The sequence below is a fragment of the Sphingobium wenxiniae genome, from assembly GCF_007830065.1.
In the GTDB taxonomy this organism is placed as follows: Bacteria; Pseudomonadota; Alphaproteobacteria; order Sphingomonadales; family Sphingomonadaceae; genus Sphingobium; species Sphingobium wenxiniae.
Window position 1 is genome coordinate 110,393 of the sequence record NZ_VLKK01000008.1, and the last position, 55,404, is coordinate 165,796.

A 55,404-nucleotide genomic window follows, 5' to 3' on the forward strand; every position below is an offset into this window, starting at 1 on the left:
AGCTGATGCGGAAGGCGGGCGAGAGGCCGAAGGCCGCACCATGCACCGCCGCAACCCGCGCTTCGTCGAGGAAATAGCCGATCAGCGCTTCGTCGCTATCGATCAGTTGCCCTTTGGGCGTGGTCTTGCCGATCACGCCGCTGGCGTCGGGATAGACGTAGAAAGCGCCTTCGGGCGTCGGGCAATCGAGGCCCGGTGCGTCGTTCAGCATGGCGACGACCATGTCGCGGCGCTTCCGGAAGGCGGCGTTGCGTTCCTCCAGGAAGTCCTGATCGCCGGTCAGCGCGGCGACGGCTGCCGCCTGGCTGATCGAGCAGGGATTGGAGGTCGACTGCGACTGGAGCTTGCCCATCGCCTTGATGATCCATTCCGGCCCGCCCGCGAAACCGATGCGCCAGCCGGTCATGGAGAATGCCTTGGAGCAGCCATTGACCGTCAGCGTGCGCTCATACAGGTCCGGGCACACCTGCGCGATGGTCGCAAAGGGCGTGGGCGCATACCAGACATGCTCATACATGTCGTCGGTCATCACCAGCACATGGCGGTGGCGCAGCAGCACGTCGCCCAGCGCCCTCAGTTCATCCGCCGAATAGGCCGCGCCCGACGGGTTGGAGGGCGAGTTGAGGATGATCCATTTGGTCCGGGGCGTGATCGCGGCTTCGAGCTGCGCCGCGGTGATCTTGTAACCCTGGCTCGCGGGCGCTTCGATGAAGACCGGCGTGCCGCCCGCGAAGTTCACGATGTCGGGGTAGCTCACCCAATAGGGCGCGGGGATGATGACTTCGTCGCCCGCGTCCACGGTCGCGACCAGCGCATTGAACAACGTGTGCTTGCCGCCGGAGTTCACGCTGATCTGGCTGCGCTTGTAGACGAGGCCGTTGTCGCGCTTGAACTTGAAGGCGACCGCTTCCTTGAGGTCGGCGGTGCCGTCCACATCGGTATAGCGGGTCAGGTTGTTGCGAATCGCGGCGATACCCGCTTCCTTGACGAAGTCGGGCGTGTCGAAATCGGGTTCGCCCGCCGACAGGCCGATCACGTCCACGCCTTCGGCTTTCAGCGCGTTGACCCGCGCGCTCATGGCGAGCGTGGCGGAGGGCTGGATACGACCGAGGGCGGCGGAAGTCTGGCTCATGGCAACAATCTTTCTGAAAAATCCCCTAGGCCCGCAAGAAAGGCGGACGGGGCGTCCCTTAATCCGCAACGGACGCAGGGGCAACCGGTGATAGGACGAAAGCTATCGAACCAGCGAGGCGGCCACCATGCCGCGCGCGGCGTTGCCGATGAAGAAGCCGCCTTCCAGATCGCGCGGGCGCAGGTCCGCCTCGACGGCTTCGCCCATGTCGATCAGGCTCCGGCGCAGGATGCCGGGCAACAGGCCGCGCGACAATGGCGGCGTCAGCAGCTTGTCTCCGCGTTCCACGAAGATGGTGGAAAAGCAGCCTTCGGTCAGGAAACCCTGCTCGTCGGTCAGCAACACCTCGAAGGTGCCGCCGCGCTTCAACGCATCGCGATAGAGCGACCGATCCGTCGTCTTGTGCCTGAACCGCACGTCGTCGGCGGAGGCATTGCGGGGGACGATGGCGACATGCATGATCGCCTGCGGCCAGGTGCAATGTTCCCGCACTTCGATGGCGATGGCGCCGCGCCGGGACGCCAGCAGGCGCAGGCGGCTCTTTTCGCGCAGGCGGAAGGTGGCGGCCTGAAGCTCGTTCCGCACCTCGTGCCGGTCGAACGCGAAGTCGAGCGCCTGCGCGCTGGTCTTCATCCTTTCCAGATGCAGTTCCAGCAGCCGGATGCCTTCGACCGGGTCGAAGGCCATGGTTTCCAAGAGGTCGAAGCGTCCGTCAGCCAATGCCATCGCACCCATTGCAAACCCTAAAAGCGGTAGAAGTCAAGCATGGGAAAGGAAGCGCCCCTTGGCCAGGCACTCCGCCCATTCGGATGCGGGGCCGGAATCCGCCACGATGCCGGACCCAAGGCCCAGCCGCCCCACGCTGCTGCCCTCTTCGACGCAAATCGTGCGGATGGCAACATTGAAGGCCGCGTCCCCTTCCGGGTCGATCCATCCGACAGAGCCGGTATAGATGCCTCGCGCAAAGGGTTCGACGGCATCGATGACCTCCATCGCCCGGACCTTCGGCGCGCCGGTGACGGAGCCGCAGGGAAACAGGACGCGCAGCACATCCACCGGCGACAGGCCCGGCAGGATGCGGGCGCGGACGGTGGACACCATCTGATGCACGGTGGGAAAGCTTTCCACCCGGAACAGTTCGGGGACCGTGACCGTCCCGGCCTGCGACACGCGCGAGAGGTCGTTGCGCAGGAGGTCCACGATCATCAGATTTTCGGCGCGCTGCTTGGGGTCGCTCTCCAGTTCCCGCGCCAACGCCGCGTCGCGGGCCGGGTCCGCGTCGCGCGGGGCGGTGCCCTTCATGGGGCGGGCGGTCAATTGCCCCCGAACCTGCGTGAAGAAAAGCTCCGGCGAAAAGGACAATATGCTGTGCCGGCCGGTGCGGACGACCCCGCCATAACCCGCCGCCGCGCGCGGCCGGACGGCGGCGTAGAACGCCATCGGATCGCCGGGAACCTGCACGTCGCAGGGAAAGGTCAGGTTCGCCTGATAGATGTCGCCCGCCCGGATATAGTCCCGCACCCGGTCGAAGGCGCGGCGATAGGCGGCTTCGTCGATCAGCGGGCCGGGCGCGGACAGCGCCGCAGGAGAGGGAGCGGGCAGCAGGCCCGGCAACTCGCCCGGATCGATCAGGCGGCATCCTTCGAACAGGCCGAACCACAGCAGGGGCGGTGCGCCCGGCGGCGCGCTGTCTTCCCGGCGCAGGGCGATGGGCCGCAGGCGGTCCTCCAGCGCCAGTCCGGCCTCGTAACTCAGGAAGCCGGCGGCATGGAGGCCCTGTTCCCGCGCTTCGGCAAGCCGGTCGAGCGCGGGCTGCACTTCGGCCTGGCGCTGCGCCACGATCGTCGCCACCGGATCGCGGTAGAGACGCGCGGGGGCCGCATTATGCGCACGCGCGTCATCGAACAGGGCGAAGACTTCCTGGGGGCTGGGCAAGCGCATGGCGCTTCTCTTAGCAGGCTTTGGCCCGGGCGGAAGGCTCCCCTTTCGGTTCAGGCGGGCGTGATCCGGTAGGATTGAATTTTCCAGGTCGTCGGGTGTTCCACCCGACCTGAAAATGCTCTAGCGCAAAATCCATGACCGACAGCCAGCCGCCCCGGCCTACCGATCGCCCGTTCGGCCCCGCCTTCGCCCTTGCCGTCAGGGGACTTTGCCCGGCCTGCGGGCAGGGGAAGATGTTCGCGCGCTATTTGAAGCCGGTCCAAGCCTGCGCCCATTGCGGGCAGCAGTGGGACGTGCATCAGGCGGACGATTTCCCGGCCTATATCGTCATCCTGCTGATGGGGCATATATTGGTGCCGCTGATGATCGAGGTGAACGCCGCCTTCGCCATTCCCTTGGGCTGGCAGGCCGCGATCTGGCCCACCCTGGCCGCGATCCTGTGCGCCGCGCTGATCCAGCCGGTCAAGGCCGCCGTCATCGCCTTTCAGTGGACGCGGCGGATGCACGGCTTTACCTGAGCCGTCAGGCGGGCCGCCGCAGGAAATTGCGCTCCATCGCCTCGCGCAGTGTGTCGTCGATGACGCGGCGTCCTTCCGGGCCATGGGTCACCACCGTCGTGTCGCAGGTGGCGACGCACACCCCCTTTTGAAATCCGGCGGAACTGATCGTCCAGCTCGTGCGGCCGATATGGCCGATGGCGCAGTGGATATCGAAGGGGTAGGGGAAATGCGCTTCCTCGATGAAGTTCAGGGAAACCGCCGCGACCAGCCAGCGCACCCCCTGTTCCTGCGGGTGGCGGCCCAGATGACGGTGAAAGCGGATGCGGGCGGTTTCGAAGATGCCGGAAATAGCCACATTGTTGATGTGGCCCATCGTATCGATGTCCTGAAAGCGCGTGTCGATGCTCGTGATGAAACTGTAGGCGTCGGGGCTGAAGCGCCAGGATTCGGGTTTTGCCATCTGCTGCTTTCCGCTGCGTGATCCTTTCGTCATACTGGCGCAAGCCGCCGATGCAATCGCGACAGGCGCATTGTCGAAGCACTGCGGCCTTTTTGACACAGCGGGCGGCAACGATCCGTTTCCGCACGGAATGATGGACTTCATGGGACTGCTTTTCTAGCCTGCGCTTCCCTTTGTCCCCGGAGCGCGCCGATGCAACGATACAGCCTTGCCGCCATCTTCCTCCATTGGACCATCGCCATCCTGCTCGCCTTCCAGATCAGCGTCGGATGGGCGCTGGAAGATCTGGGCGCGCGCGGTTTCGCGTTGTTCCAGCTTCACAAGTCGGTCGGCATCACCATCCTCGTCCTGACGCTGGCGCGGATCGCGGTGCGATATTGGAAGCCGCGCCCCGCGCCTGTGGAAGGGGGCTGGCAAGGCGCGCTGGCGAAGACGGTCCATGCGGGGCTGTATCTCTTCATGCTGGGCGCGCCGCTGACGGGCTGGGCGCTGGTGTCGACGGCCAAGGTGAAGGTGCCGACGCTGATCTTCGGCGTCATTCCTCTGCCTCATCTGCCGCTGCCGATAAGCGCGCATGAACTGGCGGAGGGCGGGCACGGGCTGCTCGCCTGGATCGGCATCGCGCTGTTCCTGCTGCATGTCGCGGGCGCGCTCCGCCATCATGTGCTGCTACGGGACGGGCTGATCTGGCGGATGATGCCCGCGCGCTCGCCGGTGCTGCTGGTGCTGCTGCCCGCGCTGGTGCTGGGCGGGCTGGTGCTGGGGAAGGCAATCCTCCCCGCCCCGGCGCCCAAGGCAGCGGCAGCGCAACCGGCGGCGCTCAATGCCATGGATGCCATGGAGGGGGCGGAGGCGGCGCCCGCGCCGGTCGGGAACAAGGTCGAGGCGGCGGACAATGCCGCAACGTCCGCCGCCGATAATGTCGCCGCGCCGGAAGAAACGCCCCTCGGACCGCCCCCGCCATGGGCGGTGCAGCCGGGCGGACGGATCGGCTTTTCCGTCGGCAATGGCGGTGAGACGATCAGCGGCAGCTTCTCCAGGTGGACGGCGAAGATCGCGATGGACCCCGACCATCCCGAAAGCGCCGACATCCGCGTCGACATAGACCTCGCCAGCGCAAGCGTGGGCAATGCCTATCAGGACGGGATGCTGGCGGGCGACGAGTTTTTCGGCACGGCCGCGCATCCCTCCGCGCGCTTCGTCGCCAAGGGGGCGCAGAAGACGGGCGCAAACGGCTATCGCGCGTCCGGCACGCTGACGCTCAAAGGCGTGAGCCGTCGGCAAAGCATCCGCTTCACCCTGTCGGGCAGCGGCGACAGGCGGAAGGTCTCAGGCTCCGCCACCATCGCCCGCGCGCCCTTCGGCGTCGGGAACGGGGACAGCAGCAGCGGGCTGGACCCCAGCGTATCGGTGGATTTCAGTTTCTCCGCTGCTCGGCGGTAGAGCTACCGGAGGGTCATGGATTTGCACCCGAAAGCATGGCATTGGCTGATCCATGAACGCTGACAAACCGCAGAGCACGCGCATCGAGGACGGAGTCTTTCTCGCCCTCGTCCTGCTCGTCACCATCGCCTTTGCCTGGGTGATCGAGCCTTTCGGCGCGGCGATCCTGTGGGGCGTGATCGTGGCGATCCTGTTCGCGCCGGTGAATCAGCAACTGCTGGCGGCGATGCCGGGGCGGCGCAACGGCGCGGCGCTGCTGACGCTGCTCCTCATCCTGGCCATCGTCATCGTGCCCGCCATCGTGTTGGCCATGGCGCTGGTGCAGGAGGCCAGCTATTTTTACGGCCGCCTGCAATCGGGCCAGATCAATATCGCGGAGATATTCAATCGCTTTCAGGCCAGCCTGCCCGATTGGGCTTCGGCATGGCTGGAACGGCTGGGCATCACCAATTTCGCCACGGTGCGGGACATGTTGACCGACGGCATCGCGTCGAGCTTCCAAACGCTCGCGGGGCAGGCGCTCTCCATCGGGCAAAGCGCCATGGGTTTCGTGCTGGCGCTGGGCGTGATGCTGTATCTCACTTTCTTCCTGCTGCGCGACGGGAGCAATCTGGTCGCGATGCTCGACAGGGCCGCGCCTCTGCGCGCCACCCCGCGCCATGCGCTGATGCAGCAGTTCGTCATCGTCGTGCGCGCGACCATCAAGGGCAGCCTGGTGGTCGCCATCGTGCAGGGGCTGATCGGCGGCATCGCTTTCTGGGCGCTGGGGATACCGGGCGCGCTGCTGTGGGGCGTGCTGATGGGATGCGCGTCCCTGTTGCCCGCCGTCGGCACCGGCCTCGTCTGGGTGCCGGTCGCGATCTACCTGCTGGCGACCGGTGCGCTGGTGAAGGGGCTGATCCTCGTCTTTTGCGGAATCTTCGTGATCGGGATGGTCGACAATGTGCTGCGCCCCATCCTTGTCGGGCGGGAAACGCGGATTCCCGATTATGTCGTGCTGATCACCACGCTGGGCGGGATCGAGCTGTTCGGGATCAACGGCATCATCATCGGGCCTGTGATCGCATCGCTGTTCATCGCGACGTGGAACATCGTGACGCGGATGCGCCGCCCCGGCGGGATGGAAGGGCCGCTGGCCGACGAGACGGAATAAGCGCCTAAAGCTCTTCCAGCGCGGCGCTGGCTTCCATCCAGGCTTCCTCCGCGGCCTCCAGCTTCCTTTCGACGGCGGCGCGCTTCACCATCAGGTCGGTCATGCTCATCTTCGCCTCCGCGCCGGTCGCTGACTTGGGGTCGAACAGCGCCTGATCGATGCGGGTGCGTTCCGCGCCCAGCGTCGCCATTTCCTTTTCCGCCTTGCCGACAGCGGCTTTCAACGCCTTCTGCTTTTCGCGCCATTGCGCGGCGTTGCGCTTTTCGGCCTTGCGGTCGGGCTTGGGCGTATCGCCGCCGCTGCCGTTGCTGTCCGCCTTGCGCAGGACAATGTCGGTATAGTCGTCGAGGCTGCCCGCAAATTCCTGTGCGGTGCCGCCATCCACCAGCACGAGGCGGTCGGCGGCGAGCTCGATCATGTGGCGGTCGTGGCTGACGATCACCACCGCACCCGAATATTCGTTGAGCGCCTGCACCAGCGCCTCGCGGCTGTCGACGTCGAGGTGGTTGGTCGGCTCGTCGAGGATCAGCAGATGCGGCGCATCGCGGGTGATGAGCGCGAGGGCGAGGCGCGCTTTCTCGCCGCCCGACATGCTGCCGACCTTCTGCGTGGCGCGCTCGCCGGAAAAGCCGAAGCGGCCCAGCTGGGCGCGGACGGCGGCGGGGGTCGCGCCCTTCATCACGCGGCTCATATGTTCAAGCGGCGTGTCGGTAACGTCCAGTTCCTCCACCTGATATTGGGTGAAATAGCCGACGCTCATCTTGGCGGAGCTGTTGATCGCGCCTTCCATGGGCGCAAGCTGCGCGGCCATCAGGCGTGCCAGCGTGGTCTTGCCATTGCCGTTGCGGCCGAGCAGCGCGACGCGGTCGTCCGGGTCGATGCGCAGGTTGACACGCTTCAGGATCGGCGTGTCGCCATAGCCGACCGCCGCCATGTCCATGGTGATGAGCGGCGGGCGCAGTTCGGGCGGGCTGGGGAAGGTGAAGGCCAGCGTCGGATCTTCGATAGCCGCCGCGATGGGCTGCATCCGGGCGAGCGCCTTGGCGCGGGACTGGGCCTGCTTCGCGGTGGAGGCGCGCGCGGAGTTGCGGGCGATGTAATCCTGCAACTTCTCCCGTTCGGCCTGCTGTTTCGAGCGGGCGGCTTCCTGCTGGGCGAGGCGTTCGGCGCGCTGGCGCTCGAAGGCGTCATAGCCGCCGGGGTAGAGCGTCACCTTGCCTCCCTCCAGATGCAGGATGTGGTCGACCACATTGTTGAGCAGGTCGCGCTCATGGCTGATGACGACCACGGTGCCGCGATAGTTTTTGAGGAAGCTTTCCAGCCACATCGTCGCTTCAAGGTCGAGATGGTTGGACGGTTCGTCGAGCAGCAGCAGTTCGGGCTGCGAAAAAAGCAGCGAAGCGAGGGCCACGCGCATCTTCCAGCCGCCCGAATAGCTGTCGAGCGGGCGGCCCTGCATCTCCTCGTCGAAGCCGAGGCCGACGAGGATGCGGGCGGCGCGGGCCGGGGCGGTGTAGGCGTCGATGGCGTTCAGCCGCTCATAGATGTGGCCGAGGCGGTCGGGGTCTTCGGTATGCTCCGCCTCCGCCATCAGGACGGCGCGCTCCTTGTCGGCGGCGAGCACCGTTTCGAAGGGCGTGGCGGTGCCGGCAGGGGCTTCCTGCGCGATATAGCCCAGCCGCGTGTCGCGGGGCATGTCGCAACTGCCTTCGTCCGGATCGATCTGGCCGATCATCACCTTCATCAGCGTGGACTTGCCCGCTCCGTTGCGGCCGATGAGGCCGACCCGGCTGCGCGGCGGCAGCGCGGCGGCGGCGCGGTCAAGGATGGTGCGTCCGCCAAGGCGCACGGTGATACCGTTCAAGTTAAGCATGGCGGCCCCCTAGCCTATTTTCGCGGCGGGGGGAAACCGGTGACGGCAGAGAAAGCACGGTGGTTGTTTATGCCCTTTGTGGGCACCCCTATCCACCGTTCAACCCACTAACTGCCGCTACCCTTTCCTGGAGGGCTGTTCCGCATAAAGGGTGAACTGCGCGTGGAGGCCGCCTTGCGAAGACTGCCCCAGCCACAAGTCGAACAGGCCAGGTTCGGCGATGCGCTTGTTGCCGGACCCCACAAATTCCAGATCGGTGCGGGATAGGGAGAAGCGGACCAGCTTGCTTTGCCCGGCGCTAAGCGTCACGCGCTCGATGCGCTTCAACTCGCGGATCGGGCGGGTGCGGCTGGCGACCCGATCGCGGGTGTAAAGTTGCACCACTTCGCTGCCGGGACGGTCGCCGGTGTTGCGGACGCGCGCCGTCACCTCGATAGCGCGGTCCCAGCGGAGCGCGGTGTCGGAAAGCTTCAAGTCCTCCAGCACGAATTGCGTGTAGGACAGGCCGTGGCCGAAGGGAAAGCGGGCGCTGTTGTCGGTGGTGGCATAGCGCGCCTTATATTCGTTGCCGCCATTGTCGGTGACGGGACGGCCTGTCGACTTGCGGTCGTAGAAGAAAGGTTCCTGCCCCGATTCCCATGGGAAGCTGACGGGCAATTTGCCGGAAGGATCGGCCCGCCCGAAAAGCAGATCGGCAATGGCGTGGCCGGTTTCCGAACCCAGGAACCATGTCGCGAGGATCGCCTGCGCATTCGCCACGCCATCGTGCAAGGCAAGCGCGCGGCCATGGCGGAGCAGGACGACGACGGGCTTGCCCGCGGCGGCGACAGCATCGGCCAGCGCCTGCTGCGCGGCGGGGATTTCGATGACGGTGCGGGACTGGGCCTCGCCGGACATATCCTGCGATTCGCCGATGGCGAGGAGGACGATGTCGGCGGCCTTGGCGGCTTCCACCGCTTTTACGATGCCATCGTCTATCGGTTTGCGGACGCCGCAACCCCTGACGATGGTGAGCAGCGACGGATCGGGCATCACGGCGCGCAAGCCGGTGGCAATGTCCACGCCCTTGTCGGGATCGCCATAGAAAGCCCATGGCCCATAGAGATTCGCCTTGTCCTCGCCGAAGGGACCGATGAGGGCGATTTTCTGCCGCCCCGTTGGGGCGAGGGGCAAGACGCCCTCATTTTTGAGCAGCACAACCGAGCGGGTGGCGGATTCGCGGGCGAGCGCGCGATGGCCCGGTGTGGCGATGCGGCTCTTTTCCGCAGCTTCGTCCAGCGAGCGATAGGGATTGTCGAACAGGCCGATGGCGGCCTTCACATAGAGGATGCGGCGGACGGCGACGTCGATGGTGCCTTCGGGCACCGCGCCGCTCTTCACCAGATCGGGCAGATATTTGATGAAGAGGCCGCTCTGCATCGACATGTCGACCCCGGCAAGCACCGCAAGGCGCGCGGCGTCCCGGTCGTCCTGCGCGAAGCCATGGGCGACCAGTTCCTCGTCCGCCGTATAGTCGGAAAAGACGAAACCCCGGAAACCCATCTCGCCGCGCAGCAGATCGGTCAGAAGCTCCCGGTCGGCGGTGGCCGGGACGCCGTTGATCTCGTTGAAGGCGGCCATGGTCGTGAGCGCGCCCGCCGCGAAGGCCGAGCCAAAGGGCGGGATGTGCGTTTCCCGCAGCGTCTCGTCCGAAATGTCGACATTGCCATATTCCAGGCCCGCAGCGACCGCGCCATAGGCGGCGAAATGCTTGGGGCAGGCGAGCAGGCTGTCGTCGCGGCGCAGGTCGCCCCCCTGAAACCCGCGCACGCGGGCAGCGGCGAAAAGGCTGGTGAGGGTCACATCCTCTCCCGCCCCTTCCACCACGCGGCCCCAGCGCTGGTCGCGCGCCACATCGACCATGGGAGCAAAGGTCAGGTGCAGGCCCGCCGCCGTCGCTTCAACCGCCATCGCGCGGGATGTTCTGCGCGCCAGTTCCGGATCGAAGCTGGCCGCTTCGCCCAGCGGCACCGGGAAGATGGTCTTGAGGCCGTGGATCACGTCGCCTGCAAAGAGCAGCGGGATGCCGAGGCGGCTGTCCTTGACCGCGATGTCCTGGGCACGGCGTCCGCCCGCCACGCCGATGCCGTTGAAGAGGCACCCGACGCGCCCCTTGCGGATTTCCCCGGCGAGGCGCTTTTCATCCTGGATGCCCACCTGGGGGTTCGGCGGGTTGAACGGGCGGAAACTGTCGGCAAGGCAGGTCATTTGCCCGGCCTTCTCCTCCAGCGTCATGCGGGAAATAAGGTCGTCCACCCGCGCCACGTCATTGGCGGCGAGAGCGAAGGCCCGGCGCGGGATGGGTAAAGTCAGGAACGCCGCAAGCGACGCGGTCAGGAGGGAACGGCGGTCAAGACTCATCGAAGCGGGGGCGTAACAGGGTCCATATGAATGCAGCTTGTCCACCAAACGCATGACCGCACCCTATGTTGCAGCGCGTCACGCCGAGGCGAACAGTTTGGTCCCTACCACGCCGATCACGGTAAGCGCCATGAAAGCCGCCTGCACCGGCGTCACCCGGTCGCCGAAGAGGATCACCCCGCCGATGATGACCCCCACCGCGCCAAGGCCGGTCCAGATCGCATAGGCGGTTCCGGCGGGCAGGCCCTTCATCGCCAGCGCCAGCAGGCCCATGTTCACGAAGCTCAAGGTGATGGGCACCAGCGCCGCTTGCCACTGGCCGACGGTGGCGGCCCATTTGAGGCTGAGCGCCCAGATGATTTCAGTGACGACCGCGATGCCGAGAATCAGCCACGCCATTGCCAAGCGCTCCTTTTGTTGATCAGGCTCGAAGGGGGAAAGCGCGCGGGCCGGAAACCCGAAAGAGGCGCCACGCCGGGGAGGCTATAGTGGACAGGACTGGAATGTCCAGAAACGACCAAAAAGACACGGCTTCTGTTATCCGCCATTCTTCTTGCTATCGCGTGGGCCTTTCGTAGAGCCTTTGCGACCGGCCAGGCCGCGAAGACGGTGCGACTCAGCTATGGTCGCCCGCCCCAGGCCCATCATTCGGTTGGCAACAGAACTGGAGGCGGCGATGAGAAGAGGAAAACGGTCTTTTCCCCGCCGCGCCGTCTTGCGATTGGCGCGGCGCGTTCTATATCGCGTTTCGAACCGAAACTTGATTTCCTTTGCCGCAGCCGGCCGCCTTCCGATGAATGTTCATGGGCACTCATCGACAATAGGGCGCTGGCTGCGGAAAGCGACCCGAGGACAAGATGCCCATGAAGGCTTTTTTGAGATCCGACCTGTTCCTTCGCTTTCTGGGCGGATTCGTCCTTGGGACGATCGGCATGTTCGTTTTCCATCATGAAGAGCCGTCGATGATCGCGCCCTACGCCAACGCCGCGCCGACGGCGGAATATGCGGCGCGCTGACGGTATCCTTCTTGCACTTTTCGCGGCGCTGGCCGCCGCTTCTCCGCTGCGTGCCGAAAGGGCGGCGCTTGCGCCGGTTCCGGCGATTGATGCAAATCCCGTCCGGAAGCTCGAAACCGCTATTTTCGCGGGCGGCTGCTTCTGGGGCGTGGAAGGCGTGTTTTCCCATGTGAAGGGCGTTCACCTTGCCGTGTCGGGCTTTGCAGGCGGGCCGCGCGGGCGCAAGGTGGATTATGGACGGGTAAGCGAAGGCGATACCGGCTATGCCGAAGCCGTGCGCGTCACCTATGATCCCGGTCAGGTGAGCTATGGCGCGCTGCTGCGGATATTCTTTTCCGTGATTGCGGACCCGACGACGCTCAATGCGCAAGGGCCGGACCGGGGCACGCAATATCGCAGCGCCCTCTTCCCGTTGAACGCGGAACAAGGGAAGGCCGCCAAAGCCTATCTGGTGCAATTGGGCAAGGCAGGGTTGTGGCGCGATCCCGTCGTGACGCGGGTGGAGCGGTTCACCGGCTTTCAGGACGCGGACAGCTATCATCAGGATTTCATGCGCCGCCATCCGCGCCATTTCTATATTCTGAGATGGGACGCGCAGAAGGTAGCGGCGCTCAAGGCAATGTTTCCGGCGCTTTATCGCGACAAGCCTTCGGCTTGATCTGATGGATTGTCGGTTTTTGGGTGGGAGACATAGCTATTCGTCATGCCAGCGAAAGCTGGCATCTCTCTTCTTAGGCACGACCCAGCCTAAGCGGAGATCCCAGCTTTCGCTGGAATGACGGATAGTGAATGGCGGAAATGGCCGAATCCCATTGTCCGCCAAAAGCCATCGGGCGGAGCCTGTCGCCAGTCTCCGCCCGATGGCGTGCTATTCGAAGGAAAGCGCACCGCTTATTTCGGCGCGAGCACCATCAGCATCTGGCGGCCTTCCATGCGGGGATAGGCTTCGACCTTGGCGATCTCCGCCACATTTTCCGCGACGCGCTGGAGCAACTGCATACCGAGCTGCTGGTGCGACAATTCGCGGCCGCGGAAGCGCAGGGTGATCTTCACCTTGTCGCCTTCGCCGATGAAATCATGCACCTTCTTCATCTTCGTATCATAGTCATGATCGTCGATGTTGGGACGCATCTTGATCTCTTTGAGTTCCTGCGTCCTCTGGGTCTTGCGGGCGATATTCGCCTTTTTCTGCGCTTCGTACTTGAACTTGCCGATGTCCAGAAACTTGCAGACCGGCGGATCGGCGGTCGGCGACACTTCGACCAGGTCCAGCCCGATCTCGTAAGCGCGCTCCATCGCCTCCTGCGTCAACATCACGCCCAGATTTTCGCCTTCGTCGTCGATCACCCGCACCTTGGGCACGGTGATGAACTCATTATAACGGGGACCGGACTTCGGCGGCGGCGCCATTGGACGGCGCATCATTGGGGGACGTATAGCGGTATCTCCTATGGTCGTTCAAAAATGTCGGTGGATGCGCCTTTAGCGCAAAGCCGAAAGGGGCGGCAAGTCCGCAGTTGCGGATTGCCGGTCCCCCTGTGGCATGGCAGCCTCACCGCATATCGGGAGCCAGCGCCTCTTTTGCAAGTCGGGCGATGGCGTCGTCGAGCGAAAGGATGGTCTGCCCCTCCTTGCCCAGTTCGCGCAGCGCCACGGTGCCTTCCTCCGCCTCGCGCCTTCCGACGACCAGCAGATTGGGCACTTTTGCAAGGCTATGCTCGCGCACCTTGTAGTTGATCTTCTCGTTCCGTACGTCCGCTTCGGTGCGGATTCCGGCGGCACGGAGCTTCTCGACAACTTCCTGTGCATAAGGGTCCGCATCCGATACGATGGTCGCCACGACCGCCTGAACAGGGGCGAGCCAGAGCGGAAATTTGCCCGCATAATGTTCGATCAATATGCCGATGAAGCGTTCATAGCTGCCCAGGATCGCCCTGTGGAGCATCACCGGCCGGTGCCGTTCGCCGTCCTCGCCCACATAGCTGGCGTCGAGTCGTTCGGGCAGCACCGTGTCGGTCTGGATCGTGCCGACCTGCCACGTCCGCCCGATCGCGTCGGTCAGGTGGAACTCCAGCTTGGGCGCGTAGAAGGCGCCTTCGCCCGGTAATTCTTCCCATCCCCATTCGGCCGTGTTGCGGCCCGTCGCGGCGACGGCATCGCGCAGCGACTGTTCGGACCAGTCCCACATTTCGTCGGTGCCGAACCGCTTTTCCGGGCGGAGCGCCAGCTTGATGGCATAGTCCGCGAAGCCCAGATCCTTATATACCACATCCAGCAGGTCGCAGAATTGCGCGACCTCGCTCACCAGCTGGTCTTCGCGGCAGAATATATGCGCGTCGTCCTGCGTGAACTGGCGCACGCGCATCAGGCCGTGCAGCGCGCCATGCGGTTCGTTGCGGTGGCAGCAGCCCATTTCCGCCATGCGGAGCGGCAGATCGCGATAGCTCTTGATCCCCTGGCGGAAGATCAGGACATGCGCGGGACAGTTCATGGGCTTGAGCGCCATCCATGCCGCGTCATGCGATACGACCGGGCCTTCATCCTCGGTGTTCGGCACCTCGTCGGGGATGACGAACATATTCTCGCGATATTTGCCCCAGTGGCCGGATTGCTCCCACTGGCGGGCGTCCATGATCTGCGGCGTCTTCACTTCCTGATAGCCCGCCGCGTCGAGCCGGCGGCGGAGGTAAGATTCCAGTTGCCGCCAGATGATATAGCCCTTGGGGTGCCAGAAGACGGAGCCATGCGCTTCGGCCTGGAGGTGAAACAGGTCCATTTCCGCGCCCAGCTTGCGATGGTCGCGCTTGCCCGCTTCCTCCAGCATGTGAAGATGCGCGTCGAGCTGTTTCCTGTTGAGCCAGCCGGTGCCGTAGATGCGCGAAAGCATCGCGTTCTTCTGATCGCCGCGCCAGTAAGCGCCCGACACGCGGGTCAGCTTGAACGCCTGCGGGTCGAGCTTTCCCGTCGAGGCGAGGTGCGGCCCCCGGCACATGTCGAGCCAGTCATTGCCCGACCAGTAGACCGTCAGTTCCTCGCCCTCGGGCAGTTCAGCGGCCCACTGCGCCTTGAACGTCTCCCCCTCCGCCTGCCAGCGCGCGATCAGGTCCTCGCGGCTCCACACTTCGCGGCGCAGCGGCTTGTCGGCGCGGATGAGTTCCCGCATCTTTTCCTCGATGACGGGCAGGTCTTCCTCGGTGAAGGGGCCGCGCTTCGGATCGGGCGCGAAGTCGTAGTAAAAGCCGTCCTCGGTCGCGGGGCCAAAAGTGATCTGCGTGCCGGGAAAGAGTTGCTGCACCGCTTCGGCCAGCAGATGCGCGAAATCGTGGCGCGCCAGTTCCAGCGCGTCGGCTTCATCCTTCGCCGTCACCAGCGCGAGCGCGGCGTCTGCCTCCAGCGGGCGCGTGATGTCGCGCAGCTCGCCATCGACCCGCGCCGCGATGGCGGCCTTGGCCAGGCCCGGCCCGATCGCCGCCGCAATGTCCGCCGGGGTAGTGCCGGGCGCGACTTCGCGCACGGAACCATCGGGCAGGGTGATCTTGAGCATGGCGGACACGGGATGACTTTCATTTATGTGGATGGGCGCAAAGGCCGCGCCTTCCCCTTAAATGGGCCATCCCGCCTGTCAATAGAAGGGCTGTGCCCGGGTCAGGCGAACAGGAGGCGGGCGTCGCCGCTGGTCTGCTGGAGGAAAGCGATCGGGCCGCTCATCTCCACGCCTTTGGGCAGGTCGCTCGCGGACAGGTTCGACAGCGCCAATCCGCTCTGGCAGGCGAAGAGCGCGACGCCCAAAGCGACCGCGTCCTCCAGCAGCAGCGCCAGCGTCGGCAGACCCGCCGCTTCATGCGCCTCGTCCAGGCGGGCCGCGATGGGCGCGCGGAGCAGGGCCACGGCGTCGAGTTGCAGGAAGACCGCTGCCTTGCCGCCCAGCGCCGCCTGCGCCGATGCCGTCACCAGGGCGGCGCGCAACCGCTCTGAATCCGCGCAGGCAACGATGATCCTCAGTTCGCGCACAGTTCCACCGCGCAGGCGGGACAGGCCGGGTCCTTGGGCACCGTAAGGGTGCGGAACCGCATGGAGAGCAGGTCGCAGAGCAGCAGCTTGCCCGCGCTGTCCTCGCCAAAGGGAACCAGCGCGCGGATCACCTCCAGCGCGGCGAGGCTGCCCATCACGCCGGTCAGCGCGCCAATGACGCCGGTTTCCGCGCAATTGCGCTCCGCCGCGTCCTCCGGCGTACCGACAAGGCAGCGATAGCAGGGCTTGTCCCTTTCCCATCCGCGATAGGTGGCGAGTTGCCCCTCGAACGGGCCGACCGCAGCCGACACCAGCGGGATACGCAGCGCCTGCGCGGCGTCGGCGACCGCGAGGCGCGTCGCGAAACTGTCGCAGCCGTCCAGCACCACGTCCGCCTCGCGCAGCATCAACCCTGCATTTTCCGCATCGATGCGGGCGTTGATGGGGATCAGCTTCACGTCGGGATTGAGCCGGGCGACGGCGGCCATGGCGGCCTCCGCCTTGGACGCGCCGATGTCGGCGGTGCCGAACAGCACTTGCCGCTGCAAGTTGGAGAGCGCCACCGCGTCATCGTCGATCACCCGGATGGTGCCGACGCCCGCCGCGGCCAGATAGAGGATCGCCGGACTGCCGATGCCGCCCGCGCCGATCACCGCCACATCCGCCGACAGCAGCCGCGCCTGCCCCGCGCCGCCGATCTCCTTGAGGACGATGTGGCGCGCATAGCGTTCGAGCTGGTCGTCGGTCAGCGTCATGAGGAAGCGATGCCCGTGGAGCCGAAACCCCCTGAACCCCGCGCGGTGTCGTCCAGTTCCTTGACTTCGGCGAAGCGCGCCATCTGGACCGGGGCGGCCACAAGCTGCGCGATCCGATCGCCGCGCGCGATGATGAAGGGTGTGTCACCCAGATTGATGAGGATCACCTTGAGTTCGCCGCGATAGTCGGCGTCGATGGTGCCCGGCGTGTTGGGCAGGCTGATGCCGTGCTTCAAGGCCAGGCCCGAACGCGGGCGCACCTGCACTTCATAGCCTTCGGGGATGGCCATGGCGAAGCCGGTTGCAACGGCATAGCGGCCGCCGGGTGCAATCGTGACATCTTCCGCCGATACCACATCCATGCCTGCCGCATGTTCGGTCGCATAAGCGGGCGTGGGCAACCCTTCGCCATGGGGCAGGCGCTTCAGCCTTATTTCAATCGGGACGAGCGGAGAGGGCATGGGCGACCTTTTCGATGAGGCGGGTGGCGACAACATCCTTGGGCAGGTTTTCCCAGCTTTCGATGCCGTCGGCCGTGACGATATGAACGCTGTTCGCGTCGCCGCCCATCACGCTTGCTCCGGGGGCGCCTGACACGTCATTGGCGACGATCCAGTCCGCGCCTTTCTTCGCCAGCTTGGCGCGGGCATGGTCGGTGACCTTTTCGGTTTCGGCGGCGAAGCCGATCAGCAGCGTGGGGCGCTGCCCATGTTTGCCGAGCGTCGCGAGGATGTCGGGATTTTCAACCAGCGAAAGCGGCGCGGGCTTGCCCGATCCGTCCTTCTTGATCTTCTGCCCGGACGCGTCCGCCGTGCGCCAGTCGGCGACGGCGGCGACCATGATCGCGGCGTCGGCGGGAAGGGCCGCTTCGACCGCCGCCATCATCTCCCGCGCGGTTTCCACGTTCATGCGCTCCACGCCTTGCGGCGTAGGGAGGTTCACCGGCCCGGCGACCAAAGTCACCCGCGCGCCTGCCCGCGCGGCGGCGGCGGCGATGGCGAAACCCTGCTTGCCCGACGATCGGTTGGCGATGTAGCGCACCGGGTCGATCGGCTCATGCGTCGGCCCGGCGGTGATGAGGATATGCCTGCCCGTCAACGGCAGTTCAGGCCCTTCGAAATCCGGCTGACCCGCGAGCGGATCGGTGGGCGAGGGCAGGGCGATCAGCCGCGCGATCTCCGTCGCGATCTGCTCCGGTTCGGGCAGGCGGCCCCTGCCATATTCGCCGCAGGCCATCTCGCCGCTGTCCGGCTCCATGATGTGCACGCCGTCCTCGCGAAGCTGCGCGAGGTTGCGCTGCGTCGCGGCATGGTGCCACATGCGGACGTTCATCGCGGGCACGGCCAGCACCGGCTTGTCGGTGGCGAGCAGCAGCGTCGTGGCCAGATCGTCGGCGATGCCCGCCGCCATCTTGGCCAATATGTCGGCGGTGGCGGGCGCGACCACGACCAGATCGGCCTGACGCGAAAGCTGGATATGCCCGATCTCGCGCTCTTCCTTCAGGTCGAACATGTCGCCATAGACATGATCCTCGGTCAGCACGCCCAGCGACAGCGGCGTCACGAACTTCTCCGCCGCCGCCGTCAGCACGGCGCGCACCGCGATGCCGCGCTTTCGCAGCAGCCGGACAAGCTCCAACGACTTATAGGCCGCAATGCCGCCGGAGACGATGAGAAGGACGCGAGGCTGAGTCATATATGCAGATGTAGCAGCGCCGTAACGATCGCTCCAGTCGCCGCCGCGATGACCGCCACCACGGCATAGCGCCAGCCGCCGCCGATGCGGATGACCCTGATTTCGCTGAGCGGCGGAGGCGGGGGCGCGCCGCCCTTTTCGGGGAAGGCGTCCTCGATCCGCCGCACCAGCCCCGGCAAGCGTTGCAGCGTGCGCCAATTCTCGATCAGCGTGTCGGCGGCCTTGGCTTCCGGCCCCAGTTCGGTCCGCAGCCATTCCTTCACATAGGGGCCGCTCGTTTCCCACAGGTTGATGTCGGGATCGAGTGCGGTCGCCACGCCCTCCACCATCACCATCGTTTTCTGGAGGAGCAGCAAATGGGGCTGCGTCTGCATGTCGAAATCGCGGGTGATGGCGAACAGGCCGTCCAGCATCCCGCCGACCGACAGTTCGCGCACCGGCTTGCCGCGCATCGGCTCGCCCACGGCGCGCAGCGCGGTCGCGAACTCCGCCACGTCATGATGGGCGGGCACATATTGCGCCTCGAAATGGATTTCGGCGACGCGCCGATAATTGCCGGTGATGAGACCGTAGAGAATCTCGGCCAGCCACATGCGCGCACGGCGGTCGATCCGGCCCATGATGCCGAAGTCGATAGCGACGATATCGCCGTTCGCCGTCACGAACAGGTTCCCCTGATGCATGTCGGCGTGGAAGAAACCTTCCGCGATCGCCTGCCGCAGGAATGCGTTGACGAGCCGCGCCGCGATGTCCTTCACGTCATGTCCGGCGGCGATCAGTGCGTCGCGGTCGGAGATCTTGACGCCGTCGACCCACTCCATCGTCATGACCTTGCCGGTCGTGCGGTCCCAGTCGATGGCGGGGATGCGGTATCCGGGCATCGCCTCCATCGCTTCGGCGAGTTCGGAGGCTGACGCTGCCTCGCGTCGCAGGTCGAGTTCCCGCGCCGTCCACCGTTTCATGTTGGCGATGACCAGGCGCGGGCGCAGGCGCGCCGCTTCACCGCCCAGCATCTCCAGATGGGCGGCGCCCCATTCATAAGTCTGTATGTCGCGGTTGAAGCGGTCGATCACGCCGGGGCGGATCACCTTCACCGCCACATCGCGGCCATCGGCGGTGACGGCGCGATGCACCTGCGCGATGGAGGCGGCGCCCACCGGCACGTCATCGAAACGGCTGTAGACGGCCTCCAGCGGCCGTCCGAAGCTCTGCTCGATCTGAGCGCGGATGATCGCGACCGGCACCGGCGGCAGGGCGTCCTGCAAGCGCAGCAGGTCGTTCGCTGCCTCGTCGCCGACCAGATCGGGCCGAGTCGCGAGCGTCTGCCCCAGCTTGATCGCAGCGGGGCCGATGGCCTGAAACGCATCGGCATAGCGCGGCTGTTTCGGCACGCGCGCGCCGAAGCGAGCCAGCCGCACCAGCCGCCGCACGGGCGCGGGGGTTAGCGGATCGCGCTCGATCCCGCGCAACGCGCCATGCCGCGCCAGCGTGCGGCCCCATTTCAGCAGCCGCCAGATATGCGTGACATGGGAAGGCACGGCGCTCTAGATCTTCCAGCCGCTATGGATCGCCACCAGCCCGCCCAATATCGGCTCGACCTTCGTGTTCACGAAACCGGCCTCGCGGATCATGCCCTCGAATTTCGGCATGGGCGGGAAGCGGCGGATCGATTCGATCAGATAGCGGTAGCTGTCCTCGTCATTGGCGAACAGCTTGCCCAGCTTGGGCACCAGCCGGTGCGAGTAGACATCATAGACATCAGCAAAGCCCGGCCATGTCGTCGTCGAGAACTCCAGACAGAAGAAGCGCCCGCCATATTTCAGTACCCGGTGCGCTTCCCGCAGCGCCTGGTCGATATGCGTCACGTTGCGGATGCCGAAGGCGATCGTATAGGCGTCGAAAGCGCGGTCGCTGAAGGTCAGCTCCTCCGCATTTTGCTCCGACCAGATCAGGCCCTCATAGCCTTTCTTCTTGGCCCGCTCGACGCCTACGGCCAGCATTTCGGGATTGATGTCGGACACCGTCACCCGCGCGCCGTGGCGATGCATCCGAAAGGCGATGTCGCCCGTGCCGCCCGCCATGTCGAGGATCTGCTCGTCCTTGCGCGGCTTCACGCGGTTCACGAACTGGTCCTTCCATAACCGATGCGCGCCGCCCGACATGGCGTCGTTCATCAGGTCGTATTTCGACGCGACGTTGGAAAAGACCGCGCGGACCATGCCCTGCTTTTCAGCGGCGTCCACATCGCGATAGCCGAAGGATGCGGTGTCGTTCATGGCAAAGCGCTCTAGCCGGACTTTGGGAACCATGCCAGCCGTGATGCTGGGATTATCGCATGGGGATCGCTACAGAATGTCTCATGCCTGAACTTCCCGAAGTCGAAACCACCGTCGCGGGCCTGCGTTCCGTCCTTGATGGAGCGATGCTGGCGCGAGTCGAGCCGCGCCGCGCTGACCTGCGCTTTCCTATTCCCGTCGACCTGCGCCAGCGGCTGACGGGCGCGACCGTCACTAGCCTGTCGCGCCGGGCGAAATATGGCCTGATCGGCACCGACCGGGGCGATACGCTGATCTTCCATCTCGGCATGTCGGGACGCTGGCGGATCGACCCGGCGGAAATCGGCGCGCATGATCATCTGCTGATCGAGACAGGGACGGGGCGGCTGCTTTCGCTCAACGATCCGCGCCGCTTCGGTTCGCTCGATCTGGTGCGGAGCGACGCGTGGGCGGGCTATGCTCCCTTCATTCGCATGGGGCCGGAGCCGCTGGGGCCGGACTTCACGCCCGCCACGCTGGCGCGGGCGCTGAAAGGCAAGGCGACGTCGATCAAAGCCGCGTTGCTCGACCAGAGGGTCGTCGCGGGCCTGGGCAATATCTATGTGTGCGAGGCGCTGAACATGGCCGGCATCGCGCCGACTCGCGCGGCGGGGAAGATCACGCGTCCGCGCCTTGCCCTGCTGGTCGAATCGATTCGCGCAGTCCTCTCCGCCGCCATCGTGGCGGGCGGTTCCACCCTGCGCGATTATGCGCGGCCCGATGGAGAGCTTGGCTATTTCTCCAAGCAATGGCGCGTCTATGGCCGCGAAGGGGCAACATGCCCGTGCGGCGGCGTGGTAGAGCGGCGCGTCGACGGCGGGCGATCGACCTTTTTCTGCCCGAAATGCCAGAAATAGCGTGACCGCATTGGTTGACGCTGTGCTTCAATCCCTGTAAGGGGCCAGCCTTCACGAGCCGCCAGGGCGATTCCGGGCGGCTCTTTCACGAGATTTGCAAGCCGAGGACAAGAATGGCCAATACGCCGCAAGCCAAGAAGCGCATCCGCCGCAACGCGCGCCGCGCCGAAATCAATGGCGCCCGCATCAGCCGGATCCGCACCCTGGTGAAGAAGGTGGAAGCCGCCATCCTCGCCGGTGACAAGACCGCCGCCGCGACCGCGCTCCAGACCGTCCAGCCGGAACTCGCGCGCGGCGTCGCCCGCGGCGTGCTGCACAAGAATACCGCAGCACGCAAGTTCGGCCGCCTGACCAAGGCCGTCGGCGCCCTCGCCTGAACTTTCGGCTCCGGCCTGAAATCGACAGCCTGCTCCGGCACGTCCGGGGCGGGCTTTTTCATATAGGTTTTATGGGACTGTCACATTTCGGGATTGGCGGATTTCCACCGATTCGACGCGTTGCGGCAAAAAGCGTGTTGGTTAAACCCATGAAAAATATGTGAAAAAATGCAAATTTCGAATTTTTGGCGGCTTTGCTGAGTCAACGTCTTTATTTCATTTTTTTGACCCGTCCCGCCCTTGATCCGGTGGAGAATGCCTGTCTATTTTCTCCTTCTCGCTGCTGATCGAATCGTTTTCAGCGGCTGTTGCTAATTGTTGGTTGGGACGAGAACGCTCGGGAAAGCATTGCTTTTCGGGATAAGTTTGTCACGCCGTTTGCAGCAACGGGGGACGCTAAGGGGGCGGCAATTTTGATAAAGGACAGCGCAGCGGTGGATGGACGGGAGGGACAGACGGGGGAGGACGATGTCCGTCTGGACTCCGCCTGGGCCGCGATCCGCGCGGGGCTGCGTCGCGACATCGGCGCGCGTCTTTTCGACCAGTGGTTGAAGCCCGCGCGGCTCGGCGCCTATTGCCCCGATTCGCAGACGCTCGACTTGCTGTTCGCTTCCGATTTCAGCGCGAATTTCGTGTCAGGCCAGTTTGGCGACCGGCTGCGCATGGCTTGGCGCTGCGCCAATGCGGGCGTGCGGGAAATCCGCTTGCTGCGCGCCCCCGATTCGGCCGGTCCGCGCCTGCTCCAGATCGTGCGCGATTCGGATGAGGCAGAGGCCGTCGCATCCCTGCCGGAGGAAAGCGCTCCGGCCTCCAATTTCCACCCGCGCCACAGATTCGATGAATTCGTGACTGGCGATTCCAATCATCTCGCCTTTTCCGCCGCGCAGGCGATGGCGGGCGTGGAACAGCCGCGTTTCACGCCGCTGTTCCTGCATGGCGGCACCGGCCAGGGCAAGACGCACCTGCTCCACGCCGCCGCAACTGCTTTTTCCGCGCATTCGCCGTCGGCGCAGGTGCTCTACATGTCGGCTGAGCGGTTCATGATGGAGTTCGTGAACGCCATGCGCGCCAATGAAACGATGGCGTTCAAGGCGCGGCTGCGCGCGGCGCGGCTGCTGCTGATCGACGACATCCAGTTCATTGCGGGCAAGGGGTCGACGCAGGAGGAGTTCCTCCACACGATCAACGACCTGATCGACGCGGGCGCGCGCATCATCGTCACTGCCGACCGCGCGCCGCAGATGCTGGACGGGATCGACGCGCGCATCCTCTCGCGCCTCGCGGGCGGTCTTGTCGCGGATATCCAGCCCGCCGATCTCGATCTGCGCCTCGCCATATTGGAAGGCAAACGGGCGGTGGCTGGCGATCCGCCGGTGCCCGACGCGGTGATCGATTTTCTCGCCCGCTCGATCCGCTCTAACGTCCGCGAGCTGGAAGGGGCCTTCAACAAGCTGGTCGCTTATGGCCAGCTTACGGGCCGCGCCATCGACCTGGAGTTCGCGCAAGGCATGTTGGCGGACGCGGTGCGCGCCAATGCCCGCCGCATCACCGTGGACGAAATCCAGAAGGCGTGCGCCGCCCATTACCGGATCGACCCAGCGGAAATGCGCTCCAAGCGCCGCGCGCGCGCCGTGGCGCGGCCACGTCAAGTTGCCATGTATCTGGCGAAGAAGATGACGCCGCGCTCGCTGCCCGAAATCGGCCGCATCTTCGGCGGGCGCGACCACAGTACCGTCATCCACGCCGTCCGGACCATCGAGGACCTGCGGCAGAGCAACCCCGATATCGACGCGGACATTCGCGCCCTGCAACGGCAGTTGGAGGGTTGAAGGGGGGAGGCGGAGCGAACCGGTGCTTGATGCCCGGTTCGCTCCGCCATGACTTCAGGGCGCCCGCTTGATCAGGATTTCTGCGCGAGCAATTTGGCGCTGACCGTGGGCCAGTCGGCGATGTTCCATGCTTCGGGCGTTTCACGCGCGACGATCTGGTCGCTGCCGAAACAGCGGCTCAAATCGATGTCCGCCGCATTCTCGAACGACCGCGTCTGCAGCGAGTAGAAGGGGCGGACCTTGGGCAGCGTCAGATCGTCCCGATTCTGATCCACGACGATGGCTAGCCGATGGTTCCGCAGCCGTACCAGCGAACCGATCGGATAGATGCCGACCGCCTGCTGGAACGCCGCGAAAATCTCAGGATCGTAGAGCGTGTTGGCCCGGTCGATGTTGAGCAGCGCCCCGGCGGGGTCCTGACCCTGCCGGTGCACGCGGTCGGAGGTCATCGCGTCATAGGTGTCGCAGATTGCGGCCATGCGCGAAAAGAGGCTGATCTGATCTCCCGCCAATCCATGCGGATAGCCGCTGCCGTCCATCCGCTCATGATGGTGGAGGCATACGTCCAGCACTGTGCCGGGCATCTCGCCGCCCAGTGTCAGGAACTCATGCGCGAGGGTGGTGTGGCTCTTCACCACGTCCCATTCCTCCGGCGTCAGCGGCGCGCCCTTGTCCCATGTCTCCTGCGGCACGTGGCCCATGCCTACATCCATCAGCAGTCCGGCAAGGCCCGCCTCCTGCACCTGGTCGGGACCGAGCCGCAATTGCTGCGCCAGGCTTATCATCAGCGCGCAGACCGACAGCGAATGCATGTAGAGATATTCGCTCGTATTCTTGAGCCGTGTCACCGCCATGAAGGCATGGGGGTTGCGCTGGATTGAACTCGAAATCTCCTCGATCATCGGTTGCAGCCGGTTGAGCTTGATTGCCTTGCCAAGCCGCGCGTCGTCGAAGACCTTCTTCATCGCCCGGCTGGACTTGCGCGCCAGCTTGTTGGCATGGGCCATCTCCGCCTGGAGCGGCAGCCTTTCCTTGGACAGCGGATCGAAGGACGGGGGGACGGAGCTGGGACGGGCGGGAGCGCGCCGCATGATCGTCACGCCCTGCGCGCTGGTGCGGCCGAACAGCCGTTCGTTCACATCCTTTTCCGCAGGATGGAAGGAACGGGGCGCGGGCGCTTCGGCCGGCGCCGGATCGATTCCGCGCGCGGTGTCGATCTGCACCCATTCGACCTTGCTCGCCTTCAGCTCCTCAAGTCGGTCGGGATCGTCCAGCAGCATCTTGCTGCGCCAGAAGGGATGCGAGAACCACGATCCTTCCATCTTGTGGAGGAACATGCCCAATTTCACTTCATCCGTTTTGATCCGTTTCAACATGCACGCGGCCCCCTTTGGCGACGCATTTCGCCCGGCAACGCTTTCCAATCGGTAAAGAAATGGCTCCGGTTCGACGATTACAAAGGCGCGGGCGTTGGTTTAGGCTCCGGGATCATGATGATTCGTTCGCTGCTCCTGCCGCTCCTTGCGCTCTTTGCCCTCACGCCTGCCATGGCGCAGCCGCCCGCAAGCACTCCGTCCACCGATGTGCGCGTCGCGCTCGACACCGGCGCGGGGAAGATCGTGATCGCGGTGCATGAGGCCAGGGCCCCGGTCACGGCGGCCAATTTCCTGCGCTATGTCGATCAGAAGCGGTTCGACGGCACGTCCTTCTACCGGGGCGTGGGTGCGGCGGACTATGGCTTCGTGCAGGGCGGGGCGCAGAACGACCCCGCGCGCGTGCTCCCGCCGATCAGGCATGAGCCGACCACACAGACCGGACTCACCCATGACGATGGCGCGCTGTCCATGGCCCGCTATGCGCCGGGCAGCGCGACCGGGGATTTCTTCATCGTGCTGGGCCAGATGCCCGCAATGGACGCCCATCCCGAGGCGCCCGGCGATAATCAGGGATTTGCGGTCTTCGCCCATGTGGTCGAGGGCATGGATGTGGTGAAGGCGATCCTCGCCGCGCCCAAATCCCCGACAGCGGGCGAGGGCGTGATGAAGGGGCAGATGCTGGAGCAGCCGGTGAATATCCTGACCGCGCGCCGCTTGCCATAGGACAAACCGGAGTCGTCAGCGTTTATGATCGGCCTGATGCAATGGATAGGAGACTTGGCGTGACAATCATCGGACCTCAAGCGCGGGCGGCCAGGATATTGGTGCAATGGCCCCGTGCCCATGTCGCGCAGAAAGCCGATGTGAGCGAAGACGATCTGCTGGCCTTCGAAACCGGCGCGGGAACACTCGATGCGGATGCCGATTTGCGTCTGCAAAAGGTGCTGGAATCGGGAGGCGCCGTATTCCTGCCGGAGGACGAGGATGGCGGCGTGGGTGTTCGCCTGAAATTCACGGCGAAGGATGTAAGGGCGCTCGATCGGATGGAGAATGAAGGCGGAGCCTATGGCAGCGACGATGTTTGATGCCGGGACTGCCTGTCAAGGCTGGCGGATCGGCGTAAATTAAAGGCCATCGCGAAGTCCGCGCCGGATGGCTTTTAAGGGTGGGGAGCGGATGTTGCAGAGTCCCTCTTCCGTCATGTCAGCGAACGCTGGCATCTCTCTTCTTGGGCACGAACCAGCCTAAGGACGATCTCAGCTTTCGCTGGGATATTGAACGGTGGAAAATGGCTGCAAGCAGCCATGGTGCAACCATGGCTTCGCAAACCCTGTAACCCCAAAAGAAAACCCGGCGATCGAGCGACCGCCGGGCCAGATGGGCCTTGGCTGGGAGCCGCCCTATATGACTGCCGTCAGCCCTTCTTTTCGGGCGGCAGGGTGATTTTCACATTCTCGCCGCTCTGGCCGGGGAAGCCGGTGAACATCGCGTCGATCAGGTTCGGCACCAGATAGGTGAGCTTGTTCGACAGCGACTGCGCGCTCGCCTTGCCCTCGAACAGGCGGCGATTGTCGGCGGCGCGGTCGATCTTCATGGTGAGGTCGCTGGTGTAGACGGTGTAGCTCGTCACATCGGTATAGCCGCCGCCGGGGCCGAACAGCCACGGATCGTAGAAGCCATAGCCCCATGGCCGCGCCCAGCGTCCGCGCCAGCCCCATCCGCCATAATAGAAGGGATCGGGCGCGAAGCCGGTCGAGCGCACCCGCTCACGGCCATTGTCGACATCATAGGAGACGCGCACGATCAGGTCCGCGCGCGAAGGATCGTCTGCCCGGACATAGCCGGTCTGGCTGAGGCGCTGGCCGACCAGATCGGCATAATGGCCGAATTCCAGCCCGCCCGCGAGGCGGGGATCGTCGGCGACGACGGTGAAGCTCTGCCCGGCGGGCGCGGGGAGCTGCTGGAAGCGGGCGACGTCCGCCTTGAACGATGTGGCGCAACCCGAAAGCGCCGCCAGCGCCAATGCTGGCGCCGCAATCATGCCGATCTTCTTGAAACGGATCATTTTTCTGCGTCCTGTATCAGGCCGTCATAGCCTTCAAATAGTCTTGCGCTCTGCCATAGCAAAACGCAACTGAACATCGTTTGAACGCGCGAGCGGGGCACACGGGCGCAAATCATGCTCTGTCCTTCCAAGACGCCGCCGACGGCTTTGTTCCGTCATGGCCTGCGAAAACGGACCGGCGTGAAGGTTTGTGCTCCTCCGCAAATCGTTTCAACGGACTTCCAATGAGTTCACGCGAGACGCGGAGCGAAACAGGCCGATGGTGTTTCCGGCGCGATGCTTTATCGGATGCTCCTCCTCCGTGCCGCCGCGCGAACAAACGCTGGGGCGCGTCTCTACCGCATCAGCCCCATGGCGTCGTAAGCCGCGCGCAGCGTCGGTTCCGCCGCCGCCGAAGCCTTGGCCGCGCCCTTTTCGAGGATTGCGTCCAGGGCCTCGTCGTTCGTCCGCAACTCTAGGAAGCGTTCGCGAATCGGCCGCAGCGTTTCAACCAGCAATTCGCCCAGCATCGGCTTGAACGCGCCGAAGCCCTTGCCCGCGAATTCGGCGCACACCGAATCCGCGGTCCGGTTCGACAGGGTCGCATAGATGCCGACCAGATTGTTCGCTTCCGGTCGTCCGGCCAGTCCTTCGGCCGTTTCGGGCAGCGGTTCGGGATCGGTCTTGGCCTTCTTCACCTTCTGCATGATGGCGTCGTCATCGTCGGTCAGGTTGATGCGGCTCATGTCTGAGGGGTCGGATTTCGACATCTTCGCCGTGCCGTCGCGCAACGACATGATGCGCGCCGATTCCTTCGGAATGATCGGATCGGGCAGGGTGAACAGCTCCACGCCGAAATCGGTGTTGAACTTAGTGGCGATGTCGCGCGCCAGCTCCAGATGCTGCTTCTGGTCCTCGCCCACCGGCACATGGGTGGCGTTGTAGACAAGGATGTCGGCGGCTTGCAGCACCGGATAGACGAACAGGCCGACCGACGCGCCCTCCCGGTCCTTGCCCGCCTTGTCCTTGAACTGGGTCATGCGGTTCAGCCAGCCGATCCGCGCGGTTCCATTCAGCAACCAGCATAGCTCCGCATGAGCGGGCACCCGCGCCTGATTGAAGAGGACCGAGCGGTCCGGGTCGATCCCCGCCGCCACCAGTGCGGCCGCCATGTCGCGGACATTGCGGATGCGCTGCTCGCGGCCTTCATGGATGGTGATGGAGTGCATGTCGGCGAGGAAGAAAAAGCACTGGCTGCCTTCGTCCATCTCATCCTGCATCCGCACCCAGTTGCGGATCGCGCCCAGATAATTGCCAAGGTGCAGATTGCCGGTGGGCTGGATGCCGGAAAGGACGCGCATTGTGTTTTAGCTCGCTTTGGGCGGGCGGCGCAGAGCCGCGCGCAGTTCGGATAGGGTGTAGGCCCTGAAGATCAGGGACGCCGCCCCATAGACCAGACCGCCGATGCCGCACAACAGGCCAAGCGCGACGATGCGCTCCATCAACCCCCTGGCCATATAGGGGTCGAAGAGCGGGTTCATGAACCACAAGGCCACACCCATCAGCGCGCTCGCCGCGATGATCCGCACGGCCTTCGCCCGAAAGCGCGCGTCCATCCGCAACTGGTCGCGCCGATGGAGCAGCCAATAGAGGACGATCACATTGACCCATGCGGCAATCGCGGTGGAAATCGCCACGCCCACATGGCCGAAGGGCCAGATCAGCGTCAGGTTGCCGACGAGGTTGAAGAGCATGGAAAAGACCGCGACCCGCACCGGCGTCTTGGTATCCTGCCGCGCATAGAAGCCGGGCGTCAGCACCTTGATGAGGACATAGGCTGGGACGCCCACGGCAAACGCCGCCAATGCTCCCGCCGCGCCGATGGTGTCGGCAGGGGTGAAGGCCCCATGCTGGAGCAGTCCCCGGATCAGCGGCGTCGCCGATATGCAGAGCGCGACGGCGGCGGGCAAGGCAAGGAACAGCGACAGCTCCATCGCCCGGTTCTGGGTATGGCTGGCCGCATCTTCATTGCCCGACCCGATTTGACGAGAGAGCGCCGGGAGGATCGCAGTCCCCACGCCAATGCCGATCAGCCCCAGTGGCAACTGATTGAGCCGGTCCGCATAATAAAGATAGCTGACCGCACCTTGCGGCAGGAAGCGCGCGGCGAGGCTGGTGGAAACGAGCAGGTTGAACTGCACCGCCCCCGCACCCAGCGCGGCGGGGCCGATCAGCGTCAGCAGCCGCTTCACCTGCGGCGACAGGCGCGGCAGGCCCAGTTTCAGCACCACTCCCGCCTGACGGCAGGAGATCATGAGCCACAGCAGTTGCATCACGCCTGAAACGGTGACGGCGACGGCCTGCGTATAGGCCGTCTCGACTGCTGTATCGCCGTGGAAGAACAGGATCGCGACGATCATGCAGATATTGAGCAGGACCGGCGCCGCCGCGTTCACCCAGAAGCGATCCAGCGAATTGAGGATGCCGCCCAGCAGCGACACGATGCTGATGAGCGCCAGATAGGGGAAGGTGATCTGCGTCAAGCGCACGGCAAGCTGGAACTTCTCCGGCCCGCCGTCCGGAAAGCCGCCCGTCATCGCCCAGACGACCGGCGCGGCCAGCACCATCATCAGGATGGTGAAGACCACCAGCACCGGAAACAGCACGGACAGCACCTGCCCGGCAAAGGCGACCGCCGCAGCCTTGCCGCTCCCTGGATCGTCGCGGTCGTTCTCGGCCATGGTCCGGTTGAACATCGGCACGAAGACCGCGGAGAAAGCGCCCTCCGCGAAGAGCGCGCGGAAGAGGTTAGGGAGCCGCCATGCGATCAGGAAGGCGTCCGACGCCAGCCCCGCGCCCAGGAAACGCGCCACCAGCATGTCGCGCACCATGCCCAGCACGCGGCTCACCAGCGTCAGCCCGCCGATGGTGGAGGTGGCTCGGATCAGGCCCATAGGCTCAGCCGCCCTTCCCCGGAAGGGAAGGGCGCACCCGGTTCAGGCGTGGCCCGCCGGTTCTCCGGCGGTCTGCGCCATGGCCTGCGCCTGCTGCAGATAGAGGCCGCCGAAGTCGATGGGGTCGAGCAGCAGCGGCGGGAAACCGCCGTCGCGGATCGCATCGGCCAGCACGCGGCGCGCGAAGGGGAAAAGCAGGCGCGGCGCTTCGGCCAGAAGGAAGGGCTGGGCCTGGTCTTCGGGCACGTTGCGCATCCCGAACAGCCCGGCATAGAGCAGCTCGACGGCAAAGGCGGTGCCCTGCGGCGCGACCGCCTTGACTTCCATCTTGAGCGATACTTCGACGACTTCATCGCCTATCTTGTCCGCGCCGATGTTGAACTGCACGTCGATTTGCGGCTGATCGGGCCATTGATAGACGGCGGGCGCGTTCGGATTCTCGAAGGACAGATCCTTCACATATTGGCTGATGAGCGCGATCTGCGGCCCGTTGTCCGCGCCGTTGCCCTGATTAATGTCCGTGATGTTGGCGTCTTCGGCCATGTCCTGTCCCCGCTGGCGATTGAGTGTCGGGCGCGTGCGGCGCCCCGGTTCGAATGATTGACCCGCGCGCTTAGCAGGGGCCGCGGGGCAGGGCAATGGCGGCGCTTGCGCCGGGCGAAGCCCCCGGCATTTGAAGTTGCCGCCAAACATGCCTATGTAGACAGGAACCATTGTCGCCAAAAAGGGTATTTGCCCCCGTGTATGTGATCGTCATTCTCGCCCTGATCGCCGGTTTCCTGGCGCTGCGGCTCTATTCCGTGCTCGGAAAGCGCACGGGCCACGAGCAGGAGCCCGCGCTGCGTCCGGCGGAGGAACGCGCCAAGGTGACGGTCCTGCAACCCCGGCCTGCGCCGGAAACGGGCGGCGATTCGGTCCGCCTCTCTGAAGGTTTGATCATACCGGGCGCGGAAAATGGCGTGCGCGCCCTGATTGCCGCCGACCGCAGTTTCGACGTGCCGCAATTCGTGGAAGGAGCCAAGAGCGCCTACCGGATGGTGCTCGAAGCCTTCTGGCGCGGCGACCGGGACGAACTGGCTTGGCTGTGCGACAGTGACGTGTTCGCCTCCTTCCAGGAAGCCATCGCCGCGCGCGAGGCGGAAGGACATGTGCTCGACAACCGCCTCGTCCGCATCGAAAAGGCGCAGATCGTCGAAGCCTCTCTCAACGGCCGCATCGCTGAAGTCGCGCTGCGGTTCGAGGCGGATATCGCCGCCGTCACCCGTGACAAGGACGGTAATGTCGTCGCTGGATCGCTGACCGATGCGGTCGGCACCAATGACATCTGGACCTTCACCCGCGACATCCGCAGCGCGGACCCCAACTGGAAGCTCAGCGAAACCGACGAGGCTGCATGAGCCTGCGACAGTCGGGGGGTGCGCTGGCCGCGGCGCTGCTGCTGTCCGCCTGCGCGGGCGCTTTGATTCCGCCGTCGGCCGGCGGTCCGTCGCAGGGCGGTCCATCGAGCGGCCGTCCGCCGTCATCGGGTGGAGAGCCTGTGGCGAAGCCCGTCCCGTCGACGCCGCGTCCCACGCTGCCGGTGTCGCCGCCGCCCACTCAACCCGTCGATCAGCAGGGCACCGCCATCGGCGCGGGCGTGACGCGCGGCCCGGATATCGCCAGCCTCATCCCCTCGGGCGAACGCTCCCGCGCCGCGCTCCAGGCGTTCCGCCTGTCCTGCCCCTCGCTCATGCGCCGCGCGGACCAGAGCGGCCTGACACGCGGGGCGGACTGGAACAATGCCTGCGCCGCCGCGTCGAGCTGGCCCGAAACCAGCGCGTCCGAATTCTTCTCCCGCTATTTCGAAGCGGTGCAGGTGGGCGAGGGCAAGGCTTTCGTCACCGGCTATTATGAGCCTGAAATATCGGGATCGCGCACACGCCGGACCGGCTATGAAGTGCCGATCTACCGCCGTCCCAATGATTTGATCGACGTCGACCTCGGTCAGTTCAGCGACAGCCTGAAGGGCAAGACCATTCGCGGCAAGGTGAACGGCACGAAGCTGGTCCCCTATGACGAACGGTCGCAGATCGTCGACGGGGCGCTCGCCGGGCGCGGCCTGGAACTGGCATGGGCGGCCGATCCGGTCGAGTTCTTCTTCCTTCAGGTGCAGGGTAGCGGACGGCTGCTGCTGCCCGACGGCGGCGTCATGCGGATCGGCTATGACGGGCAGAATGGCCGCGACTATACCGGCATCGGCAAGCTGATGAAGGATCGTGGGCTGATCCAGGCCGGGTCGATGCAGGACATCATGCAATATCTACGTGCCCACCCGGACGAAGGCGCGGCGATCATGAATGAGAATAAGAGCTTCGTCTTCTTCCGCGAACTGACAGGCGCCGGACCGGTCGGGGCGATGGGCGTCGCGGTGACGCCGGAAGCAACCGTGGCGGCCGATCCCAAATATGTACCGCTGGGTGCGCCGGTTCTGCTCTCGCTCGACCGGGCGGAGCCGAACGGCATCTGGATCGCGCAGGACACGGGCGGCGCGATCAAGGGCGCGAATCGCTTTGACAGCTTCTGGGGCGCGGGCGCGAAGGCGCGGGGAGTCGCGGGCGGCATGTCGGCGCGGGGCAGCGCGCTCCTGCTGCTGCCGATCGGTTCCTACGCGCGGTTGAGCGCCCGATGACGGCTCGTCATGGCGCGGCGTTCGCTCACTCCTGAGGAACAGGCGCTCTGGGCGGCGCTCACCCGCTCGGTCAAGCCGATCCGTGCGGTTGCCCGCACGTTGGTCCCAGCCGCCGCGCCGCTCAAACCGAACGGGCAAAAACAGTTAACGCCGCCGCCGCCCCGTCCGCCTGTCGAGCAACCGCGACGGATGCCCGCCGTCGTTCTGGATTCCGGATGGGAACGCCGCATCCGTGCCGGCAATCTGATCCCCGACATGACCATCGATCTGCATGGCCATAGCCTGTCTTCGGCTCATGCCCGGTTGGGGCAGGCGATCGCGCTGGGATTGGCGCAGGGTGCGCGCCTGTTGCTCGTAATCACGGGAAAACCACCGCGGATAACGGCTTTGGACGGCTCTTCCCAGCGCGGCGCCATTCGGCGGGAGATCGGCCACTGGCTCGAAACCGGCGCCTATTCCGACCGCATCGCCAGCGTCCGCGTGGCCCATCCGCGCCATGGCGGGGATGGCGCGCTCTATGTGATCCTGCGGCGGTCCCGCTGACGTTTTTGTCGTCCCGCACTGACCATTTCTTAACCACCGTCCTTCATATCCCGATGATCCATCCGTTCATTCCGGGCGCGCAGCAGGACAGGGAGGCATATGCAGGGCGTGACAATGACGAGCCGCGCCGCTGCGTTTGCCTGTGCCGCGGGTGCTCTGGTCTTCATCCTGTCGCTTCTGCCGGGGTCGGGGCAGGAGCGGCAGATCGCCGACATCGGCCATTCGCTGATTATCGCCATCCTGTGCGGCACCCTGACCTGGGCGTCGGCGCGCCGCGCTGTCGCGACCATAGCCGTTGCCCTCGACCGCGCGACCGACCGTTTGCTTGCCGCCGCGCATGGCGACCTGCAATCGCCCGTGCCGCCCGAAGCGGCAAAGGAGCTGCCGGATCTGTCGGTCGCCATGGAAAGCCTGTTCAGTCAGGTCCGCACCAATCTCGATCATGTGCAGGCGCTGGCGCTGTTCGATCAGGTGACGGGCCTTGCCAACCGCACCAGTTTCTGCCGTCAGGTGGAACGGCTGCTGATCGAGCGCCCGGACAGCGGGATCGCGGCGCTGTTCTTCATCGATCTCGACGGCTTCAAGAATGTGAACGATACGCTGGGCCATGCGGCGGGCGACCAGTTGCTCGCGCGCGTCGCGGGCCGGCTGCGCGAAGTCGCGATGACGCAGGTCAGTGCAGGCGTCGGCGACGCGGTGATAGGTCGGCTGGCGGGCGACGAGTTCACCCTGTTCTTCCCCACTCTGGCGGATCGCGACGCCGCGCTCAAGGTCGCGCGCGCCATCCAGTTCGCGCTGGGCGAGCGGTTCGACCTGGGCAGCCGGCACATCGATCTGGGTGCTTCCATCGGCATCGCCTGCTGTCCGGACCATGCCGACACATTGCCGGGCCTGCTGCGCGCGGCCGACATCGCCATGTATCATGCAAAGGGGGAAGGGCGTGGGCGGGCTGAAATGTTCACCGCGCAACTCGCCCTCAAGGCGGCGGACCGCGCCGAACTGGAGCGCGATCTGCTCCGCGCGCTGGAGCGGGAGGAGTTCCTGCTGGAATTCCAGCCGCAGATCGAGACGCTGAGCGGGCGGGCCATCGTGGCGGAGGCTTTGGTGCGCTGGGCGCATCCCGAGCGCGATCTTGTCATGCCCGCGTTCTTCGTGCCTGCTGCGGAGGAAAGTGGAACCATCGTCGCCTTGGGCGACTGGGTGATGGACCGGGTCTGCGAAACGGCCGCGCGCTGGGCGCGGACCGGCATTCGGCAGCGCATCGCGATCAATATTTCCACCCGCGAACTGGAGCAGGCCGATTTCTTCCTGCGCCTGCGACACGCGATGACGGCCCATGGCACACCGCCGGTCATGCTCGAACTGGAGATCAGCGAATCGCTGGCGATGGATATGGATGCGCGCCTTCTGGATCAGTTGAGCGCGCTGCGGCGGGATGGGGTGTGCGTGGCGATCGGCGGTTTCGGCACCGGCTATTCCAATCTATCGCGGCTGAAGGATCTGCCCGTGGATCGGATCAAGATCGACCGCAGCCTGGTGCGCGATATCGCCACATCGGCCGAAGCGCGGACGATATGCAGCGCGATCGTCGGGCTGATCCAGGGTCTGGGGCTTGAGGTGGTGGTGGAGGGCGTGGAGAGCCAGGCGCAAATGGATATGCTGCGCGTTATCGGCTGCACACTGTTTCAGGGCTTTCATTTCGATCCGCCGATGCGGGAGCCGGCCTATATCGATCGTTACGCGCTGCAGCCTTCGCAGAACCAGCGCAGCGCGCTTTAGCGACGACCGCCATTCAGCGGCTGAATGTCGATCCGCTCCAGAATACGCCGCGCGCCGACATTCGCCTTCACCCTTCATCCCGCCAGTGCGCGACGGACGATCAGCGCATAGATCGTCGCCAGATTCTGGAGATCCATCACATCGACTGCTTCGTCCAGCTTGTGCATCGTGCCGTTGTTGAGGCCGAATTCCACCACCGGGCACAAGCGTGACAGGAAGCGCGCGTCGGAAGTCCCTCCGGTCGTCGAAAGCTCCGCCTCCAGTCCCGTCACGTCGCGGATCGCGCCCGTCACCAGTCCGGACACCATGCCGGGCTGCGTCAGGAAGGGTTCGCCGCTGATCTTCGCTTCCACCATACCGCCTTCGGCCGCCGCGATGGCCGTGATCCGCTCGATGAGCGATGCGCCGCTGTGCCGGTCGTTGAAGCGGATGGAGATGCGCGCGGTCGCCGCGCCGGGGATCACATTATGCGCGGCGTTGCCGACTTCCAGATCGGTGATCTCGATATTGCTGGGCTGGAACCAGTCGGTCCCCTTGTCCAGCACTTGCGCCTCTATGGCGGACAGGATGCGGACAAGACGCGGGATCGGATTGTCGGCCAGATGCGGATAGGCGACATGCCCCTGCGTCCCTGCCACGCGAATCCACATGTTGACCGATCCGCGCCGCCCGATCTTCACCACGTCGCCCAGCCGGGCGGTGGAGGTCGGTTCGCCCACCAGGCAAATGTCCGGGTGCAGTCCGCGTGCCGCCATCCGGTCCATCAGCGCCAGCGTGCCGTATACCGCCGGCCCTTCCTCATCGCCCGTGATGATGAGGCTGATCGTGCCGGGCAGGTCGTCGGACAGGCCGTGCAGCGCCGTGACGAAGGCGGCGATCGCCCCCTTCATGTCCACGGCGCCCCGCCCGTAGAGCAGGCCGCCCCGCACCGCCGGCTCGAAGGGGTCGCTGGTCCAGCCCGGCCCTGGCGGCACCACGTCCAGATGCCCGGCAAAGGCGAAATGCGGCCCCGGCCCGGTCGTCCGCCACGCCAGCAGATTTTCCACCGGCCCGTCGGGCGCTTCCCCCGCGACGAAGCGGTCGACGGTAAAACCGAGCGGCGTCAGCATCTCCTCCAGCACGGTGAATACATCGCCGGTGGCGGGGGTTACGGAAGGGCAGGCGATCAGGCGTTTGGCCAAAGCCACCGCGTCGGCATTGGTGCTGGTCATATCCATGCCGCTGCGTTAGCGAAAGCCTTGCCGCTTGACCAGCAGGAGGAGGAAGGCAGCCCATGCCCCGGATCGACCCCACGATCATCCCGCGGAATAACGCGACCGGCTATCCCGCACCTTATGCGAAGGTGGTCGGCGGCCGATGGGTCCGCAGGCTTGGACCCGAATCGGGCCTTTCCGATTTCGGCATTGGCCGCATCCCGTCGGGCAATGCCCATTATTCCGATATCGAGCTGCACTGGTCGCGCGGCAGCTATCGCCGCAAGGATGAAAGCCGCTATTGATGATGCCCCTAGACCGCCGTGCGCTGATCGCGGCCATGGGCGCGGCTCTTGTCGCGGCCGGAGCGCCCGCTGAACGGAACAGCCCCCCAACTTCCCTCGTCAGGCCGCCGCGCCTGCGCCCCGGCGACACGGTGGGCCTCATCGAACCGGCGGGCTTCACCGATGACGCCTTCGACCTCGACCTCGTCAATGACACCACCGCCGCCATGGGGCTGACGCCGAAACCGGCGCGTCATCTGGTGGAACGCCATGGCTATCTGGCGGGGAGGGACGCGGACCGGGCGGCGGATGTGAACGCCATGTATGCCGACCCGGACGTGCGCGCGGTCTTCGCCGTGCGCGGTGGCTGGGGCTGCGCGCGCATCCTGCCCTTCCTCGATTTCAGGGCGATCCGCGCCCACCCCAAGCTGCTGATCGGTTTCAGCGACATCACCGCCCTGCATCTGGCGTTCGCCGCCCAGGCGGGCTTCACTACCATCCACGGTCCCAATGCCTCGGCAAGCTGGCCCGCATTTTCCTGGGACGCGTTCCGCGCGATCGCCTTCGACGGCGCGACGCCCACGCTTGTCAATCCGGTTGGCAAGGAAGACCGGCTGGTCCAGCGCATCGGCCGCATCAGGACTTTTCGTCACGGCAAGGCGAGCGGACGGCTGCTGGGCGGCAATCTCACCGTGCTGGCGGCGCTGATGGGAACGCCGTGGCTTCCCGATTTCACCGGCGCGATCCTTTTCATCGAAGACACGAACGAAGCGCCCTATCGCATCGACCGGATGCTGACCCAATTGGCGTTGGGAGGCGTGCTGGGCAAGCTGGCCGGTTTGGTTTTCGGCCAGTGCACCGGCTGCACGGCGGACGGGCCGTCCTATGGCGGCTTCACCCTGTCGGAAGTGCTGCAACAGCATCTGGAGCCGCTGGGCATCCCTGCCTTCCAGGGCGCTCAGTTCGGCCATGTCGCCAGCCAGTTCAGCCTGCCGGTCGGCGTACGCGCGGAAATCGATGCGGAGGCCGGGACTATCCGGCTGCTGGAACCGGCGGTGGCGTGAACTGACGCCTTTAGGTTCACGCGAAGGCATGGAGCGGAGCCGACATTTTCACCAATGGGTGGCAGCAAACCACCCAAACCCCGACTTTCGGCGTGGGTTTGGAAGCTATCCAATCCTCAAGAACCTATCCCGACCCAGCCAGCGGCACGATATCCACCGGCCTGCCGTTGCGGCGCAGTTCGATCGTGACCATGGGCCGGCCGGCGCCCGCCATGCCCACGGGATCGCCCTGCCGCACGGCTTCGCCGACTGTAGCGGTCAGACGATGCAGCCCGGTGATGAGCGTGGTCCACCCCTGCCCATGGTCGATGATAAGGATCTGGCCATAGCCGCGATACGGCCCGGCAAAGGCGACGCGCCCCGCCGTCGGCGCCACGGCCTGCGCGCCGGCCTGCGCCGCGATGGTGAGGCCGCGCGACCGGACACCGCTGTCGTTCACTTCGCCCATGCCGGTCACGAGCTGGCCGATGACGGGCAGGCGATAGGGCGGCGGGGTGCGGTTCGCGCTGTCCTGCTGCGGAGCGGGGGCCTGCGCCTGATCGGGCCGGGCCGGGCGCGGCAGCGGTCCCGAAAGCCGCGCCAGCTTGTCGCGCACGTCGCCCGCTTCCTCCAGCCGGTCCATCAGGTCGACGATATCCCGCGCCTTTTCCCCAAGCGCCAGCGCACGTTCGCTTTCCAGCCCCGCCGTCGTGCGATAGTCGCGCGCGGCCAGCCGCTTCTGCGCGCCAAGTTGCTCCAGCGCTGCCTGGCGCCGTTTCAGTTCCGCGTGGCCCTGCGCCAGCGCATCCGCCGCCTGCTGCGCCGTCGCTCGCAGCGCGCGGCTGCGATCCAGCTCCTCGCGCAATCCCGCTGTGCGTTCGCGGATCGCCGGCAGCACATTTGCCAGTACCGCGCGCATATGCACCGCGTCCGTCACCGACCCCGGCTGCACCAGCGTCAGCGCCAGCGGCCGCCGCGCCATCATCTGCAATGCGGCGGTCAGGCGCACGACAGGTTCCTGCCGCGCCGCCAGCCGCGCCGCCTGCACCCGTTGCAGCCGCGCGATGATGGCGATGCGGGCCTGCGCCGCCTGAATATCCGCTTCCGATTCCTGTATCCGCGCGGCCATGGCGGCGGCGCGGCGCTGCGCCAGATCGGCTTCGTCGCGGGCGAGCGCCGCCTGTTGTTCGAGGCGCTGCGAACGGTCGCGCGCCTCGTCCGACTGGCGCCGCGCGGCCTTGAGCGTGGTCTGTTCCTGCTCCAGCGTCGTGCCCGCCGTGCCGGGCAGGACAATCGCGCCGCCGTTCGCCGCCGGCAGGCGCGCGGCTCCTGTCGCCAAGGCACCGGCCAGCATCGCAGCAATGCTCCATTTCCAACGCAAGCTCGCGTCCCCGCCCGTCATGCCGGCCAACCTAGAGCATCGCGTGGGAAAGTGGGAACCGGTTTTTCGCCGAAAACAATGCGGCGACAACAGAGGATTGCGCGATATGCTGATACACGTTTTGCGAAGCTGATCTCGGCCAGTGGGCTGGCATGACGGCTGGGGAAATGTCCGCCAATCCATAACCGCCATCGGCCGCAAAGCGCGCCCGCGGGCGAGCAATCGCGCTCAACCTTCGCGATGATAGGGGTGGCCCGCCAATATGCTGCAAGCGCGCCAGAGCTGCTCCGCCAGCATCGCTCGCGCCATCATATGCGGCCATGTCATCGCCCCGAAAGCGATCAGCAGGTCGGCATTGGCCCGATCCGCATCGTCGAAGCCGTCCGCCGCGCCGATCAGGAAGCGGCACTCCCGCGTTCCCGTGTCGCGCCATCCCTCGATACCCCTGGCGAAATCCATGGAGGAAAGTTGCTTGCCCTTCTCGTCCAGCATCACCGTGACGGTGCCGGGCGGCGCTAGGGGCAGCTTGCCGCCCCGGTCGGGCATCTCGGTGATCCGGTGCGGCATGGTCAGCCGCTTCATATAGCGCTCGACCAGTTCCCCTTCGGCCGAGCGCCCGATCTTTCCGCGCGCGATGATGTGGAGCAGCATGGCCGCTCCCTAAACGCTCGCGCCGCGCTTGTCGAACCTGCGTTCAGGCCGTTCCTGCCGTCGGCGCGTCGACAAAGCCCCACATCCGCTCCAGATTATAGAAGCTGCGCACTTCCGGCCGGAACAGGTGGACGATCACGTCGCCCGCGTCGATCAGCACCCAGTCGGCGACCGGCAGCCCTTCGATCCGCGCAGAGCGGCCGGTGGCCTGCTTGATCCGCTCGGCCAGCTTCTGCGCCATCGATGCGACCTGACGGGACGAACGCCCGCTGGCGATCACCATATGGTCGGCAATGCTGCTCTTGCCCTGGAGAGGGATGGAGATGGTTTCCTGCGCCTGGTCGTCGTCAAGCGACTGAAGGACTAGGTCGTGCAGGGCGGCAACGCTGTCGGCATTTTGGGCCGTGTCGTTGGCGGGCTGGGGTCTGGACAAAAAAACTCCTTCTAGACAATCATCCGGCGCGTGAGCGGATCGCGCACACGCGTTTGTTCATATTCGCGATGCCAGAGAGGGTCCGCCTGCCGAAGCAGGGTCGCCGATCTTGGATCAGGGCGAAAGCGCAACAGCACAAGCGCCGGCGGTCTCCAATCCGTCCAGTCTGCACTCTGGCGCGCGGGCCGGACGAAACGCCGCAGCCAAGCCATGGCCTGAGAGCCATGAGCGGCTCCATCATAACCCGGACGGGCGATCACGGCAATGGGCATCTGCCGCGCGATGCCGCGCCAGTCCTTCCATTGGGCGAACTGCACCAGATTGTCCGCGCCCATCAGCCAGATGAAGCGATGCCGCGGATAGCGGCCCCGGATCGCGCGCAGCGTATCGACGGTATAGCGGGTATGCAGTTCACGCTCGATCGCGGTGGCCCGAATCGGCCCCCGCCGCGCCATCGCCCGCGCCCGCGCAAGCCGGGCGGGCAGGGGCGCCATCCCCGCCTGCGGTTTCAGCGGATTGCCCGGCGACACCAGCCACCACACTTCATCCAGCCCCAGCGCCCCAGCCGCGAACAGCGAAATCGCCCGATGCCCCTCATGCGCCGGATTGAAAGAACCGCCAAGAAGGCCGATGCGTGCCATGGCTAATGCCATGCCAGTTGCGGGGGCGGGCTGCAATCTTTGGGGCTTCGAATGACGGCAAACGACCAGAAGCGGACGGGAGAAAGAGGGCCTCTGCAAGGTCCGCTCCCCATCCTGACTAGCCGTAGCCTTACTCCGCCGCATCCGGCAGCGCGCGAATGCTTTCTTCCGCCTGTGAATCGCGGACCAGTGCTTCGAGCGGTTCGACGGCCTCGATCTCCTTGCCGCCCGTTTCCACGTCGAGGTCGCGGAAGCGGCGTCCAGCCGGGAGCACGCTTCGGTCGAAGCTGCCGACGAACTTGTTGTAATTGTCCACCGCGCTGGTGAGGCCGGAGCCGACACGCTTCAAATGCCCGGCCGCCACTGCCAGCCGCTCGTAGAGTTCCTTGCCGAGCTGGCCGACCTGGCGCGCCTGATCCTGCATCCGCGCCTGCCGCCAATGGCCCGCCAGCGTGCGGGCCAGCGGCAGGAAGGTCGCAGGACCGCAGATGATGACCCGGTTCTTGGCCGCGCGCTCCCACAATTCCATGTCCGCCTCCAGCGCGGCGGTGACGAAATTGTCGCCCGGCACATACATGATGACGAAGTCCGGTGCCTTGTCGAACTGCTCCCAATAAGCCTTGCGCCCCAGCGCGTCGGCATGGGTCCGCACTGCGCGCGCATGGTCGGTCATATAGCGGTCGCGCGCCGCCGGATCGACCTGTTCCACCGCGTTGAGATAAGCCTCCAGCGAGCATTTGACGTCGACCACAAGCTGTTGGTCGCCGGGCAGGCGGATGATGAAATCGGGACGCAGCCGCCCTTCCTCGACCGCGACCGATACTTCCTCGCGAAAATCGACGAAGGGGGAAAGGCCCGCCGTTTCGATCAGGTTCTTGAACTGCTGCTCGCCCCAGCGGCCCCGTGTCTTGGGCGCGGCGCGCAGGGCGTTGACGAGCTTGGCGGTTTCCTCGCGCACCTGCCCCTGGCCCAGTTGCACCTGCTGCACCGCCTCGCGCAATTCGGCATAGCTGCCCACGCGCTCCTTCTCCACCCGCGCCAGTCCTTCCTCATAGCGTTTGAGCGTGGTCTCGACCGGCGTGAGCAGGCTTTTGAGTTGCGCCTCGCTCTTTTCATGCGCCTGGGTCAGCCGCTGGTCGGCGCGTTCCAGAAACTGGTTTTGCGCCTGATGCAGCAGCTTGCCGCCAATCTCGCTGAACTGCGCGGAAAGCTGCTCCTTGGCCTCTTTCAGCGCCACGATCTGCGCCTCGAACGCCTCCGCCCGCGCCTGCGCGTCGGATTGCAGCGCCGCCAGTTGCCGCGCCGCTGTCTCCCGCGCTTCGCGCGCCGCATCCAGCCGCTGCTCCAGAGCCGCCGCCTGCGCCACGCGCTCGGCATCCAGCCGCGCCGCCGCCGCAACCCGTTCCTGCGCCGCCGCCAGTTCGGCGATGGCTCCGTTGCGCTGCTGGCTCGCCGCCTCCAGCTTTGCCGCGAGATCCGCTCGTTCCGCGCCCAGCGCCGCCACCGCCTTGCCGCGCAGCATCCAGCCGACTCCCAGCCCCGCGAGCAACGCAATAACGGCAATCAGAATCGGCAGGCTATCCATGCGGCTCGCTTTCGCTTTGTTTCCGCATTTTCCGAGTCGTCAGGTGATTGGCCGCGCTGGCCTGCGGCTCACCCGACTTGAAAATGCTCTGGAACGAAAGGGGAACTTAGCGGGCCGTTCCGCTCTCCGCAAGCAGGCTTTGGCGAAAGCGCGCCAGCCGGTCCACCGCCGCGTCGATCACACCGTCGGCCTTGGAGAAGCACAGCCGCACCAGGCTCGTCACCGTGCCGTCGGGATAGAAGGCGGAGACCGGGATCGCCGCGACGCCCGCTTCCTCGACGATCCGCTCGCAAAAGGTCACATCGTCCATGTCGATGCCCGAAGCGGGCAGGTCGATCGAAAGGAACCATGTCGCCGCGCTTGGCTGAACCACATAGCCCGCCGCTTCCAGCCCTTCGGCCAGGCGGTCGCGCGATTCCTGATAGTCCGCCCGCATCTGCGCGAACCATTCGGCAGGCTTGCCCAGTCCCTCGGCCACCGCCCATTGCAGGTTGGGCGCGGTGGTGAAGGTCAGGAATTGGTGCGCCCGCCCCAGCAGCGCCGCGAGCGCTGGCGCGGCGCACATCCAGCCGACCTTCCATCCCGTGACCGAGAAGATCTTGCCCGCCGACCCGATCTTGACCGTGCGTTCGCGCATTCCCGGAAAAGCCATCAGCGGCCGATGCCCGATGCCGTCGAAGGTCACATGCTCCCACACTTCGTCGCAGATCGCGATCAGGTCGCGCGCCGCGCAGAACCGCGCCAGCAGCGCCAGTTCCCCGTCGCGCATGACGACGGCGGTGGGATTGGTCGGGTTGTTGAGCAGGATGAGACGGGTGCGCTCGCTCGCCGCCGCCTTCAATGCGTCCTCGGTGATCCGCCATTCCGGCGGCGTCAGCGTGATGACCTTGGCCACGCCGCCCGCCCGCTCTATCAGCGGCACGTAGGCGTCGTAGAGCGGCGCCAGCACCAGCACCTCGTCTCCCGGCCCGACCAGCGCCATCAGACTCGCGGCCAGCGCTTCCGTAGCCCCGGATGTGACGATCACTTCCTCCGGAATCAGGTCCAATCCCTGGTGCCGCGCATAATGCGCCGCGATAGCGGAGCGCAGCTCAGGAAGGCCCGCCATGGGCGGATACTGGTTCGATTTGGTCAGCAGCGCATCGGCCGCCGCCTCCAGCACCTCATGCGGTCCTGGCCCGTCGGGAAAGCCCTGGCCCAGGTTGATCGCGCCCAGTTCGCGGGCGCGCATCGACATCTTCTCGAAAATGGTGGTCGTCATGTCCCGGAAAAGGGGGTGGCCGACGGGGTGCGCGATCCTGTCCATGACGCAGCGTTAAGTCTCTTTGTCCCGAAGGGATAGTCCCACCTGTCCTTTAGGCCGGTGCGAATGGTCAGTTCCCGGATATCCGCCGGGAACGCCAGATTCCCTCGACATCCTGGACCAGACGCCAGCGACGCGGTTCGATCATGGCGCCTTTCGCCGTGCGGTAGCCGGGAATGTCCAGCACCATATCCGCGCCCTCTTGCCGCCATTGGGCCAGGACGGTCACGCCGTCGCCGAATTCCACCAGGCATCCGGGCTCCACCCCGCCATCGTCCTCCGGCGCGACGCGTCCGCCGGGAAAGGCATGGCTATGGGTGAAGACGAACCGCATCACCCCTTTCGCTCATTCCCACTCGATGGTGCCCGGCGGCTTCGACGTATAGTCGTACACGACCCGGTTGATCCCCTTCACCTCGTTGATGATCCGCGTCGCGACGCGGCTGAGGAAAGCGGCGTCGAATGGATAGATGTCGGCCGTCATGCCATCGGTCGAGGTCACGGCCCGCAACGCGCATACGCTGTCATAGGTGCGATGGTCGCCCATCACACCCACCGTGCGCACCGGCAGCAGCACCGCGAACGCCTGCCAGATCGCGTCATAGAGGCCCGCATTGCGGATTTCCTCCAGATAGATCGCATCCGCCTTGCGAAGGATGTCGCAGCGTTCCTTGGTGACTTCGCCCGGAATGCGAATGGCGAGGCCGGGGCCGGGGAAGGGGTGGCGGCCCACGAACACCTCCGGCAGGCCAAGCTCCCGGCCCAGCACGCGCACCTCGTCCTTGAACAGTTCACGCAGCGGTTCCACCAGCTTCATGTTCATGCGTTCGGGCAGGCCGCCGACATTATGATGGCTCTTGATCGTGACGCTCGGCCCGCCGGTGAACGACACCGATTCGATCACGTCGGGATAGAGCGTTCCCTGCGCCAGGAAGTCCGCGCCGCCGATCTTGCGCGCCTCGTCCTCGAACACGTCGATGAAGGTCTTGCCGATGAACTTGCGCTTGGCTTCCGGGTCGGTGACGCCCTCCAGCCCCTTGAGGAACAGCGTCTCCGCCTTCACATGGACCAGCGGGATGTTGTAGCTGCCCCGGAACAGGCTCACCACCTGATCCGCCTCGCCCGCGCGCATCAGGCCATGGTCGACGAATACGCAGGTCAGCTGGTCGCCGATCGCTTCATGGATCAGCACGGCGGCGACGGCGGAATCGACGCCGCCCGACAGGCCGCAGATCACCTTCCGGTCGCCCACCTGCGCGCGGATCTCGGCGATCTTGGTCGCGCGGAATTCCGCCATGGTCCAGTCGCCCGCCAGACCGCAGACATGCCGCACGAAATTGGCGAGCAGCTTCGCGCCATCGGGCGTGTGAACGACTTCGGGATGGAATTGCGTGGCGTAGAAGCGGCGCGTTTCATTGGCGGTCACGGCGAAAGGCGCGCCCTCGCTGGTCGCCATCACCTCGAAGCCCGGGGCGAGCCGCGTCACCTTGTCGCCGTGGCTCATCCACACCTGATGCTTCTCGCCCGGCTGCCACAGGCCGTCGAACAGCGCGCATTTCCTATGCACTTCGATGAAGGCGCGGCCGAACTCGCCGCTCTCGCCGCCTTCGACATTGCCGCCGAGCTGCTGCATCATCGTCTGCTGGCCGTAGCAGATGCCCAGGATCGGGATGCCCGCCTCAAAGAAATGCTGCGGCGCGCGCGGGCTGTCCTCCCACATGACGGAGGAGGGGCCGCCCGACAGGATGATGCCCTTGGGCTTCAGCCGCTTGAACGCTTCGTCGGCGCTGTTGAAGGGCGCGATCTCGGAATAGACACCGGCTTCACGGACGCGGCGCGCGATGAGCTGCGTCACCTGGCTGCCGAAGTCCACGATAAGGATGGAATCCTGAAGGGGCAGCGTCATCGAATCGCCTTTGCTTTGACCGGGGGAACGGGATGCCGCGCGGTTAGTGCGCTATGCCGTCCTTGTCCAGCAAAGGCGCATGGCTGCCGCGCCCAGCCAGCCATCCCATCACCGCCGCGCCGCCCAGCACCGCCGCCCCGATGACGAAAGCGCTGCCGATGAAGGGCAGGATCGGGGCAGGCCCGATCGACACCGAATAGACCCATCCGAAGAACAGCGGCGAAGCGATCCCCGCGATGCTCCCCACACTGTTGTTCGCGCCCTGAAGCTGCCCCTGTTCGGTTTCCGACACGCGCTGCGTCATCAGCGACTGGATCGTCGGCATGGCCAGGCCCCACAGCGCGTTGGGGAACATCGCCGCGATGAACAGCCAACCATTGCTCGCCAGCCCCATCGCCAATATGCCGACGGCGCCGAAGGCAAGGCCGATCACCATGGTCGTGCGGTCGCCCAGCCGCTTCACCACCGGCCCGACCAGCATCCCCTGCACGCCCATGTCGAGCAGGCCGACCAGCGCCAGCAGCGTCCCCACCTGCCACGCGCTCCAGCCATAGCGGTCCCCGGCATAAAGCACGAACACCGCCGAAAAGAGATGATGCGCGAAATAGAGGAGGAAGTTGACGATGGCGAGGCTCGACAATTCCGGGTGCGACCGCAGCAGTTTCAATGCGCCGAAGGGATTGGCTCGCCTCCACGAGAAGGCCATGCGCTTTTCCGGCGGCAGCGACTCAGGGAGCACGAACAACCCGTAGAAGAATGCCAGCGTCGACAGCACCGCCGCCGCCCAGAAGGGCGCGCGCAGCGAAAGCTCGCCCAGCACCCCGCCGATCAGCGGCCCAGCGACGAAGCCCGCGCTGAACGCCGCGCCGATCAAGCCATACCCCCGTGCGCGTTCCCCGGGCGGCGTGATGTCCGCCATATAGGCGAAGGTGGAGGTGAAGCTGGACGAAGTGACCCCCGCCAATATCCGCCCCAGCGCCAGCCACCACAGGTCCGGCGCCAGCGCCATCAGCACATAGTCGATCGCCAGGCCCGCGACGGAAATCAGAATCACCGGCCGACGTCCATAGCGGTCGGACAGCGATCCGATCACCGGCGAGCACAGGAACTGCATTCCCGCCCACAGCGCCACGAACACGCCGTTCCACAGGCTCGCCTCGCTAGTGGAGCCGGTCAACGTCTCGATCAGCTCCGGCAGGACCGGAATGACGATCCCCATCGACATGACATCGAGCAGCGCCGTTATCAGAATGAACGCGATGGCGGCGCGATGGCGGGGGGAGGGGACAACGGGCATGGCGGACGGTCCCTAGGCCCAACAAGCCCCTAAGCCAAGGGCGAAGCCATCGGCAGCGGCCCCATGCGAACGCTCCACGCCAGCAGCAGCGCGGAGAAGGCGCAGGCGATCCACAATGCCCGCAGGTCCATGACGGGAAACAGCGCGGCCCCCGCCACCGCGCCCGTCATCAGCCCCAGCCACAGCAGCAGATAGGGCAGCCAGCCAAGGCGTGGGCCGCCGGTCAACGCCGCCGCCAGCGCCTGCCCCAGCTTGACCAGCGCCCCCGTCATATAGGTGACGCCGATGCTGACTTCGCCATTGCGCTGGAACACATTGTTCACCGCGCCCATGGCCGCCGCCATCAGCAGCGTGAGGCCGTTGCCCGCATGGCCCATGACCGTCAGCATTCCGCCGATCCCCAGCAGCAGCGTGACCAGTCCCAGCACCGCCTGCTTGCGCCACTGTCCTGCCACCCGCGCGAGCAGCGCGCCGGCCAGCACGCCGCCGACAAAGGCGCCGATCAGCCCCGCCGCCGTCAGCGCCACGCTGGTTCCGCTGGCCAGCCCAGCGGCCAGCCGCGTCGAATTGCCGCTCATGAAGGATACGAACAGCCCGCCCAGCTTCAGAAACCCCAGCGCGTCGATGAAACCCGCCAGCGCCGCAAGGCCCATCGCCATCACGTGTCGGGGGAAATCATAGCGCCGCATGACCGCTTCTTAAGCCAGGCGTCCCCCGGAAGGGAATGGCTGGTTTACTGCATGGCCACGTCGCGGCTCAGATAGACCTCGGCCACGCGCCCGTCCCGCATCGAGCAGGTGAAGCGGCGCGTCGTCCCGCTGCTGGCGCTCCAGCTTGCGCGCGTCTCGACATCGCCGTCGATATTATAGCCGTAGCCCGTCGCCCGGGGCGCCTCCATATGACGCACCTCGGCATAGCCGCCCTGCGCCTGCGCCTGCGCCTCGTCCCGCGCCGCCACGGCGCAGGCGTCGCTCATCTGCGCGTCATCCTGCCGGTTTACATCGGCCACATCCGAAAAATCTTCGTCCCGCCGATCCGCGCCATAGTCCGTGCCGTCGGCGGGTGGCGGCGCGTCGTAGCTGTCGCCGTCATAGGCGCGCTCGCCATCGGGACCGGAAGCCCGCGCGGCTTTCTTGTCCTTCGCCATGGAGGACGCGACGACTGCCACCGCGCCGATCAGCGCCGCCACGCCGATCGCGTCGCCCACGCCGAATCCGTCGCCATGCCGGTGATGCCAGCGGTCGCCGCCCCAGCCGCCATGGCCATAGCGGGGCCGCGCATCGGCCGGGGAAATGCTTGCCCCGACCATTGCCAGCCCGACCAGCGATCCCGTCATCCAGCGACTCTTCTTCATGTGTCCGGACCTTTCCGATAGGATGCGCTCCCTAGCAGCGGCAGGCTGTCGGAAGGCTGAACATGCCCATGTTGCGGCGGGCCGATGTTGACAGTTTCCGCCCGACTCGCTAGAGCGCGCGCATCCCGAAACGCTGGATGAGCGGCAGTGCAGAGCGCTGACCGTCTTTTTTGCGTCTTGGGTGTCAGTAACATGGCCGTCGTTCCCCTGCCAGGGGTGCTTTCGGCCCGGACGCTTTGAGATGGGGCGGCGCCAACCGCCCCGTGGAGCAGGAGAACAGATTACCATGGCACGTATTGCGGGTGTCAACATCCCGACCAACAAGCGCGTGATCATCGCGCTCACCTACATTCACGGCATCGGCCGCAAGACCGCCGTCGACATCGCCGACAAGCTGGGCATCGACCACAGCCGTCGCGTTCAGGACCTGTCGGACGCCGAAGTCCTCCAGATTCGCGAAGCCATCGACGCCGACCTGACGGTCGAAGGCGACCTGCGCCGCGAAACCGCGATGAACATCAAGCGCTTGATGGACCTGGCCTGCTATCGCGGCCTGCGTCATCGCAAGGGCCTGCCGGTTCGCGGTCAGCGCACGCACACCAATGCGCGTACCCGCAAGGGCAAGGCGAAGCCGATCGCCGGCAAGAAGAAGTAATCGTTGAGGGCCTGTCTCGGCATGGCCCTCCGGCGACTTCTCCATTCAACGATTTCAGTAGGATAGAGCGAAAATGGCACGCGAACCCCAGCGCATCAAACGGCGCGAGCGCAAGAACATCTCGGCGGGCGTGGCGCACGTCAACGCCAGCTTCAACAACACCATGGTCACCATCACCGACGCCCAGGGCAATGCGATCAGTTGGTCCTCGGCCGGCATGATGGGCTTCAAGGGCAGCCGCAAGTCGACCCCCTATGCCGCGCAGGTGTGCGCGGAAGATGCGGGCCGCAAGGCCGCCGAACATGGCGTCCGTACGCTCGAAGTCGAAGTGAAGGGCCCCGGTTCGGGCCGTGAATCGGCTCTGCGCGCGTTGCAGGCCGTCGGTTTCCACATCACTTCCATTCGCGACGTCACGCCGATCCCGCATAATGGCGTGCGTCCGTCCAAGCGCCGCCGCGTCTGATTTCGACGCGACGGTTTACCGGCGGGCGGCGGACGCGTCGCCTGCTTACCCATTTGCATCGGCCGGAACGTCCTGTTGGGTCCAGGATTGAGCGTTTCGGCCCCATCCCCAGGGGAATTACATGACTGTCAACATGAAGAACTGGCAGGAATTGAAGAAGCCCAACGCGCTGGAGATCAAGACTTCCGGCGACGGCAAGCGCAAGGCGACCTTCGTCGCCGAACCGCTTGAGCGTGGCTTCGGTCTGACGCTCGGCAACGCGCTGCGGCGGGTTCTTCTTTCCTCGCTTCAGGGCGCGGCGGTCACTTCGATCAAGATCGAGAACGTCCTGCACGAATTTTCCTCGCTCGCAGGCGTGCGCGAAGATGTGACGGACATCGTCCTGAACGTGAAGCAGATCGCGCTGAAGATGGAAGGTGATGGCCCCAAGCGGCTCCAGCTTTCCGCCACTGGCCCCGCCGAAGTGAAGGCGGGCGACATCGCCGTTTCAGGCGATATCGAGGTGATGAATCCCGATCTGGTCATTTGCCACCTCGACCAGGGCGCGACGCTGAACATGGAGCTGACCGCTGACGTCGGCAAGGGCTATGTCCCGGCTGTCGCCAACCGTCCGGCCGACGCGCCGATCGGCCTCATTCCGGTCGATGCGCTTTATTCGCCGGTCCGTCAGGTCGCCTACAAGGTCGACAATACCCGCGTCGGGCAGGAACTGGACTATGACAAGCTGTCGCTGACGCTTGAAACCGACGGCACCGTTACCCCGGAAGACGCGGTGGCTTATGCCGCTCGCATCCTTCAGGACCAGCTCCAGCTCTTCGTCCACTTCGAGGATGCGCTGCCGACCGCCGCTCCGGCTGCCGGAACGGCTTCTGCTTCGCCGGGCGACAGTGAAAGCGACGCGAACCAGATCAACCGCTACCTGCTCAAGAAGGTGGACGAACTGGAACTGTCGGTCCGTTCGGCCAACTGCCTCAAGAACGACAACATCATCTATATCGGCGATCTGGTCCAGAAGACCGAGGCCGAGATGCTGCGTACTCCCAATTTCGGCCGCAAGTCGCTGAACGAAATCAAGGAAGTGCTGTCGTCCATGGGCCTGCGTCTGGGCATGGACATCCCCGGCTGGCCGCCGGAAAATATCGAGGAAATGGCCAAGAAGCTCGAACAGGAGCTGCTTGGGTAATCAAACGGCAATCGTCCGCTTCGAGCGTGTCGAGAAGCGTTTCTCGATGTCGCTCGAAACGAACGGACCAAGGTGATGGGCACGACCTTAACTGTGCCTGGTATGGGCTACCTCACACGGGCCCTTAACGAACGAAGGAAGACAAAATGCGTCACAAGATCGGTCATCGCAAGCTGCAGCGCAGCGCCGGGCATCGTAACTCGCTGCTCCGCAACCTCGCGGCTTCGCTCATCAAGCATGAGCAGATCCTGACCACCACGCCCAAGGCGAAGGAACTGCGTCCCTACGTCGAAAAGCTCATCACCCTCGCCAAGAAGGGTGGCCTGTCGAACCGCCGTCTGGCCCACGCCCGCCTTCAGGATGACGCGCAGCTTGCCAAGCTGTTCGAAATTCTGGCTGAGCGTTACAAGGACCGCAACGGCGGCTACACGCGCGTCATCAAGGCTGGTTTCCGCGCCTCGGACGCTGCGCCGATCGCGATCATCGAACTGGTCGACCGTGACGTCGACGCCAAGGGCAAGGACTCCGGTCCCGTGCAGGGCACCGACGCGGACGAGTTGGAAGCCGCGTAATATCAAGCCGCTTCCCGGCGGCGCACGATAGCGTTACGGACAGGCCGTGGCTTCGGATGAAGCCGCGGCCTGTTTCATAACTGATACCCGAGTCGAGAGGATGTCCCCGCTTCGCGCTTCAATCCGAATAGGGCGGATTCTGGTCCTGTCGTCGCTCCTGCTGGCGGCGGGGCCTCTACGCGCCGATCCCAGCCCCGCTATGTTGGGCACATCCGCGCGCGGTCTGACCTATCCCGCTACTCCGCGACAGGATCTGGTGGAGGATCATTTCGGCGTGAAGGTGGCCGACCCCTATCGCTGGCTGGAAAACGATCTGCGGACTGATCCCGCCGTCCGGGATTGGGTCGCCCATGAAAATGCGCTCACCCGCCGCACTATCGACGCGCTTCCGGCCCGTTCCATCCTGCGCAACCGTATGCAGGCGCTCTTCTCCCATGGCCGCTATACCGTGCCGCGCAAGGCGGGCGGCCTCTATTTCTACGGCTATAACAAGGGCCTCCAGAACCAGACCCCGCTCTATGTCCGAGAAGGGCTGACCGGCAAGGAGCGCCTCCTCCTCGACCCCAATGACTGGGCGGATGACGGTGCGAGCGCGCTCGCCGAATGGCAGCCGTCGCCCGATGGCCGCTGGCTGCTCTATGCCGTGCAGGAGGCAGGCAGCGACTGGCGCACGCTCAAGATACTGGATGTCGCCACCGGCAAATCCCTTCCCGACAGCGTCCCTTGGGTCAAATTTTCCCAACTGGCGTGGGATGGCCGGGGCGAGGGCTTCTTCTACTCCTGCTTTGCCCCGCCCGGCGACGGCCTGGCCTATCGTTCAGCCAACGAAAACCAGCAGATCCGCTATCACCGCCTGGGCACCGACCTGACGCAGGATCGGATCGTCTATGCGACGCCCGCTCACCCGGCGCTCAGGCACAGTGCGCAGGTGACAAGCGACGGGCGCTGGCTGATCGTCAGTTCCTTCCAGGGCATTGATTCGCGGCGCGAGCTTCACATCGCCGCGCTGGACGGCGGGCCGCTCAAGCTTCGCAGCATGATCCGGGGCATCGACAATGACTGGCGGCTGATCGGTAGCCAGGGGCCGCTGTTCTATTTCATCACCGACAGCTGTGCGCCGCATTTCCGTGTCGTCTCCCTCGACGCCCGCCGCCCGCGCAAGGGCCCGCGTGAGATCATCCCTGAACGGGCGGACATATTGGCGGGTGGATCGCTGGCCGGCAGCCGCTTCATCCTCGCCTATCTGAACGACGCGCAAACCATCGCGGAAATGGTGGAACTGGACGGCCGCCGCGTCGGCGGCGTGCCGCTACCGGGCATGGGCACGGCGGCAGGCTTCGGCGGGCGGGACGGCGATCCCGAAACCTTCTTCAGCTTCTCCGGCTTCACCCAGCCCGCCGGCATTTACCGCTTCGACACGGCGACCCTGCAAACCCAGCCGTTCGCGCTGCCCGATCTGCCGTTCGATCCCGACGACTATGGCGTCGAACAGCGCACATATCCGTCAAAGGACGGCACGCTGATCCCGCTCACCATCATTCGCAAGAAGGCGCTGGCCGACCGCGCCGCCGCCGTGCCCACCATCCTCTATGGTTATGGCGGCTTCAACATCACGCTGACGCCGGGCTATTCCGCGGCCCGCATGGCATGGCTGGAGCAGGGCGGGGCTTATGCCATCGCCGCGCTGAGGGGCGGAGGCGAATATGGCAAGGCGTGGCACGATGCGGGCCGCTTGGCCAACAAGCAGAACGCCTTTGACGACTTCATCGCCGCCGCCGAATATCTGAAAGCTAATGGTTTCACCCCGCAGGACGGCCTCGCCATCGAAGGCCGCTCCAACGGCGGCCTGCTCGTCGGCGCGGTGGTGAACCAGCGCCCCGACCTGTTCGCCGCCGCGCTGCCTGCCGTGGGGGTGATGGACATGCTCCGTTTCGACCGCTTCACGGCGGGGCGCTATTGGGTGGACGATTACGGATCGCCGGAAAAGGAAGCGGATTTCCACCTGCTCTACGGCTATTCGCCCTATCACAACATCCGCGCGGGCAAGGATTATCCCGCCATATTGGTGACGACGGCGGACACCGACGACCGCGTCGTCCCGGCGCACAGCTTCAAATATGCCGCCGCGCTGCAAGCCGCCGATTTGGGCGACCGGCCCCGCCTGCTCCGCGTCGAAAGCCGCGCTGGCCATGGCACGGGCAAGCCGGTCGACAAGCTGATCGACGAATATGCCGACAGCTACGCCTTCGCCGCGCGGTTTACGGGATTGAGGGTTAGCGCCGATCCGAAGTGAACGGAGCGGACACGGTAAGAAATGACCTGTAGCAGAATGAACAATTCGTTTTAAGCTTGAATAATGCAGTCCCGATTTGCGCTCATGCCGTTATTGGTGATGGTTTGCTCACCACTGGCATTTGCTTGCTCTACATATTGGATACCAATTGCTCGGTTTCCCTTGCGCGAGGAGCAAGTTCGTGTTTTGCTGGAAAAAGTAGATCTTGGCGACGGTGAACAGCTTTGGGGTGTCGTTGCACCGATGATTGATCGATCAGGCAGTTCTCGTCTTTTTGATAATGCAATCGACGCTCATTTGGGAAAAGCCCGTCCAAGCAACTATCAATCTGGCGCTTTGCCAATTCCGCCGCCGCCATAGGGCGTATCAGCTTTCCACTCAAAATCTGCCCTCACTCCTTCCCCTGATCCAACCCATCCACTGTCGCATTCCCCTCCGGTTCTCCCTTCAATCCCGCCGCGACCTGCTCCGCCGCCGCCATGACGCGCAGCACATTGCCGCCCGCGAGCTTCGCTATATCCACGTCGCTCCATCCGCGCCGCATCAGCTCCGCCAGCAGTGCCGGATAGCGATCCACGCCGCCAAGCCCCTGCGGCAGGGCGCTCACGCCATCGAAGTCGCTGCCGATGCCGACATGATCGACGCCTGCCACCTTCGCGATATGCTCCACATGGTCTGCGACCTGGCCGATGGTCGTCACCGGCTCCGGATGCGCCTTTTCCCATTCAACCAGCGCCTGCTTCGCCGCTTCGGGATCGCCGATATGCAGCCCGCCAAAGGGCGGCGCGTTGTTGCGCGCGAGCTCCGCGCTGCGATCCGCGTTCCACACCCGCCGCGCTTCCGATACATATTGCGCGGCGAAGTTCACCATCACCACGCCGCCATTCTCCGCCACCTGCCGCAGCACCGCGTCCGATACGTTGCGCGGGGTATTACACAGCGCCCGCGCATTGGAATGGGAGAAGATCACCGGCGCCCGGCTGACCCGCAGCGCATCCAGCATCGTCCCCTCGCTCACATGGCTGAGGTCGACCAGCATCCCCAGCCGGTTGAGTTCGCGCACCACCGCCTCGCCAAAGGGGGTGAGGCCGTCATGCCGGGGATTATCCGTCGCGGCGTCCGCCCAGGCGATCGTCTTCGAATGGGTGAGCGTGAGATAGCCTGCTCCCAGATCGCGATAGGCGCGCAAGACCGCCATGCTGCCGTCGATCTGCCCGCCGCCCTCGACCCCGATCATGGAGGCGATCCGCCCTGCCTTGTGCGCCGCGCGCACCTGCGCCGCCGTGGTGACGAGCTGAAACTGTCCCGGATAGCGGCGGGCGAGGCTGTGGACGAACTCGATCTGCTCCAGCGTGTCCTTGACCTGTTGCAGCTCGGGCTTTTCCGCCGATACCCAGACAGACCAGAACTGCCCGCCGATGCCGCCCGCGCGCAGCCTTTCGATATCGGTATGATAGATTTCGGGGTCGAGGCGGTTCAGGTCCATCGACCATCGCTTGTCGCCCGCCTTGTCGGCCAGCGCCTCCGGCCAGTCATTGTGCCCGTCGATCAGCGGCGTGGTGTTCAGCACCTTCACGATCCGCGCGGCATAGGGATCGGGCGCGGCGTGAACTGAGGGGAGGGCGGCGGCGAACAACAGCGGCAGCGCTGCAAGGCGAAGACTTTTCATAAGCATGGCAGCCTATTGCCCGCCACGCCCAAGTCAATCGCTGCCATGCTCCGGCCTGACATAGACGCCCCGGCCCAGCGGGCCGCCGGGGATCAACCGCCCATCCTCCTCCTGCCGCAGGGTCATCGTCTGGAAAGCGGGTTCGGGCACATCGTTGCCGGGTTCCGAAGTCAGGACGACATTGCCGTCCTTCGCTTCCCAACGGCCCTGCGCGAACAGATCGAGCGCGCCTACGACCAGATACCATTGAAAGCGCCCATCGGCCCGCAGCAGCAGCTCCGATCCCGTCTCCATCACGCCTTGCAGATAATAATGCCCGGTCCACGCCGCCGTCTCACCATGCGCGGCGGCGGGTGCGACCGCTATCGCCAGACCTG

Annotated in this window: 56 protein-coding genes (2 of these 56 only partly in view); 21 read left to right on the plus strand and 35 right to left on the minus strand. The window is 65.3% G+C overall.

The genetic code is table 11. From position 1 onward, the window contains the following. The 3 genes from IQ35_RS12270 to pabB form a co-directional block, all read right to left on the minus strand. Window positions 1–1,132, minus strand: the 5' portion of a protein-coding gene (locus IQ35_RS12270; RefSeq protein ID WP_021244127.1) for a pyridoxal phosphate-dependent aminotransferase. 71 nt of this gene lie to the left of the window's left edge; the window shows 1,132 of its 1,203 coding nt (coding positions 1–1,132); the start codon lies at window positions 1,130–1,132; the stop codon falls past the left edge of the window. Window positions 1,133–1,234: 102 nt separating this feature from the next. Beyond that, window positions 1,235–1,858, minus strand: a complete 624-nt coding sequence (locus IQ35_RS21500; protein ID WP_021244128.1) for an aminotransferase class IV — start codon at window positions 1,856–1,858, stop codon at window positions 1,235–1,237. 33 nt (window positions 1,859–1,891) lie between these two features. Continuing rightward, window positions 1,892–3,073 carry an aminodeoxychorismate synthase component I gene (gene pabB, locus IQ35_RS21505; protein WP_021244129.1) on the minus strand — a complete coding sequence of 394 codons (1,182 nt, stop codon included), beginning with the start codon at window positions 3,071–3,073 and terminating at the stop codon, window positions 1,892–1,894. Between the two features lie 134 nt (window positions 3,074–3,207). Here pabB and IQ35_RS12280 point away from each other — a divergent pair, with 134 nt between their 5' ends. Further along, entirely contained in the window at window positions 3,208–3,591 is a 384-nt protein-coding gene (locus tag IQ35_RS12280) for a DUF983 domain-containing protein (protein ID WP_145073842.1), read from the plus strand. Window positions 3,592–3,595: 4 nt separating this feature from the next. On the opposite strand, the gene IQ35_RS12285 is transcribed toward IQ35_RS12280, so the two are convergent. Continuing rightward, window positions 3,596–4,033, minus strand: coding sequence for an acyl-CoA thioesterase (locus IQ35_RS12285; protein ID WP_021244131.1), 438 nt, complete (start codon window positions 4,031–4,033; stop codon window positions 3,596–3,598). A 192-nt stretch (window positions 4,034–4,225) separates the two neighbouring features. Here IQ35_RS12285 and IQ35_RS12290 point away from each other — a divergent pair, with 192 nt between their 5' ends. Both IQ35_RS12290 and IQ35_RS12295 read left to right on the plus strand, forming a co-directional pair. Continuing rightward, window positions 4,226–5,476: a YceI family protein gene (locus tag IQ35_RS12290; RefSeq protein WP_021244132.1), complete on the plus strand. Its 1,251-nt coding sequence runs from the start codon at window positions 4,226–4,228 to the stop codon at window positions 5,474–5,476. A 52-nt stretch (window positions 5,477–5,528) separates the two neighbouring features. Beyond that, entirely contained in the window at window positions 5,529–6,629 is a 1,101-nt protein-coding gene (locus tag IQ35_RS12295; RefSeq protein WP_021244133.1) for an AI-2E family transporter, read from the plus strand. A 4-nt stretch (window positions 6,630–6,633) separates the two neighbouring features. Here the strand turns inward: IQ35_RS12295 and IQ35_RS12300 are convergent, their stop codons facing one another. The 3 genes from IQ35_RS12300 to IQ35_RS12310 form a co-directional block, all read right to left on the minus strand. Then, entirely contained in the window at window positions 6,634–8,502 is a 1,869-nt protein-coding gene (locus IQ35_RS12300; protein WP_145073845.1) for an ABC-F family ATP-binding cassette domain-containing protein, read from the minus strand. Window positions 8,503–8,619: 117 nt separating this feature from the next. After that, window positions 8,620–10,902: a glycoside hydrolase family 3 N-terminal domain-containing protein gene (locus tag IQ35_RS12305; RefSeq protein ID WP_145073848.1), complete on the minus strand. Its 2,283-nt coding sequence runs from the start codon at window positions 10,900–10,902 to the stop codon at window positions 8,620–8,622. A 78-nt stretch (window positions 10,903–10,980) separates the two neighbouring features. Next, entirely contained in the window at window positions 10,981–11,301 is a 321-nt protein-coding gene (locus tag IQ35_RS12310; RefSeq protein WP_021244136.1) for a DMT family transporter, read from the minus strand. Between the two features lie 464 nt (window positions 11,302–11,765). Between IQ35_RS12310 and IQ35_RS21230 the strand changes: the two genes are divergently transcribed. Next, window positions 11,766–11,918: a hypothetical protein gene (locus IQ35_RS21230; protein ID WP_021244137.1), complete on the plus strand. Its 153-nt coding sequence runs from the start codon at window positions 11,766–11,768 to the stop codon at window positions 11,916–11,918. Further along, window positions 11,905–12,576 (plus strand): peptide-methionine (S)-S-oxide reductase MsrA, encoded by a 672-nt coding sequence (gene msrA / locus IQ35_RS12315; protein ID WP_021244138.1) that lies wholly within the window; start codon window positions 11,905–11,907, stop codon window positions 12,574–12,576. The genes IQ35_RS21230 and msrA overlap by 14 nt, the downstream gene beginning before the upstream one ends. A 233-nt stretch (window positions 12,577–12,809) precedes the next feature. Here the strand turns inward: msrA and infC are convergent, their stop codons facing one another. The 8 genes from infC to IQ35_RS12355 all read right to left on the minus strand — a co-directional run bounded on the left by infC (window position 12,810) and on the right by IQ35_RS12355 (window position 20,655). After that, window positions 12,810–13,343 carry a translation initiation factor IF-3 gene (gene infC, locus IQ35_RS12320; protein WP_031290734.1) on the minus strand — a complete coding sequence of 178 codons (534 nt, stop codon included), beginning with the start codon at window positions 13,341–13,343 and terminating at the stop codon, window positions 12,810–12,812. Window positions 13,344–13,470: 127 nt separating this feature from the next. Beyond that, window positions 13,471–15,462, minus strand: a complete 1,992-nt coding sequence (gene thrS, locus IQ35_RS12325) for a threonine--tRNA ligase (RefSeq protein ID WP_145073959.1) — start codon at window positions 15,460–15,462, stop codon at window positions 13,471–13,473. A 101-nt stretch (window positions 15,463–15,563) separates the two neighbouring features. Then, on the minus strand, window positions 15,564–15,929 hold the full coding sequence (locus IQ35_RS12330) for a DsrE family protein (RefSeq protein WP_145073851.1): 366 nt from the start codon (window positions 15,927–15,929) through the stop codon (window positions 15,564–15,566). Then, a complete protein-coding gene (locus IQ35_RS12335) occupies window positions 15,917–16,684 on the minus strand; it encodes a HesA/MoeB/ThiF family protein (RefSeq protein WP_145073854.1) in 768 nt (255 codons plus the stop codon). The genes IQ35_RS12330 and IQ35_RS12335 overlap by 13 nt, the downstream gene beginning before the upstream one ends. Continuing rightward, window positions 16,681–17,145: a dUTP diphosphatase gene (gene dut, locus IQ35_RS12340; protein ID WP_145073857.1), complete on the minus strand. Its 465-nt coding sequence runs from the start codon at window positions 17,143–17,145 to the stop codon at window positions 16,681–16,683. The genes IQ35_RS12335 and dut overlap by 4 nt, the downstream gene beginning before the upstream one ends. Continuing rightward, on the minus strand, window positions 17,120–18,379 hold the full coding sequence (gene coaBC, locus IQ35_RS12345) for a bifunctional phosphopantothenoylcysteine decarboxylase/phosphopantothenate--cysteine ligase CoaBC (protein ID WP_145073860.1): 1,260 nt from the start codon (window positions 18,377–18,379) through the stop codon (window positions 17,120–17,122). Before coaBC ends, dut begins: the two co-directional genes overlap by 26 nt. After that, the gene (ubiB, locus tag IQ35_RS12350; protein ID WP_145073863.1) at window positions 18,376–19,917 is read right to left on the minus strand and encodes a 2-polyprenylphenol 6-hydroxylase; all 1,542 of its coding nucleotides are present in this window, start codon (window positions 19,915–19,917) and stop codon (window positions 18,376–18,378) included. Before ubiB ends, coaBC begins: the two co-directional genes overlap by 4 nt. 6 nt (window positions 19,918–19,923) lie before the next feature. After that, window positions 19,924–20,655 (minus strand): class I SAM-dependent methyltransferase, encoded by a 732-nt coding sequence (locus IQ35_RS12355; protein WP_145073866.1) that lies wholly within the window; start codon window positions 20,653–20,655, stop codon window positions 19,924–19,926. An 83-nt stretch (window positions 20,656–20,738) separates the two neighbouring features. On the opposite strand from IQ35_RS12355, the gene mutM reads away from it, so the two are divergent. The 3 genes from mutM to dnaA all read left to right on the plus strand — a co-directional run bounded on the left by mutM (window position 20,739) and on the right by dnaA (window position 23,757). Next, complete coding sequence (mutM, locus tag IQ35_RS12360; RefSeq protein WP_021244147.1) at window positions 20,739–21,551, plus strand: bifunctional DNA-formamidopyrimidine glycosylase/DNA-(apurinic or apyrimidinic site) lyase; 813 nt, start codon at window positions 20,739–20,741, stop codon at window positions 21,549–21,551. Between the two features lie 113 nt (window positions 21,552–21,664). Beyond that, window positions 21,665–21,928: a 30S ribosomal protein S20 gene (gene rpsT, locus IQ35_RS12365; protein ID WP_021244148.1), complete on the plus strand. Its 264-nt coding sequence runs from the start codon at window positions 21,665–21,667 to the stop codon at window positions 21,926–21,928. A 416-nt stretch (window positions 21,929–22,344) separates the two neighbouring features. Next, window positions 22,345–23,757, plus strand: a complete 1,413-nt coding sequence (dnaA, locus tag IQ35_RS12370) for a chromosomal replication initiator protein DnaA (protein WP_145073962.1) — start codon at window positions 22,345–22,347, stop codon at window positions 23,755–23,757. A gap of 71 nt (window positions 23,758–23,828) precedes the next feature. Here the strand turns inward: dnaA and IQ35_RS12375 are convergent, their stop codons facing one another. Beyond that, window positions 23,829–25,133: an HD-GYP domain-containing protein gene (locus tag IQ35_RS12375; RefSeq protein WP_021244150.1), complete on the minus strand. Its 1,305-nt coding sequence runs from the start codon at window positions 25,131–25,133 to the stop codon at window positions 23,829–23,831. A 117-nt stretch (window positions 25,134–25,250) separates the two neighbouring features. Between IQ35_RS12375 and IQ35_RS12380 the strand changes: the two genes are divergently transcribed. Both IQ35_RS12380 and IQ35_RS12385 read left to right on the plus strand, forming a co-directional pair. Continuing rightward, a complete protein-coding gene (locus tag IQ35_RS12380) occupies window positions 25,251–25,856 on the plus strand; it encodes a peptidylprolyl isomerase (RefSeq protein WP_031290737.1) in 606 nt (201 codons plus the stop codon). A gap of 59 nt (window positions 25,857–25,915) precedes the next feature. Next, on the plus strand, window positions 25,916–26,218 hold the full coding sequence (locus IQ35_RS12385) for a hypothetical protein (protein ID WP_031290738.1): 303 nt from the start codon (window positions 25,916–25,918) through the stop codon (window positions 26,216–26,218). Window positions 26,219–26,547: 329 nt separating this feature from the next. Here IQ35_RS12385 and IQ35_RS12390 read toward each other — a convergent pair whose 3' ends face one another. The 4 genes from IQ35_RS12390 to secB all read right to left on the minus strand — a co-directional run bounded on the left by IQ35_RS12390 (window position 26,548) and on the right by secB (window position 30,674). Continuing rightward, a complete protein-coding gene (locus IQ35_RS12390) occupies window positions 26,548–27,198 on the minus strand; it encodes a DUF4136 domain-containing protein (protein ID WP_021244153.1) in 651 nt (216 codons plus the stop codon). 335 nt (window positions 27,199–27,533) lie between these two features. Next, window positions 27,534–28,538: a tryptophan--tRNA ligase gene (gene trpS / locus IQ35_RS12395; RefSeq protein ID WP_021244154.1), complete on the minus strand. Its 1,005-nt coding sequence runs from the start codon at window positions 28,536–28,538 to the stop codon at window positions 27,534–27,536. Between the two features lie 6 nt (window positions 28,539–28,544). Beyond that, on the minus strand, window positions 28,545–30,131 hold the full coding sequence (murJ, locus tag IQ35_RS12400) for a murein biosynthesis integral membrane protein MurJ (RefSeq protein WP_145073872.1): 1,587 nt from the start codon (window positions 30,129–30,131) through the stop codon (window positions 28,545–28,547). A 42-nt stretch (window positions 30,132–30,173) separates the two neighbouring features. Beyond that, a complete protein-coding gene (gene secB, locus IQ35_RS12405; protein WP_021244156.1) occupies window positions 30,174–30,674 on the minus strand; it encodes a protein-export chaperone SecB in 501 nt (166 codons plus the stop codon). Between the two features lie 197 nt (window positions 30,675–30,871). On the opposite strand from secB, the gene IQ35_RS12410 reads away from it, so the two are divergent. The 4 genes from IQ35_RS12410 to IQ35_RS12425 all read left to right on the plus strand — a co-directional run bounded on the left by IQ35_RS12410 (window position 30,872) and on the right by IQ35_RS12425 (window position 35,121). Beyond that, window positions 30,872–31,528 carry a Tim44/TimA family putative adaptor protein gene (locus IQ35_RS12410; protein WP_021244157.1) on the plus strand — a complete coding sequence of 219 codons (657 nt, stop codon included), beginning with the start codon at window positions 30,872–30,874 and terminating at the stop codon, window positions 31,526–31,528. Next, on the plus strand, window positions 31,525–32,799 hold the full coding sequence (gene mltA / locus IQ35_RS12415; protein ID WP_021244158.1) for a murein transglycosylase A: 1,275 nt from the start codon (window positions 31,525–31,527) through the stop codon (window positions 32,797–32,799). Before IQ35_RS12410 ends, mltA begins: the two co-directional genes overlap by 4 nt. A gap of 9 nt (window positions 32,800–32,808) precedes the next feature. Continuing rightward, window positions 32,809–33,342 carry a Smr/MutS family protein gene (locus IQ35_RS12420; RefSeq protein ID WP_021244159.1) on the plus strand — a complete coding sequence of 178 codons (534 nt, stop codon included), beginning with the start codon at window positions 32,809–32,811 and terminating at the stop codon, window positions 33,340–33,342. Window positions 33,343–33,441: 99 nt separating this feature from the next. Next, window positions 33,442–35,121 carry a putative bifunctional diguanylate cyclase/phosphodiesterase gene (locus tag IQ35_RS12425; RefSeq protein WP_145073875.1) on the plus strand — a complete coding sequence of 560 codons (1,680 nt, stop codon included), beginning with the start codon at window positions 33,442–33,444 and terminating at the stop codon, window positions 35,119–35,121. A 74-nt stretch (window positions 35,122–35,195) separates the two neighbouring features. On the opposite strand, the gene dapE is transcribed toward IQ35_RS12425, so the two are convergent. Continuing rightward, the gene (dapE, locus tag IQ35_RS12430) at window positions 35,196–36,338 is read right to left on the minus strand and encodes a succinyl-diaminopimelate desuccinylase (protein WP_021244161.1); all 1,143 of its coding nucleotides are present in this window, start codon (window positions 36,336–36,338) and stop codon (window positions 35,196–35,198) included. A gap of 56 nt (window positions 36,339–36,394) precedes the next feature. On the opposite strand from dapE, the gene IQ35_RS12435 reads away from it, so the two are divergent. Beyond that, a complete protein-coding gene (locus IQ35_RS12435; protein WP_145073878.1) occupies window positions 36,395–36,619 on the plus strand; it encodes a hypothetical protein in 225 nt (74 codons plus the stop codon). A gap of 2 nt (window positions 36,620–36,621) precedes the next feature. After that, window positions 36,622–37,662 (plus strand): S66 peptidase family protein, encoded by a 1,041-nt coding sequence (locus IQ35_RS12440; RefSeq protein ID WP_145073965.1) that lies wholly within the window; start codon window positions 36,622–36,624, stop codon window positions 37,660–37,662. A 124-nt stretch (window positions 37,663–37,786) separates the two neighbouring features. On the opposite strand, the gene IQ35_RS12445 is transcribed toward IQ35_RS12440, so the two are convergent. The 11 genes from IQ35_RS12445 to IQ35_RS12495 form a co-directional block, all read right to left on the minus strand. Further along, window positions 37,787–38,995 (minus strand): murein hydrolase activator EnvC family protein, encoded by a 1,209-nt coding sequence (locus IQ35_RS12445; protein WP_021244164.1) that lies wholly within the window; start codon window positions 38,993–38,995, stop codon window positions 37,787–37,789. Between the two features lie 255 nt (window positions 38,996–39,250). Continuing rightward, window positions 39,251–39,673, minus strand: a complete 423-nt coding sequence (locus IQ35_RS12450) for a 23S rRNA (pseudouridine(1915)-N(3))-methyltransferase RlmH (protein WP_145073881.1) — start codon at window positions 39,671–39,673, stop codon at window positions 39,251–39,253. A 43-nt stretch (window positions 39,674–39,716) separates the two neighbouring features. Next, a complete protein-coding gene (rsfS, locus tag IQ35_RS12455) occupies window positions 39,717–40,106 on the minus strand; it encodes a ribosome silencing factor (protein WP_021244166.1) in 390 nt (129 codons plus the stop codon). Between the two features lie 11 nt (window positions 40,107–40,117). Then, window positions 40,118–40,747 carry a nicotinate-nucleotide adenylyltransferase gene (locus IQ35_RS12460; protein WP_145073884.1) on the minus strand — a complete coding sequence of 210 codons (630 nt, stop codon included), beginning with the start codon at window positions 40,745–40,747 and terminating at the stop codon, window positions 40,118–40,120. Between the two features lie 130 nt (window positions 40,748–40,877). Further along, entirely contained in the window at window positions 40,878–42,332 is a 1,455-nt protein-coding gene (locus IQ35_RS12465) for a DNA recombination protein RmuC (protein WP_145073887.1), read from the minus strand. Window positions 42,333–42,438: 106 nt separating this feature from the next. After that, a complete protein-coding gene (locus IQ35_RS12470; RefSeq protein ID WP_145073890.1) occupies window positions 42,439–43,638 on the minus strand; it encodes an aminotransferase in 1,200 nt (399 codons plus the stop codon). Between the two features lie 67 nt (window positions 43,639–43,705). Next, window positions 43,706–43,972 (minus strand): hypothetical protein, encoded by a 267-nt coding sequence (locus tag IQ35_RS12475; protein ID WP_199739952.1) that lies wholly within the window; start codon window positions 43,970–43,972, stop codon window positions 43,706–43,708. 9 nt (window positions 43,973–43,981) lie between these two features. Next, the gene (gene guaA, locus IQ35_RS12480) at window positions 43,982–45,541 is read right to left on the minus strand and encodes a glutamine-hydrolyzing GMP synthase (RefSeq protein ID WP_145073893.1); all 1,560 of its coding nucleotides are present in this window, start codon (window positions 45,539–45,541) and stop codon (window positions 43,982–43,984) included. Between the two features lie 43 nt (window positions 45,542–45,584). Further along, complete coding sequence (locus IQ35_RS12485; RefSeq protein WP_145073896.1) at window positions 45,585–46,838, minus strand: TCR/Tet family MFS transporter; 1,254 nt, start codon at window positions 46,836–46,838, stop codon at window positions 45,585–45,587. A 29-nt stretch (window positions 46,839–46,867) separates the two neighbouring features. Continuing rightward, window positions 46,868–47,527, minus strand: a complete 660-nt coding sequence (locus tag IQ35_RS12490) for a YoaK family protein (RefSeq protein WP_145073899.1) — start codon at window positions 47,525–47,527, stop codon at window positions 46,868–46,870. 44 nt (window positions 47,528–47,571) lie between these two features. Continuing rightward, a complete protein-coding gene (locus IQ35_RS12495; RefSeq protein WP_145073901.1) occupies window positions 47,572–48,192 on the minus strand; it encodes a hypothetical protein in 621 nt (206 codons plus the stop codon). Between the two features lie 286 nt (window positions 48,193–48,478). Between IQ35_RS12495 and rpsM the strand changes: the two genes are divergently transcribed. The 5 genes from rpsM to IQ35_RS12520 all read left to right on the plus strand — a co-directional run bounded on the left by rpsM (window position 48,479) and on the right by IQ35_RS12520 (window position 53,358). Then, on the plus strand, window positions 48,479–48,847 hold the full coding sequence (rpsM, locus tag IQ35_RS12500; protein ID WP_020818664.1) for a 30S ribosomal protein S13: 369 nt from the start codon (window positions 48,479–48,481) through the stop codon (window positions 48,845–48,847). Between the two features lie 73 nt (window positions 48,848–48,920). Then, the gene (gene rpsK, locus IQ35_RS12505) at window positions 48,921–49,310 is read left to right on the plus strand and encodes a 30S ribosomal protein S11 (RefSeq protein WP_004208752.1); all 390 of its coding nucleotides are present in this window, start codon (window positions 48,921–48,923) and stop codon (window positions 49,308–49,310) included. Window positions 49,311–49,431: 121 nt separating this feature from the next. Beyond that, window positions 49,432–50,493, plus strand: a complete 1,062-nt coding sequence (locus tag IQ35_RS12510) for a DNA-directed RNA polymerase subunit alpha (RefSeq protein WP_031290744.1) — start codon at window positions 49,432–49,434, stop codon at window positions 50,491–50,493. 146 nt (window positions 50,494–50,639) lie between these two features. Continuing rightward, on the plus strand, window positions 50,640–51,065 hold the full coding sequence (gene rplQ, locus IQ35_RS12515; protein ID WP_145073903.1) for a 50S ribosomal protein L17: 426 nt from the start codon (window positions 50,640–50,642) through the stop codon (window positions 51,063–51,065). A gap of 199 nt (window positions 51,066–51,264) precedes the next feature. Further along, window positions 51,265–53,358, plus strand: coding sequence for a prolyl oligopeptidase family serine peptidase (locus IQ35_RS12520; RefSeq protein ID WP_376699481.1), 2,094 nt, complete (start codon window positions 51,265–51,267; stop codon window positions 53,356–53,358). Between the two features lie 130 nt (window positions 53,359–53,488). Here IQ35_RS12520 and IQ35_RS12525 read toward each other — a convergent pair whose 3' ends face one another. The 3 genes in view from IQ35_RS12525 to IQ35_RS12535 are tightly spaced (at most 33 nt apart) and all read right to left on the minus strand, a layout consistent with a single transcriptional unit that may run on beyond the window. After that, window positions 53,489–53,740 carry a hypothetical protein gene (locus IQ35_RS12525; RefSeq protein WP_145073908.1) on the minus strand — a complete coding sequence of 84 codons (252 nt, stop codon included), beginning with the start codon at window positions 53,738–53,740 and terminating at the stop codon, window positions 53,489–53,491. Between the two features lie 9 nt (window positions 53,741–53,749). After that, window positions 53,750–55,027: a dipeptidase gene (locus IQ35_RS12530; RefSeq protein ID WP_145073910.1), complete on the minus strand. Its 1,278-nt coding sequence runs from the start codon at window positions 55,025–55,027 to the stop codon at window positions 53,750–53,752. Window positions 55,028–55,060: 33 nt separating this feature from the next. Next, window positions 55,061–55,404, minus strand: partial view of a hypothetical protein gene (locus IQ35_RS12535; RefSeq protein ID WP_021244180.1) — the 3' portion only. 34 nt of this gene lie beyond the right edge of the window; only the last 344 of its 378 coding nucleotides appear in the window; its start codon lies off the right edge, out of view; it ends in the stop codon at window positions 55,061–55,063.

Excerpts from the sequence above, each read along its gene's own strand:
- IQ35_RS12530 (WP_145073910.1), bottom strand. The coding sequence starts at position 55,027 with ATGAAAAGTCTTCGCCTTGCAGCGCTGCCGCTGTTGTTCGCCGCCGCC.
- rplQ (WP_145073903.1), top strand. The coding sequence starts at position 50,640 with ATGCGTCACAAGATCGGTCATCGCAAGCTGCAGCGCAGCGCCGGGCAT.
- IQ35_RS12440 (WP_145073965.1), top strand. The coding sequence starts at position 36,622 with ATGCCCCTAGACCGCCGTGCGCTGATCGCGGCCATGGGCGCGGCTCTT.
- trpS (WP_021244154.1), bottom strand. The coding sequence starts at position 28,538 with ATGCGCGTCCTTTCCGGCATCCAGCCCACCGGCAATCTGCACCTTGGC.
- IQ35_RS12450 (WP_145073881.1), bottom strand. The coding sequence starts at position 39,673 with ATGCTGCTCCACATCATCGCGCGCGGAAAGATCGGGCGCTCGGCCGAA.
- IQ35_RS12290 (WP_021244132.1), top strand. The coding sequence starts at position 4,226 with ATGCAACGATACAGCCTTGCCGCCATCTTCCTCCATTGGACCATCGCC.
- IQ35_RS12355 (WP_145073866.1), bottom strand. The coding sequence starts at position 20,655 with ATGAACGACACCGCATCCTTCGGCTATCGCGATGTGGACGCCGCTGAA.
- guaA (WP_145073893.1), bottom strand. The coding sequence starts at position 45,541 with ATGACGCTGCCCCTTCAGGATTCCATCCTTATCGTGGACTTCGGCAGC.
- IQ35_RS12300 (WP_145073845.1), bottom strand. The coding sequence starts at position 8,502 with ATGCTTAACTTGAACGGTATCACCGTGCGCCTTGGCGGACGCACCATC.
- IQ35_RS12460 (WP_145073884.1), bottom strand. The coding sequence starts at position 40,747 with ATGGCACGCATCGGCCTTCTTGGCGGTTCTTTCAATCCGGCGCATGAG.
- rpsT (WP_021244148.1), top strand. The coding sequence starts at position 21,665 with ATGGCCAATACGCCGCAAGCCAAGAAGCGCATCCGCCGCAACGCGCGC.
- pabB (WP_021244129.1), bottom strand. The coding sequence starts at position 3,073 with ATGCGCTTGCCCAGCCCCCAGGAAGTCTTCGCCCTGTTCGATGACGCG.
- IQ35_RS12465 (WP_145073887.1), bottom strand. The coding sequence starts at position 42,332 with ATGGATAGCCTGCCGATTCTGATTGCCGTTATTGCGTTGCTCGCGGGG.
- IQ35_RS12495 (WP_145073901.1), bottom strand. The coding sequence starts at position 48,192 with ATGAAGAAGAGTCGCTGGATGACGGGATCGCTGGTCGGGCTGGCAATG.
- IQ35_RS12380 (WP_031290737.1), top strand. The coding sequence starts at position 25,251 with ATGATTCGTTCGCTGCTCCTGCCGCTCCTTGCGCTCTTTGCCCTCACG.
- IQ35_RS12420 (WP_021244159.1), top strand. The coding sequence starts at position 32,809 with ATGGCGCGGCGTTCGCTCACTCCTGAGGAACAGGCGCTCTGGGCGGCG.
- IQ35_RS12310 (WP_021244136.1), bottom strand. The coding sequence starts at position 11,301 with ATGGCGTGGCTGATTCTCGGCATCGCGGTCGTCACTGAAATCATCTGG.
- IQ35_RS21230 (WP_021244137.1), top strand. The coding sequence starts at position 11,766 with ATGAAGGCTTTTTTGAGATCCGACCTGTTCCTTCGCTTTCTGGGCGGA.
- IQ35_RS12335 (WP_145073854.1), bottom strand. The coding sequence starts at position 16,684 with ATGACGCTGACCGACGACCAGCTCGAACGCTATGCGCGCCACATCGTC.
- thrS (WP_145073959.1), bottom strand. The coding sequence starts at position 15,462 with ATGCTCAAGATCACCCTGCCCGATGGTTCCGTGCGCGAAGTCGCGCCC.
- IQ35_RS12390 (WP_021244153.1), bottom strand. The coding sequence starts at position 27,198 with ATGATCCGTTTCAAGAAGATCGGCATGATTGCGGCGCCAGCATTGGCG.
- msrA (WP_021244138.1), top strand. The coding sequence starts at position 11,905 with ATGCGGCGCGCTGACGGTATCCTTCTTGCACTTTTCGCGGCGCTGGCC.
- rpsK (WP_004208752.1), top strand. The coding sequence starts at position 48,921 with ATGGCACGCGAACCCCAGCGCATCAAACGGCGCGAGCGCAAGAACATC.
- IQ35_RS12485 (WP_145073896.1), bottom strand. The coding sequence starts at position 46,838 with ATGCCCGTTGTCCCCTCCCCCCGCCATCGCGCCGCCATCGCGTTCATT.
- IQ35_RS12280 (WP_145073842.1), top strand. The coding sequence starts at position 3,208 with ATGACCGACAGCCAGCCGCCCCGGCCTACCGATCGCCCGTTCGGCCCC.
- coaBC (WP_145073860.1), bottom strand. The coding sequence starts at position 18,379 with ATGACTCAGCCTCGCGTCCTTCTCATCGTCTCCGGCGGCATTGCGGCC.
- IQ35_RS21500 (WP_021244128.1), bottom strand. The coding sequence starts at position 1,858 with ATGGCATTGGCTGACGGACGCTTCGACCTCTTGGAAACCATGGCCTTC.
- IQ35_RS12375 (WP_021244150.1), bottom strand. The coding sequence starts at position 25,133 with ATGTTGAAACGGATCAAAACGGATGAAGTGAAATTGGGCATGTTCCTC.
- IQ35_RS12445 (WP_021244164.1), bottom strand. The coding sequence starts at position 38,995 with ATGCTGGCCGGTGCCTTGGCGACAGGAGCCGCGCGCCTGCCGGCGGCG.
- IQ35_RS12285 (WP_021244131.1), bottom strand. The coding sequence starts at position 4,033 with ATGGCAAAACCCGAATCCTGGCGCTTCAGCCCCGACGCCTACAGTTTC.
- mutM (WP_021244147.1), top strand. The coding sequence starts at position 20,739 with ATGCCTGAACTTCCCGAAGTCGAAACCACCGTCGCGGGCCTGCGTTCC.
- IQ35_RS12470 (WP_145073890.1), bottom strand. The coding sequence starts at position 43,638 with ATGGACAGGATCGCGCACCCCGTCGGCCACCCCCTTTTCCGGGACATG.
- secB (WP_021244156.1), bottom strand. The coding sequence starts at position 30,674 with ATGGCCGAAGACGCCAACATCACGGACATTAATCAGGGCAACGGCGCG.
- IQ35_RS12520 (WP_376699481.1), top strand. The coding sequence starts at position 51,265 with ATGTTGGGCACATCCGCGCGCGGTCTGACCTATCCCGCTACTCCGCGA.
- mltA (WP_021244158.1), top strand. The coding sequence starts at position 31,525 with ATGAGCCTGCGACAGTCGGGGGGTGCGCTGGCCGCGGCGCTGCTGCTG.
- infC (WP_031290734.1), bottom strand. The coding sequence starts at position 13,343 with ATGATGCGCCGTCCAATGGCGCCGCCGCCGAAGTCCGGTCCCCGTTAT.
- murJ (WP_145073872.1), bottom strand. The coding sequence starts at position 30,131 with ATGGGCCTGATCCGAGCCACCTCCACCATCGGCGGGCTGACGCTGGTG.
- IQ35_RS12490 (WP_145073899.1), bottom strand. The coding sequence starts at position 47,527 with ATGCGGCGCTATGATTTCCCCCGACACGTGATGGCGATGGGCCTTGCG.
- rpsM (WP_020818664.1), top strand. The coding sequence starts at position 48,479 with ATGGCACGTATTGCGGGTGTCAACATCCCGACCAACAAGCGCGTGATC.
- IQ35_RS12425 (WP_145073875.1), top strand. The coding sequence starts at position 33,442 with ATGCAGGGCGTGACAATGACGAGCCGCGCCGCTGCGTTTGCCTGTGCC.
- IQ35_RS12510 (WP_031290744.1), top strand. The coding sequence starts at position 49,432 with ATGACTGTCAACATGAAGAACTGGCAGGAATTGAAGAAGCCCAACGCG.
- dapE (WP_021244161.1), bottom strand. The coding sequence starts at position 36,338 with ATGGATATGACCAGCACCAATGCCGACGCGGTGGCTTTGGCCAAACGC.
- IQ35_RS12295 (WP_021244133.1), top strand. The coding sequence starts at position 5,529 with ATGAACGCTGACAAACCGCAGAGCACGCGCATCGAGGACGGAGTCTTT.
- dut (WP_145073857.1), bottom strand. The coding sequence starts at position 17,145 with ATGCCCTCTCCGCTCGTCCCGATTGAAATAAGGCTGAAGCGCCTGCCC.
- IQ35_RS12305 (WP_145073848.1), bottom strand. The coding sequence starts at position 10,902 with ATGAGTCTTGACCGCCGTTCCCTCCTGACCGCGTCGCTTGCGGCGTTC.
- IQ35_RS12435 (WP_145073878.1), top strand. The coding sequence starts at position 36,395 with ATGCCCCGGATCGACCCCACGATCATCCCGCGGAATAACGCGACCGGC.